Raw genomic sequence first — 55,353 nt, 5'->3', positions numbered from 1 at the left:
AACTGGTGACCGATACCACCCTGTGCACCGCCCTGACCCATGCTGGCGCCAAGGTCGCCACCGTGGAGCACCTGATGTCCGCGCTGGCCGGCCTCGGTATCGATAACGCCTATGTGGACCTCAGCGCCGCCGAGGTGCCGATCATGGATGGCAGCGCCGGCCCCTTCGTGTTCCTGATCCAGTCTGCCGGCATCAGCGAGCAGAACGCCCCCAAGAAGTTCATCCGCATCAAGCGGGAGCTGACGGTGCGTGATGGCGACAAGGAGGCTACCTTCCGCCCCCACAAGGGCTTCAAGGTGGGCTTCTCCATCGACTTCGACCACCCGGTGTTCGAGAACCAGACCCAGACCGCGGCGGTGGACTTCTCCACCACCTCCTTCGTCAAGGAGGTATCGCGGGCGCGCACCTTCGGTTTCATGCGTGATCTGGAGTACCTGCGCTCCAACAACCTGGCGCTGGGCGGTAGCCTCGACAACGCCATCGTCGTGGACGACTACCGCATCGTCAACGAGGGCGGGCTTCGCTACGACGACGAGTTCGTCAAGCACAAGGTGCTGGATGCCATCGGCGACCTCTATCAGCTGGGCTACAGCCTGATCGGCGAGTTCCACGGCGTGAAGTCCGGCCATGCGCTCAACAACCAGCTGTGTCGTGCCCTGATGGCCCAGCCCGATGCCTACGAGATCGTCACCTTCGAGGACGAGAGCGAGGTCGCCCCGATCTCCTATGCTGCCCCCGCCATGGTCTAGCCGGGTTTCGCCCGCCCGGTTTCGCCGGGGGCCGTAGGCCGGAAGAGCGGCGCTTCGCGTCTGGAAGCTGGAAGAAGAAAACCGCCTCCGTGGTCTCGCCACGGAGGCGGTGCTGTTTGGGCTGCTATCCAGCTTCCAGCTTCCAGCTTCCAGCTTCCAGCTTCCAGCTTCCAGCTTCCAGCTTACGGCTCGTCCTCCCGTTCGGCATGGGACGCCAGTCGCTCGAGGGCTTCGCGAAGCCGGGGGTCCTCGGTGTCGGCGGCACAGCTGGAGATCTCGTCGGCGGCTCGGGCCGGCAGATGTCGGACCTGGCGCAGCGGCGCCTTGGGTGGGCGCACTGGCCTGACCTTCAGATTGAATCCCCGTACCGCCTGGAAGCCGGGGAGTTCGTGCAGCAGTTCCAGCAGTCGCGGCTGTTCGTAGCGCAGCCGGGTCAGCCAGGCGGCGCCGTCGGCGATCAGGGTCAGTCGGCCGTCGCGGAAGCCGCCGACGTGCAGGTGCTCGGCAAGCTCCGCGGGCAGGTGGGCACGCAGGTGTGTCTGGGCGAGATCGATCAGCCGCGCCATGCGCATCAGCGAGCCGAGTTCGCCGCGCCCGCCCAGCAGCCGGGACATGGGCTGGGCGCGAAAGCGCTTAACCTTTATACTCATGGGCTTGACTCTCTCGTCCCGCGCCAGGCGGGCCAGACGATGAACGCGATGGGCCTGCAGCGCCCGTCAGACTAGCACGCCCGGGAGCCCCTGACAGCATGGCCGTGACCCTCAGCCACTCGCCTGCCACACCCGCCAGGCCCGTTCCTTCGCGGCGTCACGCACGCTGGTGGCTGGCCGGCCTGCTGGTGGGGTGCCTGCTGCCCGCGGGCCTTGCCCAGGGCGATCTCACGCGACAGGCCGAGCGGTTGGTGCAGGTGTGCATCCTGGCCCCGGCCCTGATTCGCGCCAGCTCGCGCCTCAAGGCGCGCCGCCGGAGGCGGGGCTGGCCGTTGATGCGGCGGGCCAGAGTGGCACTTCGCGGCGACTCGTCCGCGCTCCTGTGCGTGGCAATGGGGCAGGCCACCGCCGCCCATGACGTCCTGACCCGCCGTGGTCCTCCCCCCTGCGTGGGCAAGCTGACATCCTGAACATGGCCGGCCGCCCCGGGCGGTTGGCGCTACGCCATACGCAGATGACGGACACTTCATGATCAATTCCCTGTTACGCAAGGTCGTCGGCTCCAAGAACGACCGCGAAGTCAAGCGCATGGGCCGCCAGGTCGAACGCGTCAATGTTCTCGAGAACGAGCTCGAAGGGCTCGACGATGCGGCCCTCAAGGCGCTTACCGACGCCTTTCGCGAGCGCCTCGAGGGCGGCGAGGCACTGGATGCCCTGCTGCCCGAGGCCTTCGCCACGGTGCGCGAGGCCAGCAAGCGGGTCATGGGCATGCGCCACTTCGACGTCCAGATGGTCGGTGGGATGACCCTGCACAATGGTCGCATCGCGGAGATGAAGACCGGCGAGGGCAAGACCCTGGTGGCGACCCTGGCGGTCTATCTCAACGCCCTGCCCGGCAAGGGGGTGCATGTGGTGACCGTCAACGACTACCTGGCGCGACGTGACGCCCAGTGGATGCGTCCCCTCTACGAGTTTGTCGGGCTCAGCGTCGGCGTCATCTACGCCGGTCAGACACCCGAGGAGAAGCGTGCCGCCTACGCCTGCGACATCACCTACGGCACCAACAACGAGTTCGGTTTCGACTACCTGCGTGACAACATGGCCTTCTCCCTGGAGGACAAGGTTCAGCGAGGCCTGCACTACGCCATCGTCGACGAGGTGGACTCGATCCTGATCGACGAGGCGCGCACGCCGCTGATCATCTCCGGGGCCGTGGACGAGAATACCGAGCTCTATCGGGTAGTCGACCGGTTGTCGGTGCATCTGGTCCAGGGGGAGGTATCGGAAGATGCCGATGCCCCGGTAGAGGGCGACTTCACCCTGGACGAGAAGCACAAGCAGGTGGAGATCACCGAAAATGGCCACCACAAGATCGAGGACCTGATGCGCGAGCAGGGGCTGCTGGGCGAGGAGGACTCCCTCTACGCCGCCCAGAACCTCAACCTGCTGCAGCATATGCACTCGGCGCTGCGTGCCCGTCACCTCTACCACAGGGACGTCGACTATATCGTCAGCGACGGCCAGGTGGTGATCGTCGACGAGCACACCGGCCGCACCATGCCCGGCCGGCGCTGGTCCGAGGGCCTGCACCAGGCGGTCGAGGCCAAGGAGGGCGTGGCCGTGCAGCGCGAGAGCCAGACACTCGCCTCCACCACCTTCCAGAACTACTTCCGCCTCTACGACAAGCTGGCGGGCATGACCGGCACCGCCGACACCGAGGCCTTCGAGTTCCGTCAGATCTACGGCCTCGACGTGGTGGTGATTCCCACCAACAAGCCGCTGGTTCGCCGCGACCTCAACGACCTGGTCTATCTCACCGCCGAGGAGAAGTTCGAGGCGATCATCGAGGACGTCAAGGCCGAGACCGAGGCGGGCAGGCCGGTGCTGGTGGGTACCGCTTCCATCGAGACCTCCGAGTACCTGGCCAACCTGATGAAGAAGGGCGGCCTCAAGTTCAACGTGCTCAACGCCAAACAGCACCAGAGCGAGGCCGAGATCATCGCCCAGGCCGGCCGTCCGGGGGCCATCACCATCGCCACCAACATGGCCGGCCGCGGTACCGATATCGTGCTGGGCGGCAACTGGGAGGCCGAGGCGGCCAAGCTGGAGAACGCCAGTGCCGCTCAGATCGAGCAGCTCAAGGCCGAGTGGCAGGCCCGCCATGAGGCGGTGCTCGAGGCCGGCGGCCTGCACGTGGTCGGCTCCGAGCGCCACGAGTCGCGGCGCATCGACAACCAGTTGCGCGGCCGCGCCGGCCGCCAGGGCGACCCGGGTTCGACCCGCTTCTTCCTGTCGCTGGAGGACAGCCTGATGCGGCTGTTCGGCTCCGACCGGGTACAACGCATGATGAAGGCGTTGGGCCTGGAGCACGGCGAGGCGATCGAGCACAAGATGGTCTCGAATGCCGTAGAGCGGGCCCAGAAGAAGGTCGAGAGTCGCAACTTCGATATCCGCAAGCAACTGCTCGAGTATGACGACGTGGCCAATGACCAGCGTCGCGTGATCTACGAACAGCGCAACGAGGTGCTCGCCGCCGAGGAGATCGCCGCGGCGGTGGCCGGCATCCGCGAGGAGGTCATGGACCTCGCCATCAGCGACTTCGTGCCGCCCCAGAGCCTGCCCGAGCAGTGGGACCTGGCCGGGCTTCAGGACTACCTCAAGTCCGAATTCAACCTGGATGCACCGTTGCTGCAGTGGGCCGAGGAGGACGAGCGCTTCCACGAGGAGCAGCTGCGCGAGCGCCTGCAGACCCTGCACCGCGAGGCCTACGAGGCCAAGGTGGAGCAGGCCGGCGCCGAGCTGATGCGTCGCTTCGAGAAGCAGGTGATGCTGCAGGTGCTGGATACCCGCTGGAAGGAGCACCTGCAGTCCATGGACCACCTGCGCCGGGGCATCCACCTTCGCGGCTACGCCCAGAAGAACCCCAAGCAGGAGTACAAGCGCGAGGCCTTCGAGCTGTTCCAGAACCTGCTGGCCAATATCAAGGCCGACGTCACGCGTATCCTCAGCCATGTGCAGGTGCGCCGTCCCGAGGAGGTCGAGGAGTTGGAGCGTCAGCGCCGCGAGGCCCTGGAGCGCGAGAAGGCTACCGCGGCGAGTCGCCACGATGCCCCCGACACCGCCCGGGAGGAAGGCGGAGAGGCGTCGGTGGCGCCGGGAGCCGATGGGCGTCCGGTGCGTCGCGAAGGGCCCAAGGTGGGCCGCAACGACCCCTGTCCCTGCGGTTCGGGAAAGAAGTACAAGCAGTGCTGCGGCAAGCTGAGCTGAACCTGGCCTTCGGCCAACCCCAGAGGAGACGAGACGATGGCAGTGGGTGACGCAATATTTCCCGAGATGCCGGCCATTCCCGGCGTGCGACTGGGCACCGCCATGGCGGGGATCAAGAAGCCTGGCCGCCGCGACCTGGTAGTGATCGAGAGTCCCGAGGGGGCCCGCATGGCGGGCGCCTTCACTCGCAATGCCTTCTGCGCGGCCCCGGTGACGGTGGCCCGGGATCATCTGGCGAGCGGTGAGGCGCCGCGCTACCTGGTGATCAACACCGGCAACGCCAATGCCGGAACCGGCGAGATCGGGTTGCGTGACGCACGTGCCAGCTGCGCCGAACTGGCCCGCCTGGCCGGGGTCGACGCACGCGCCGTTCTGCCATTCTCCACCGGGGTGATCGGTGAGCCGCTGCCCATGGAGCGGCTGCTGGGGGGCCTGCCGGCCGCACTCGACAGCCTCGACGAAGGTGCCGAGGCTTGGCACCAGGCCGGCGAGGGCATCCTGACTACCGATACCCGCGCCAAGGGCGCCAGCGTCACCCTGGAGATTGCCGGGGAGCGGGTGGTCATCAACGGCATCGCCAAGGGCTCGGGGATGATCCAGCCCAACATGGCCACCATGCTGGCCTTCGTGGCCACCGATGCGAGCCTCGAGCAGGAGCTCCTCGACGGGCTGCTGCGCGAGACCGTCGAGCGCTCCTTCAACTGCATCACCGTGGATGGTGACACCTCCACCAACGACGCCTGCGTGCTGATCAGCACCCAGCGCGGCCCGCAGGTGGAAGGCGAGGAGGCGATCGCCATCTTCCGCAACGGCCTGCAGCGGGTGATGACCGAGCTGGCCCAGGCGATCATTCGTGACGGTGAAGGCGCCACCAAGTTCGTGACCCTGCAGGTCGACGGTGCTACCAGTCGGCAGGAGGCACTCGACGTGGCCTTCACGGTGGCCAACTCGCCGCTGGTCAAGACGGCGCTCTACGCCTCGGATGCCAACTGGGGGCGGATACTCGCCGCGGTGGGGCGTGCGCCGGTGGCCGACTTCGATGTGTCCCGGGTGACCATCGACCTGGGCGAGGTGCGCCTGGTGGAAGGGGGCGGGCGTGCCCCGGGCTATACCGAGGAGGCCGGCAGCGCGGTGATGGGGCGCGAGGAGATTCCCATCCGCATCGCGCTCGACCGCGGAGGGGAGGGGGCCACGGTGTGGACCACCGACCTCTCCCATGACTATGTCAGCATCAATGCCGACTACCGCAGCTGAGCGTCGGCATACTGCCAGATCCGGGACATCCGGTCAGACACAGACCCCGCGCCGCCGTGCGCGGACACGTTGGAAGGGTGAATGAACGCAATGGTGAAGAGAAGGGTGCACGTGGCGGCGGCGGCCATCATCAGCGCCGATGGGCGCGAGGTGCTGATCGCGCGCCGGCCCAGTAACGTCGATCATGGTGGGCTCTGGGAGTTTCCCGGTGGCAAGCTGGCCCCTTACGAGACGGGCCTGGGTGGGCTCAAGCGCGAGCTCCACGAGGAGCTGGGTATCGAGATCCGGCGTGCTCAGCCGCTGATTCGCATCCACCACGAGTATCCCGACAAGCATATCCTGCTCGATGTGTGGCAGGTCCATGAATTCTCCGGTGAGCCCTTCGGCCGCGAGGGGCAAGCGGTGCGCTGGGTGCCGATGAAGGATCTGGTCAACTATCCCTTCCCGGCGGCCAACCTGCCGATCCTGCGCGCGGTGATGCTGCCCACCGAGTACCTCATCTCCGGCGAGGAGGAGGACGATGGGCTGTTTGACCAGCGCCTCGAGCGCGCCCTGGTGGAGGATGGCGTACGCCTGGTGCAGCTGCGGGCCAAGCAGCTGGATGAAACCGCCTACCTGGCCCGTGCGGAGTCCGCCCTGGCGCGTTGTCGCCAGCATGGCGCGCGTCTGCTGCTCAACGGGGAACCCGAGCTGCTCGAGTCGGTGGATGCCGATGGCATCCACCTGACCAGCGAGCGGCTGATGCAACTGGAGCGGCGTCCCATCGCCGAGGGCAAGTGGCTCGCCGCCTCCACCCACGATCGCGCGCAGCTCGTCCAGGCCGCAAGGCTGGGCTGCGACTTCGTGACCCTCTCGCCGCTGCGTACCACGCCGTCGCATCCCGACGTGCCGCCGGTGGGCTGGCACGACTTCCAGGAGCTGGTGGAGCGCGCCGCCATGCCGGTCTTTGCGCTGGGTGGCATGACCCGCTTCGATGCCAACCATGCCCGCGCCGTGGGGGCCCAGGGGGTCGCCTCGATCCGCGATTTCTGGAAGTGATGCGTCGCCGAGGTGCTCGGCAGCCCTGAACGACTCGCCCCGCCAATCGGCGGGGCGAGTCGTGTGTGCCGTGTGTGACGCCGCTCAGCGCGACCGGGTGGCGGGATCGCTCGCCGCCTGGCGGCGCTCCTGCCAGGCGAAGTAGAGGAACAGCCCGCCCATCACCAGGTAACCCAGGGTGTAGTCGCCGGCGGCATTGAGGGCGAGCTTGGGCGCGTGCATCAGCCCCACGAAGGAGAAGCCCGCGGCCACGGCGGCGAAGGCGGCGGCGCGGCGGAACTGATGGTCGATCACGGCCACCGTCATGGCCCCGAGGAAGATCGCCGTGAACATGGCGCCCTGGCCCAGGGGCACCACGCCGCTGGAGATGCCGGCCACCGTCTCCTCGGCGGCGCGGTTGAAGCGGGTCATCACGTAGTTGGCGAAGTAGGGCAGCATGGCCAGGGCCACCGCCGGGTAGTAGCGGGTGTCGTTGGACTGGAAGGCGGTGGCGATCATCGACATGCCGACGAACACCAGGATCGGCGCCACCACCGACACCGGGATGATGGCGGCCAGGGCGGCGATCAGTCCGAACATGGTGGCGATGGCATAGACGGCGCCGTTGAGGATGCTGTAGCCGCGGCCGGCGCCCATCCACTTGGCGCCCACGGTGGCGATATAGACGGTGGTCGGGAAGACCCCACCGAACAGGGCGCCGAGCATGGTGCCCACGCCGTCCACCGCCTGGCACTCGCGAACGTCGTACTTGTCGCCGGCGGCCTCCATGGCCTCGACGTTGTTCATGGTCTCGATGGCGTTATACAGCGTGATGGGCAGCACCACGGTGAGTACCGCCAGCATGCCGGTGAACAGCAGCCCCAGGCCCTCGAACCAGGCCAGGTTGGGCAGCAGCGGGTAGAAGCCCAGATGGGTGAAGGCATCGCTGAAGCGCTCGCCACCGGCGTCGCCGATCAGGTAGGCCATGGCGGTGCCCACCACGATGGCGAACAGCGAGGTGGGCAGGCGCAGGGGCATGCTGACCCGGGCCACCAGGCCGACGATGATGATCGCCAGCACCAGCAGGCCGATCACCGGAATCTCCAGGGTCTTGAAGAGCATCTCGCCGGCGATGAAGGTCAGCGCCACGCCGGCCACCGCGCCGAGCATGGCGGCCCGGGGCAGGTGGTATTGCACCCAGCGACCGATCAGGCTGATGGCCGCCTCGATGGCGCCGCTGATGAAGCAGGCGGCCACCGCCACCTTCCAGGCCAGTTCGGCATCGCCGGTCAGTTGCTTGGCGGGCAGCAGCACGCCGAACAGGAAGACGAACATCACCGGGGTCGAGATGCCGTAGGAGAGGGCGGTGACGTCGGCGCGGTTCTCCTTGCGGGCCAGGCGTGCCGCGCTCCAGGCGTAGTAGAAGTTGCCCACCATCACCGCCACGGCGGCGCCGGGCAGTACCTGGCCGAAGACGATCGAGGCCGGAAACTCCATGCCCAGCATGGTTATGGCGATGATCACGAAGTTGGCGATGTTGTTCTGGAACAGCGCGAAGAAGGCGTCGGTGTCCTCCTTCTTGTACCAGGGGTAGTGCACCGGCTGGTGCTGGGAGGGAGCCGCCATGGGAAAGCCTCTTGGTTGTCGGGTTATTGGAACAAGGCCAAGAGGCAGTCTGGTTGTAACCTGACTGAGTGGTCAATCCTGGCCGTTCCACGGGCGCCACGCGGCGCCCCGGGCCCCGGCGGCAATGGAGTCGATGGATGTCGAAGGCTGGGGATTCTACCCGAAACGCAGACGCCCGGGCAGGGCCCGGGCGTCTTGGCTGGCGGCGTGGCGCCGATCAGTTGACCGCGGCGACGGCCTTGGCCAGGTAGGGCAGGTTCTCGTGGGAGAAGCCCGCCACGTTGGCGCGGCCGGAGCGCACCATGTAGATGCCGAACTCGTCGCGCAGGCGGTCGACCTGCTCGGGGGTCAGGCCGGTGTAGCTGAACATGCCGCGCTGCTCGGCAATGTGCGCATACTTCTGGTCCAGGCCGTAGGGCTTGAGAGCCTTGACGAAGTCGCGACGCAGGGTGTTGATGCGGTCGCGCATCTCGGTGAGCTCCTCGCGCCACACGGCGGCGAGCTCGGAGGAGTGCAGGATCTCGCTGACGATGGCCCCGCCGTGGGCCGGCGGGTTGGAGTAGTTCTCCCGAGCGACGATGGCGATCTGCGAGCGCACGTTCTCCATCTGCTCGGCGTCCTTGGCCACCATGACGAGGCAGCCGGTGCGCTCGCAGTAGATGCCGAAGTTCTTGGAGCAGGAACTGGTGATGATCACCTCGTCGAGGTTCTCGGCCATCAGGCGCACCGCATAGGCGTCCTCGTCCAGGCCCTCGCCGAAGCCCTGGTAGGCGAAGTCGATCAGCGGCAGCAGCTGGCGCTCGCGGACCACCTCGAGCACGGTCTGCCACTGCTCGCGGGAGAGGTCGAAGCCGGTGGGGTTGTGGCAGCAGGCGTGCAGCACCACGACGTCGCCTTCGGGGATCTGCTTGAGGGCCGCCAGCATGCCGTCGAAGTCGAGGCGGTTGTCGGCGTCCACGTAGGGGTACTTGTGCAGCTCGATGCCCGCGGCGGTGAAGATGCCGTGATGGTTGGGCCAGGTGGGATCGGAGACCCAGATGCCCTTGCCGGGCAGCTTCTTGGCGATGAAGTCCGCCGCCAGGCGCAGGGCACCGGTGCCGCCCGGAGACTGGGTGGCGCTGGCGCGACCGGCCTCGAGCACCGGCGAGCCCTCGCCCAGCACCATGGGCAGGATCACCGCGCCATACTCCGGCGCCCCGTGGGAGCCGATGTAGGTCTTGGTGGTCTCGTTCTTGAGCAGCAGGGCCTCGGCTTCCTTGACGGCGCGCATCACCGGGGTATTGCCCTGGGCATCCTTGTAGACGCCGACGCCGAGATCGACCTTCTGAGGATTGGTGTCCTTCTTGAAGGCCTCGATCAGACCGAGGATGGCATCCCCGGGAACCCGCTCAATGTGTTCGAACATTTATTTCTCTACCTCGTCGGTTCTGGCGGCAAGAATGTAATCATTCCTGTGCAGCCCCTTGATCTTGTGGGACCACCAGGTCACGGTCACCTTGCCGTATTCGGTGAGGATCGCGGGATGGTGGTCGGCCTGCTCGGCGAGTTCGCCGACGCGGTTGGTGAAGTCCAGGGCCTGCACGAAATCCTTGAACGTGAAGGTTCGTTCAAGCTTCATGATGCCATCGCGCCCGACGATCCGCCACTCGGGCACCTCGGCGCCGAACGACGTCATTTCCTCCTCGGTGACCGTCGGGGCGCCGACGCGGCAGGCCTCACAGGCCTCTCTGGAAAGCTGGCTCATGGTCGTCTCCTGGGTCGGGGATTCACTCCGAAAGGTCGTGCAGGGGGCGCGAGGCGTCAAGCGCTGGCAGCACATGTCAGCCGCTGCCACGCTCAGGAGGCATGCCTCATGCCTGACGGGAGTTGGAATGCCCGATACCTCAAACGCCTCACTTCCTCTCTGGCTGAAGCTGGCCTTCACGGCGTGGATCGCCGGTTGGGCGCCTACCTTCTGGGTGCTGCTGGGTCCCCAGAACTACTTCTGGCTGTGTAACCTGGCCAACTTCCTGATCCTGGTGGGACTGTGGCGCGAGAGCCGCCTGCTGCTCTCCACGCAGTGGCTGGCGGTGGCCCTGGTCGGGACGCTGTGGGCGCTGGACGTGGGGACCGCTGCGCTGACCGGCTGGCACCCCATCGGCGGCACCGAGTACATGTTCGACGGCGAGGAGCCGCTGCTGACCCGGCTGCTCTCGCTCTACCACCTGATCCTGCCGGCGGTGGCGGGGCTCTCGGTCTGGCGGCTGGGCTATGACCGGCGGGCCCTGGCCTGGCAGACGGGGCTCACCTGGCTGGTGATCCCGGTCAGCTTCCTGCTCACCGACCCCTCGCGCAACGTCAACTGGACCCGGGGCCCCTTCGGCAGCGAGCCCCAGGCCCTGGTGGACCCGCTGCTCTACCTGGTCGCGCTGATGGGGCTCTGGCCGCTGCTGCTCTTCCTGCCCGTTCACCTGCTGATGCGCGCCCTGCAGCGCCGGGGGCTACTGCGCTGAATCACTCGCGCCATGCACGGCCAGCCACTCGCGCACCTCGGCGTAGGGGGTACCTTCCAGGGCACCGAAGCCCGACAGTTGCCGCGCCTTGAGCCGAGTGAAGAGCGGGGTGGTGATGCCGCAGAGGAAGCGGGCCAGCAGGTCCGGCGTGGCGGGGTGGCCCTCGCCCTGTTGGGCCAGGCGGGTCTCGAGCTCGCCGAGCAGCTCCCCGGGGGAGCGGCCCTCCAGCGGGGCGCGCTCGGGCCCCTGGGGCAGCCGGGCGGGCTGGCCGCGGCAGGCCGAGCAGTGACCGCAGCGCACCGGTGCCCGGTCGTCGCCGAACCACTCGGCCAGGCGGCGGCTCAGGCAGCGCTCGCTCTCGAAGAGCTCGAGCATGGCGTGCAATCGGGCGATCTCGGCGGCCTCCTTGTCGTGAAAGTAGGCGTGGAGCTCCCCGGTCAGCGCCAGGGGGGCGAACTCGGCCTGCATGACCTCGTAGACCTCGGTGAGCTGGCGGCTCTGCAGTTCGATCCAGCCCTTGTCGACGAAGTAGTCCAGGGCGGTGATCACCCGGCTGCGGGTGGTATCGAGGCCCCGCTCCCGGCCCAGGGCCTCCAAGGCGGCGAAGTCCAGCTCGTGCCAGGTGCGGGCCTTGCTGGCCGCGTCGAGGATCGCCTGGACGAAGGCCTGGCGCTCCCCCTTGAAGCGGGCCACCAGGGCCTCGGGCTCCCCGAGCAGCTTGAAGCGGTAGTCGGCGAAGTAAGCGTGGCGGGGCTGGATGATGCCGCGCAGCTCGAGCTGCACCAGCAGGGTCTTGAGCGGCAGCGGCCGGATATTGGCATATTGCGAAAGGGCGTTGAGGGTCAGCTCCCAGCGCGGCCCGGCGGCGCGCAGCTCGTCGATCACCCGGCGGATGCCGTGCTGCTCCGGGGTGTCGCCGTAGACGAAGGTCTCCAGCACGCCGAGGGTGTCGCGGCCGGCCAGCATCAGGCACTCCGAAGATTGGCCGTCCCGGCCCGCCCGGCCTATCTCCTGGCTGTAGTTCTCGATGGACTTGGGCAGGTCGAAGTGCACCACGGCGCGGATATCGGCCTTGTCGATGCCCATGCCGAAGGCGATGGTGGCGACGATGCAGTCCGTCTGTCCGGCCATGAAGTCGCGCTGGATCGCCTCGCGCTTGCCGGCCTCGAGCCCCGCATGGTAAGCGGTGGCGGCGATGCCGGCCTTGGCCAGGTAGGCGGCCAGGCGCTCGGCGGTCTGCTGGAGGGTGACGTAGACGATGGTGGGGAAGGGGACCTGGCCGCTGCGTCGCTGTTTGAGCCAGGCGGCCAGGGCCCGGGGGCGGGCGCCTGCGGCCACCGGGGCCACGGTCAGGTCCAGGTTCTCGCGGTAGAAGCCGGTGGCCGTGACGTCATCCGCCGAGATAGCGAAGCGTTCGCGCATGTCGTCGATCACCCGCGGAGTGGCCGTGGCGGTGAGCAGCAGCGCCTGGGGGATGCCGAATTCGCGCTGGTAGTCGGGGAGCTTGAGGTAGTCGGGGCGGAAGTTGTGGCCCCATTCGGAGATGCAGTGGGCCTCGTCGACCACCATCAGCGAGATCGGCACCCGGCGGATGAAGGCGCGAAAGCGCTCGTTCTTGAGGCGCTCCACCGAGATCATCAGGATGCGGATCTCGCCGCGCTCGACGCCGGCCATCACCGCGGCGGCCTCCTCGCGGCTCTGCCCTGAATCGATGCTGGCGGCCCGGATGCCGTGGCGCTCGAGGAAGGCGAGCTGGTCCTGCATCAGCGCCAGCAGCGGCGAGATCACCAGGGTGAGGTGGGGCAGGTGCAGGGCGGGCAGTTGGTAGCAGAGCGACTTGCCCGAGCCGGTGGGGAAGATGGCCGCCGCCGAGCGCCCGGCCACCACGGCTTCGATCACCGGGCGTTGGCCGGGGCGGAAATCGGGGTAGCCGAAGACGCGCTGGAGGGTCTCGTCGATCATGGTCGGGCACAACTTTTTAATGGATGAATGTCCAGTATAGGCGCTTCGCCTCGGCTCGTCGTCCCCGCTCAGGCGTCGGCCATGGCCTGGTTGCGGCCCTCCCCCTTGGCCGCGTAGAGCTGACGGTCGGCGCGCTCGATCAGCTGGAGGTGGCTGCCGCCGATGCGATGCTCGGCGACGCCGATGCTGACCGTGATACGGCTGTCCACGTCGAAGTCATGGCCCTCGATGATCCGACACAGGCGTTCGGCTAGGCTCAGTGCCCGGTGGCGAGGCGTCAGCGGCAGCAGCAGGGCGAACTCCTCGCCGCCCATGCGCGCCACCAGGTCCTCCTCCCGCAGGGTCGCCCGGCACAGGTGCGCCACTGCGCGCAGCACCTCGTCGCCCTGCAGGTGGCCGTGGGTGTCGTTGATGGCCTTGAAATGGTCGATATCCAGGATCAGCAGCGACAGCGGGGTGGCATGCCGATTGCTGAGTGATACCGCCTCTTCCAGGCGTGCCATCAGGCGGCGACGGTTGGCCACGCCCGTGAGGTCGTCGGTGTCGGAGAGCCGGCGCAGGCGCGCCTCCTCGGTGACCTGTTCGGTGATGTCCATCATCATGCCGTGCCACAGCACGCCTTCGTCGGTGGGGGTGGGCTGGGCGCGCAGGGCGACCCAGCGCACGCCGCGCCCCTTGAGGGGCAGCCGGAAACGGGTGCTGAGCGGCGTCAGCCAGTGCATCGAGCGTTCCAGCGCGGCCATCAGGCGCGGGTAGTCGTCATCCGCCAGGCGCTCCATGGCGGGGCGGGCGTCCCGGGCGAGACGCTCCGGGGCGATGCCGATCAGGCGGACGCCGCCGCCGGCCAGGTAGGGGAAATGTAGCCGCCCGTCATGACGGCGGTGCAGCTGGAAGACGACCCCAGGCAGCCGGTCGATGGCCATGGTGTCGACATCTCTCCCGCCCGGCATGACTGTCGTCGACGTCATGCGGGGTTCCTTTTTCAGTGTCCTGCTGCGTACAGGTGGTGTTCTGGTTATGTTGGGCGCGGCTCTGCGGCCGGCCATGGGGCCAGTTTACCCGTATTCCGGGTCGCCGTGCGTTGACGGTTCTCCGTCGTACGATGTAGGCGATCACCGACAATTTATCGTTTCCTGATTCATATCAGGGAACAGGCATCTGCAACGCGTCGCATCATGGCGCCGGGCGCGCTCAGGGGAGAAGGCCCCAGCCGCAGTGACAGGTGTGAGGGGGGTATGGTTCAACGCGGCGCATCATAGCGCTGGGCGCGGTCCCGGGAGAAGACCACCTGCCACAGCTGCAGGTGGCGGGCCCGGAAGGCACCGGCACATACGGCGAGGTAGTAGCGGAACATGCGCCGGGTACGCTCGTTGTAGCGGTGGGCGATCTCGGGCCAGCGGGCGTCCACGTTGGCCAGCCAGGCCATCAGGGTGTGGTCATAGTCGGGGCCGAAGTTCTGCCAATCCTCCATCAGCAGGTGCGGCTCGCTGGCACGAGCGATCTGCATGACCGAAGGCAGCACGCCGTTGGGGAAGATGTACTTGTTGATCCAGGGGTCGGCGGTGATCTCGGAGTGGTTGGAGCCGATGGTATGCAGCAGGAAGAGTCCCTCGGCCTCCAGCAGCCGCTCCACGGTGGCGAAGTAGGTGGGGTAGTTGCGATGGCCGACATGCTCGAACATGCCGATGGAGACGACGCGGTCGAAGCGGCCCTCCAGGTCGCGGTAGTCCATCAGCTCGATGGTCACCGGCAGGCCTGCGCAGCGCTCGCGGGCCAGTGCCGCCTGCTCCCGGGAGATGGTGATGCCGGTCACCTCGACGCCGTGGTGACGGGCGGCGTGTTCGGCGAAGCTGCCCCAGCCGCAGCCGATATCCAGCACGCGCATGCCCGGCACCAGTGCGAGCTTGCGACAGGCGAGCTCCAGCTTGGCGACCTGAGCCTGGTGCAGGGTATCTGCCTCCTTCCAGTAACCACAGGAGTAGCACATGGTGGGGTCGAGCATGCGCTCGAAGAGGTCGTTGCCCAGATCGTAGTGGGCCTCGCCGACGATATAGGCCCGGGCCCTGCTCTGCAGGTTGAAGAAGCCGGCCTGCAGGCGATACATCAACCGCTCCGATGGGGTATGGGCGCGCTCGGCTAGGCCGTGGCGCAGCAGCCGGCAGGCCATCTCGTCGATGCGCTCGCACTCCCACCAGCCGTCCATGTAGGCCTCGCCGAGGCCCAGGGTGCCCTGATGCAGCACCCGCGAGAAGAAGTCGGGGTGGTAGATGCGCAGATCCTGGGGGGCATCGCCGTTGAGGGTGACGCCGGAACCCTCGAGCAGTTCCTGGAAGACGCGGCGCGCTCGAGTGTCGGGCAGGGCGATGGGGCCGATCCGAGGGTTGCTGGTCATGACAGGCTCCGAGTCCAGAGGTCTCGTCCATTGAGCATAGTCGAGCCTGTCAGCGAGGGAAAAATCCGGCACAATATGCGGCTTTAGTATTGCCACGCGGCGTGGCAGCGACTCCTCAACCGACGGGCACAAGATGACGACGACACAACCCCGTATCCAGTGGCTGGGCCGCTGGGGCTTCGTGCTGGCGGCTACCGGCTCGGCGGTGGGCCTGGGCAATATCTGGAAGTTTCCCTACATGACCGGCGAGTATGGCGGCGGCGCCTTCGTGCTGGTCTATCTCGTCTGCATCCTGGCGCTGGGGGTGCCGGTGATGATGGCCGAGATCGCCCTGGGTCGGCGCGGCCGGGGCAGCCCCATCGATGCGGTCCGCCGAGTGGCCGCCGAGTCGGGGCGCTCGGCGGCCTGGTCGCTGCTGGGCTGGATGGCGATGCTCTGTGGCTTCCTGATCCTGTGCTTCTATGTGGTGGTGGCCGGCTGGTCCTTTGCCTACCTGTGGAAGATGCTCAGCGGCGGCCTGACCGGCGGCAGCGTCGACGACATGGTGGCGATCTTCGCGGCCAACAACGCAAGCCCCTTGAACCTGGGGGCCTGGAGCACCCTGGTGACGGTGGTCACCATGGTGATCGTCGGCAAGGGCGTGCAGGGCGGCATCGAGAAGAGTGTCGGCTGGATGATGCCCGGCATGGTGGTGATGCTGCTGGTGCTGATCCTGTACGGCGTGTTCTCCGGCGGCTTCGCCGACGCCCTGCGCTTCATGTTCGTCTTCGACGCCGGCTCGCTCTCCAGCGAGGGCCTGCTGGCGGCCCTGGGCCACGCCTTCTTCACCCTGTCGCTGGCCTCCGGTGCGATCCTCACCTATGGCAGCTACCTGCCGGCAGGCGCCTCCATCGCGCGCACCTCACTGACGGTGGCGGTGGCCGACACCCTGGTGGCGCTGATGGCGGGGCTGGCGATCTTCCCGGCCATCTTCGCCAACGGCATGGATCCCGGCGAGGGCCCGGGGCTGATCTTCATGAGCCTGCCCCTGGCCTTCCAGGCCATGCCCCTGGGCACCCTGTTCGGTGTGCTGTTCTTCGTCATGCTCTCCATGGCGGCGCTGACCTCATCGATCTCCATGGTCGAGGCCACCGTCTCCTGGCTGTGCGACCGCCAGGGGCTCTCGCGTCGCACCGCGGCCTGGGCAGCGGGGGGCGTGCTGTGGGTGATCAGCACCCTGGCGATGCTCTCCTTCAACGTCGGTGCCGACTGGACCCTGGCCGGCCGCCATTTGTTCGACTGGCTCGACTATCTCACCTCGCGCTGGATGATGCCGCTGGGCGGCCTGGGCACGGCGCTGCTGGTCGGTTTCGTGCTGCGCGCGGCACCGCTCCGCGAGGAGCTGGCGCTGACCTCGGCCTGGCATGCCCTGTGGCTGTTCATGGTGCGCTACGTCAGTCCGCTGGGGATCCTGGTAATCTTCGTGGATGCCCTGGGCATCATGTCCGTGGCGTTCGCTGCACACTGGCCCATCCTGCTGGGGCTGCTGCTGATCTTCACCCTGGTGGGAGAGCTGGCCAGCCCCAGGCTGCGCCTCATCCTGACGGATAATGCCGGAACACGGGAGGGAGTCGAATGAGTGCCGACAGAGACCCGCAAGGGGACGCCCCGCGGCAAGCCGAGCCGCGGGGCATGGTCAGCCTGGTGGGTGCGGGCCCCGGCGACCCGGAGCTGTTGACCCTCAAGGCGCTGCGGCGCCTCGAGGTGGCCGAGGTCATCCTCCACGATCGCCTGGTGAGCCCCGAGGTGCTGGCCATGGCCAATCCCGCCGCCCGGCGGCTGTATGTCGGCAAGGCACGCTCCTTCCACAGCCTGCCTCAGGCCGAGATCAACCAGGCGCTGGTCGACTGGGCACGCCAGGGCAAGCGGGTGGTGCGCCTCAAGGGCGGTGATCCCTTCATCTTCGGGCGCGGCGGCGAGGAGCTCGAGAGCCTGGCGGGAGCCGGCGTCGACTTCGAGGTGATCCCCGGCATCACCGCCGCCTCGGGCTGCGCCGCCTACGCCGGGATCCCGCTCACCCACCGCGACCACGCCCAGTCGGTGCGTTTCATCACCGGCCACCTCAAGAACGGCAGCGCCGATCTCGACTGGCCGGCGCTGGCGAGCCGAGGCCAGACCCTGGTCTTCTACATGGGCCTGCACGGCCTGCCCGAGATCTGTCGTCAGCTGGTCGCCCACGGCCTGCCCGGCGAGACGCCGGTGGCACTGATCGAGCAGGGCTCCACCGCCCGCCAGCGGGTGCACCGGGCGAGCCTTGCCAGCCTGCCGGGGGAGCTTGCCGGGGTCAGCGTCAAGCCGCCCACCCTGATCATCGTCGGTGGCGTGGTGGCGCTGCATGACCGCCTGGCGTGGTTCGAGCCCGCCCGGGCTGGCACCGCCGGCTGGGAGACCGCCGAGCGTCGCGGCTAGTCGAGGGCGTCGCGTTCGGCATCGGCGAGCGAGCGGCGAAACTCGCGCTGCCAACGAGCCAGCAACGCCTGGCGCTTGAGGCGGTCGAGGCCGGCAAGCAGGCTGGGCCCCAGGCCCGGCGGACGCAGGGCGTCGCCGAGTCGCTCGCGCAGTTCGGTGGCGGTGCCCGGGCCGGTCAATGCGGGGTGAATGGCCCCCAGCGAGGTCTCCTCGGCCAGCGTGCGTTGGCCCTCCATGCTTATCAGGAAGTCCATGAACAGGCCCGCGTCTTCAGGGTTTGGCGCGCGGCGGGGCACGAAGGCCAGGCGCTGGCTGACCAGGGCGTAGTCATCGGGAATGATCATCTCGAGGTCCGGGGCAGCCGCCACGATGGGGGCGGCATAGCTGCCCAGCAGGTTGTAGCCGATCAGGAAGCGGCCCTCCTTCAGGCCGTCGAGCATCGCCCCGGTGGTCTCCACCAGCTCGGCCTCGACGCCGCCCAGCGCGGCCACCAGGTCCCAGTAGCGCGGCGAGAGTCGCGACTCCTCCATGGCATAGGCATAGCCTGCCCCGCTGCGCACCGGGTCATAGCTGGCCACCCGTCCCGCCAGTGCCTGGCGATGGGTATTCAGCAGCGCCAGCAGTTCGGCATGGTTACGGGGTGGCTTGGCAATCGCTGCCAGTTCGCGGTGAATCACCATGACGATGGGCTCGAAGGTGAAGGCGACCAGTTCATCGCGCCAGCGTGCCCAGGCCGGCCAGGCCTCGAGGCGCGGGCTGTCGAGTGGTCGGGCATGGCCTTCGTTGGCCAGCGCGAACTGCCAGGGCATGGCCGAGGAGATCAGCACGTCGACCTCGTCGGGGTGCGCGAGGAAGCGCTCGTGAAGTTCGAGGGTGGTGAGGTTGCGATAGGTCAGGTCGATGCCGGGGTGACGGCGATGGAAGGCTTCCAACAGCGGGCGCGCCTGGGGCAGGTCCAGAGCGGCATGAATCACCAGCGGGCGGGCGGCCCCGGCATCCGTGTCGGCGGGCAGCCGCAGGAGCTGCTCAGCGCAGGCGAGCGTCGGCAACAGGCAGAGGGCGCCGAGAAGCGCCAGGCGGGCGAGGGGGGGCTTCATGTCAGGGCCTCCGGAAACCGCAGCTCCACCCGTAGCCCATGCCCCGACCCGCTCTCGCCGAGACTCAGTCGGGCGCCGTGGTTGCGGGCGATGCCGTCGACGATGGCGAGCCCCAGCCCCGAGCCTTCACCGTCGTCGCGTCCGCGATGAAAGGGGCGCAGGACCAGCAGGCGTCGCTCGGCCGGGATGCCTGGCCCGTCATCCTCGACGAAGAGGCGGGGAGGGGCGCTCAGGACGCCCAGGGTGATGCGGCGAGCACCATAGCGGCGTGAATTGTCGATGAGGTTGGCCAGGGCCTCCTGGAGCTGCCACTCGCTCGCCGCTACGCGCAGCGGCGCTGCCAGGCAGTCGGCGCCCAGGTCGATGCTCGCCTGGTGGCAGGCCACCCAGTGGTCGCGCACCGCCTGGCGCACGCAGTGGTTGAGGTCGAGGGGATGCAGCTCGGGGCGGTATTCGGGGTTGTCGAGCCGGGTCAGCGAGAGCAGTTGCATGGCCAGCCGGGCGGTCCGCTCGCTGGTGGAGTGAACCGTTTCCAGGGCGGCGCGCCACTCCTCGGGTTCCTGGCGACGCAGGGCCAGTTCGGCACGTGCCGAGATGCCCGCCAGGGGCGTGCGCAGCTGATGCGAGGCATCGCCGATGAAGCGCTCCTGGTTGGCTCGCACCCGGCGCATGCGCGCGAGCAGTTCATTCAGCGCCTCGCGCAGTTCGGCGAGTTCCCGCGGCAGGTCCAGGTCGAGCGACGTCAGGGTGCGCGGATCCCGGGCGCGGATGGCGTGACGTAATCGGGTCAGCGGTTTCAGCGCCGCTCGCACCGCCAGCAGGAGGGTGGCCACGGCCAGCGCCCCCATGGCGAGGATGCCGGCCAGGTTGCTGCGCAGCAGCTCGAGGCGCAGGGCGTTGCGTCCTTCGCGGGTGTGGGCAACCCGGACCTCGAATCGCTCCCCGCTGCGCCAGTCCTCGAGACGCGTGCGACGGATGCCCTGGCGCAGGGCCATGCCGCGCCATTCGATATCGCGGTAGAGCAGGGTATCGCCGCTGGACGCGTTCTCGCCGGGATGCGCGGGCAGCCTGGCATTGCCGGTGATGTGGCGGCCCTGCTGATCCACCAGGGAGTAGAAGACCCGCTCCTGGGCGTCACCCGCCAGCATCTCCAGGGCGGCTGGTGGCAGGTCGAGCCAGAGACGTTCGTCCTGCCACTGCACCTGTTCGGCGATCGCCAGGGTGGCGGCGTCGAGCAGGCGATCATAGGCACGGTCGGCGGTGGCGCGGGCCTCGAGCCAGGCCTGCAGCAGCAGCAGGGCACCCAGCGTCAACAGCGGCAGGGTCAGCCAGGCCAGCAGGCGCCCGTAGAGGCTGCCGGCAGGGTTCACGGCCCGGCTTCCAGCAGGTAGCCCAGGCCGCGCACCGTCCTGAGGGCCAGTCGCTCTCCGGGCAGGCGCTTGCGCAGCCGGTGCACATAGACCTCGATGGCGTTGTCGCCCAGTGGTTCGCCGCCGAAGGCCTCCTCGGCGAGGCGCGCCTTCTCCACGGGTTCGCCGGCGTGGCGCAGCAGACAGGCCAGCAGACGCTGTTCGCGGGGTGGAAGGGGGAAGGGGACGCCGTCGATGGTGAAGCCGAGGGTGGTGGCGTCGAACTCGAGGGGCCCCAGGGTCAGGCGGGTGGCGCGGGCGTGGCGCCTGAGCAGGGCACGGACCCGGGCCTCCAGCTCGTCGAGGGCGAAGGGCTTGGCCAGGTAGTCGTCGGCCCCCAGGTCCAGGCCGCGCACGCGATCCTCCACGGCGCCACGCGCGGTCAGCACCAGCACCGGGGTCTCACGGTCGTGTCGGCGCAGCGCCTCCAGCACCTCGAGGCCACCGGCGCCGGGCAGGTTGAGGTCGAGCAATACCAGGTCGACGCCGTGTTCGTGATCCGCTAGCCGCGCCAGCGCCGCGTCACCGCGGGGCAGGTGTTCGACCCGGTGGCCGTGGTCGCGCAGCAGGACCAGCAGCGAGTCGGCCAGCAGGGCATCGTCTTCCACCAGCAGCAGTTTCATGACATCAGCTCCTCGACCACGTCTCCGGCCGGAGCTTCCAGGTTGCGGCTGGCGTCGGCCAGGGCCCGGGTCGCATCGGCGATGACCAGGCGTCCCTCGGGGCCGGAGAGCGCCAGCCAGCGCGAAGGTGACCCCGGCAGCGGGTGGACGACCATCACGCCGCCGACAAGCGCGGGGCAGGGTGAGCCGCGGGTGGCCGGGTGCCAGGTGACGCCGGGGCGCAGGTCATGGCGCAGGGCGCTGGCGGGAAGTGCCGCCAGCCGACACTCGATCTGACCTCCCGCCTGCTCCAGCAGCGACGCGGTTTCGCCGAGGCGGGCGGCCAGCCGGTCGAGCAGCGGCTGGATGCGGGCGGCGAGCAGTTTTACCGGGTCCTGGCGGCGGGCCAGGCGGGCAGGCGTCTCGCCCAGCTGCCAGAGGCCGTCGGCGTCGCGGCGCACATAGTCGAAGCGCGCAAGCGACCCCAGCAGTCGCAGCAGGGTGCTCTTGTAGAAACCGGTGGCCTGGGCCAGCTCGGCGAGGCTCATGGCGGGACGGTCGGCGTCGAACGCCTCCAGCACCGTCAAGGCCCGTTCGACGGCCTCCACGCGATCCTGGGCCATACTGAAGCGACTCCCTGGGGACAACCCCCTCTCTCTAACTTTGGTCGTAATTCGCCCGCGCACCGTTGACGGCCCGCGTGACGCCCTCTAGCTTTTCACCCTGAAGAACGTCGTTCTGCCTTACAGAATTGTAAGCCAGTTGAAAGCACTCGGCAAGGCCGCCGGTCCTGCCCTTCAACATCACTCATAACAAACGAGGACATCACCATGTCGATCAAGACGCCTCTCAAGCTGGTTGCCGTCGCCGCGCTCACCGTGAGTGCCGGCGGCGTCATGGCCTTCGAGCCCCAGGGCAAGGTCGAATGCATCGCGCCGTCGGACCCCGGCGGTGGCTGGGACTTCACCTGCCGCAGCGTGGGTAACGTGCTCCAGGAACTGGACCTGGTGCCGGGTAACGTCCAGACCATCAACATGGCCGGCGCCGGTGGTGGGGTGGCCTATGCTCATGTGGTGAGCAAGCGCGCCGGTGATGAGCAGCTGCTGGTGGCCGCCTCGACCGCCACCACCACGCGCCTGGCCCAGGGCCAGTTTCCCGGCATGAACGCCGACATGGTCAACTGGATCGGGGCGCTGGGCGCCGACTATGGCGTGATCGCCGTGTCGGCCGATTCCGAGTACCAGGACCTGCCGGCGCTCATGGAGGCCATCGACGAGGATCCACGCAGCGTCAAGTTTGCCGGCGGCAGCGCCAAGGGCGGCTGGGACCACCTCAAGGTGCTGATCACCGCCGATGCGGCCGGGGTCGACGAGCTGCCGCGCATCCCCTACCTCTCCTACAACAACGGCGGCGAGGCCATGACCCAGGTCGTCGGTGGCCACGTCGATGCCTTCACCGGCGATATCTCCGAGGCTCAGGGCTTCATGGATTCCGGTGACCTGCGCGTGCTGGCGGTGCTCGCGGAAGAGCGCCTGCCGGGCGACTTCAACCACATCCCCACCGCCACCGAGCAGGGTATCGAGGCGCTGGGCCCCAACTGGCGCGGCTTCTACATGCCCGCCGATATCTCCGACGAGTCGCGCCAGTACTGGATCGATGCCATGGATACCGTCTATGCCAGCGATGAGTGGAAGGCGCTGATGACCAGCAACGGCCTGATGCCGTTCCACATGACCGCCGGTGAGTTCGAGACCTTCGTCAAGGAGCAGATCGCCGATATCGAGCAGCTTTCCAAGGACATCGGGCTGATCCAGTGACCACCATGAATGATCGTATCTTCGGCATCCTGCTGATCGTCCTGGCCGTCGCGTACGGCTGGGGCGCCACTCAGCTCCCCGCCCCCTTCGGCGGCAGCGAGGCGGTGGGTCCCGAGACCTTCCCGCTGCTGCTCTCGGTGGTACTGGTCCTCTCCAGCCTGTATCTCATCGTGCGTCCGGACCCCGACAACGCCTGGCCCTGGAGCCGCACCGGCATCGAGCTGTTGATCGCCGTGGTGGTGCTGGTGCTCTATGCGGCGCTGCTGCAGCCGTTGGGTTTCATCCTCAGCACCACCCTGGCGGTGGGCACCCTGTGCTGGCGCATGGGGTCGGCGCCGGTGCGAGCCTACCTGACCGGCGCGGCATCGGGGGTGGTGGTATTCCTGCTGTTCAATTTCGCCCTTGATCTGGCCTTGCCGCTGGGCGTGCTTTCCTTCCTGGAGGTGGGCTGATGGAGACCCTCGGCTACCTGATCGACGGCTTCGGGGTGGCGCTGGCGCCCCATAACCTGATGTTTGCGCTGCTCGGGGCCTTCCTGGGTACCCTGATCGGCGCGCTCCCGGGCCTGGGCCCGGCCAACGGGGTGGCCATCCTCATCCCGCTGGCCTTCACCCTGGGCCTGGCGCCTGAGACCGCATTGATCATGCTCACCTCGGTCTATGCCGGGGCCATGTATGGCGGGCGGATCTCGTCGATCCTGCTCAATATCCCCGGCGATGAGCCGGCCATGATGACCTGCCTGGATGGCTATCCCATGGCCCAGCAGGGCAAGGCGGCGGAGGCCCTGGCGATCTCCGCCGTGGCCTCCTTCATCGGCAGCCTGGTGGCCACCATCGGGCTGATCCTGCTCGCCCCGGTGCTGGCGAAGTTCGCCCTGACCTTCGGCCCCGCCGAGTACTTCGCGCTCTTCCTGCTGGCTTTCGCCACCCTGGGCGGGATCACCGGCAAGAACCCGATGAAGACCGTGGTGGCGGCCTGCATCGGCCTGATGATCGCCACCATGGGCATCGACAACACCGGGGTGCAGCGCTATACCTTCGGGGTGCTGGAGCTCTACGAGGGCGTGGACTTCATCATCGCCATCGTCGGCCTGTTCGCCATCTCCGAGCTGCTGTTCTTCATCGAGGAGCGTGCCGGCGGCGGCAAGGAGAAGATGACCGTCAACAAGCTGTCGCTGAAGTGGGCCGATATCCGCAATATCCTGCCGTCGAGCCTGCGCGGCGGGGTGCTGGGCTTCATCGCCGGCGTGCTGCCCGGTGCGGGCGCCTCCCTGGGCAGCTTCATCGGCTATACCCTCGAGAAGAAGGTGGTGGGCAAGAAGGGGTACTTCGGCCAGGGCGATCCGCGCGGCGTGGCGGGTCCCGAAGCCGGCAACAACGGGGCCTCCAGCGGTGCGCTGGTGCCCATGCTGACGCTGGGGGTGCCGGGCAGCGGCACCACGGCGGTGCTGCTGGCGCTGTTGATCTCGCTCAATATCACCCCCGGCCCGCTGATGTTCACCCAGAATGCCGACATTGTCTGGGGCGTGATCGCGGCGCTGCTGATCGGTAACTTCCTGCTGCTGCTGCTGAACATCCCGCTGGTGGGTATCTTCGTGAAGCTGCTCTCGGTGCCGCCGATGTTCCTGCTGCCGATCGTTACCATGATCGCCTTCGTGGGGATCTACTCGATCAGCAATACCACCTTCGATCTCTATTTCATGGTCGCCTTCGGCGTCGCCGGCTATATCTTCCGCAAGCTGGAGATCCCGCTGGTGCCGGTCATCCTCGGCCTGCTGCTTGGGCCGGAGATGGAGAAGAATCTGCGCCACGCCATGGACATCTCCGACGGCGACTGGACCATCCTGTGGGACAGCGGCCTGGCCATCGGCCTGTGGCTGTTCGCCGGCCTGGGGCTGATCCTGCCCTATGTCGTCGGTCCCCTCCTGCGTCGGCGCATGAAGGTGACCACCGGCACGGGCGGTCCCGAAGGCGACTGAACCTCTCTCAACATACCTGCCCAGCGGGGGCGCCGGTCCAGCCGGTGCCCCCGTATTGTGTGTTGGCCCTCCTGCGTCACATCGGTGCGCTGCACCAGTCAAGCAGACGATCCTGGGGCAGGGCCGGGCGGCTATTGCACCAGAACATCGCCTGGTGGGGCATTCGCGGTCTCGTTGGTGTTACTACAATCTACTGAATAAGAAGGAAAAAACCTCCATATTGCCAGTCTGGCACAACCCTTGCTGAATCCCTTGCAGAGTACCGAGAGACATCTTGCGATGGTCTCCCGTGAGGACTCATCGACAACAACATCGATCGCAAGGAGTTCCCATGACCCCGTCATCCCGCTATTCCAAACCTCGCTGGCTGGCTCTCCCGCTGCTGGGCCTGGCCTTCTCCACACCCGCCCTGGCTCAGGAAGAGCCGATCAAGGTGGGTGTCCTGCACTCACTCTCCGGCACCATGGCAATCAGCGAAACGGTCCTCAAGGACACCGTCGAGATGCTGATCGAGCAGCAGAACACCGCGGGCGGTCTACTGGGTCGTCAGCTGGAAGCGGTGGTGGTGGACCCGGCATCGGACTGGCCGCTGTTCGCCGAGAAGGCTCGCGAGCTGCTGGCCCAGGAGGAAGTCGACGTCATCTTCGGCAACTGGACCTCGGTGTCGCGCAAGTCGGTGCTGCCGGTAATCGAGGAACTCAACGGGCTGCTCTTCTACCCGGTGCAGTACGAGGGCGAGGAGTCCTCCGAGAACGTCTTCTATACCGGCGCGGCCCCCAACCAGCAGGCGATTCCCGCTGTCAATTACCTGATGAACGATGTCGGGGTGGAGCGTTGGGTACTGGCCGGCACGGATTATGTGTATCCGCGCACTACCAACAAGATCCTCGATGCCTACCTCAAGTCACACGGGGTGGCCGACGACGACATCATGATCAACTACACGCCCTTCGGTCACTCGGACTGGCAGAACATCGTCTCCGAGATCAAGGACTTCGGCAGTCAGGGCAAGAAGACCGCGGTGGTCTCGACCATCAATGGCGACGCCAACGTCCCTTTCTATCGTGAACTGGGCAACCAGGGCATCAGCGCCGCCGATATCCCGGTCGTGGCCTTCTCGGTGGGCGAGCAGGAGTTGACCGGCATCGATACCGCACCGCTGGTTGGGCACCTGGCGGCCTGGAACTACTTCATGAGCGTCGACAGCGACGCCAATTACGACTTCATCGACGCCTGGATCGAGTACACCGGCGACGAGATGGCGGTGACCAACGACCCCATGGAGGCCCACTACATCGGCTTCAACATGTGGGCCGAGGCGGTGCGCAAGGCCGGTACCACCGAGGTGGACGCGGTCAAGGAGGCAATCATCGGCGTCAGCGTGCCGAACCTGACCGGTGGCTATGCGGCGATGATGCCCAACCACCACATCACCAAACCGGTGCTGATCGGCGAGATCCAGGACAATGGCCAGTTCTCCATCGTCTGGGAGACTCCCTCCACCGTGGCGGGTGATGCCTGGTCGGACTACCTGGAGGGCTCCCGTGACCTGATCAGCGATTGGCGCAAGCCGATGGAGTGTGGCAACTACGACGTCGTCCAGGGGCGTTGTGGTGGCGGCCAGGCGGCAGCCGAGTAAGCCTCGTCAACCTCCACCGGGCCGGTGAGCTGGTCCGGTGGTTGCCCGAGACACGCCAACTCCCCATCCCCTACAGGATATGCCCATGAGGATGCTGCCACGTCTCCTGCCGGGCCTGCTGTGCCTCTGCCTGTTGATCGGCCTGCCACTGGCCGCCCAGGCGCAGGATGATCCCGGCCAGGCCCTGCTGGAATCCATTGCCGCCGATTCCTACGCCGAAAAGGGCGAGGCCATCGAGGCCATCATCGCCAGTGGCGATGAGCGCAGCCGCCGCTGGCTCGAGGCGTTGCTGGACGGCAAGCTGCAACGCCACAAGGACGGCGGTGGCTTCGTCATCGTGCTCGAGAACCGCGGTCGCAACTGGCCGGTGGTCGATGCACTGAGCCTCGAGGGGGCCGGCGAGATGTCTCGCCGGGACCTGGACCGTATAGGCATCAACAATGCCCTGCGCGGCCAGCTGCAGAGTGCCCTGGCCGTGCTCGACCTTTACAAGGATGATGCCGGCGATCGTCGCGAAGCGGCCCGCGAGCTGCTGGGAAGCGTGGATGCGGCCATGGTCGAGCCGCTACGCGACCTGGTCGCCGGTGAAGACGATGCCGAGGTTCGCCGTCTGCTCGAGCAGGCCCTGGCGATTCATCGCCTCGACGAGGGCGAGATTGCTGCCATCACCGAGCTGGAGGGCAGCCTCAACGGCCGTGTGCGTGCCGCTCTCAGCTCGGCCGCGCGCAGCGATGATCCCGACCTCGCCGATGCCGCCATGGCGGCGCTGGCCGATATCGAGCAGAAGATGAAGCTCAACCGGGGGCTCGAGACCCTCTATTTCGGGCTATCGCTGGGCTCGGTTCTGGTGCTTGCCGCCATCGGCCTGGCCATCACCTTCGGCGTCATGGGGGTGATCAACATGGCCCATGGCGAGCTGATCATGCTCGGTGCCTATACCACCTGGGCCATGCAGCAGTTGTTGCCCGGTCAGCCTGGCCTGGCACTGGTGGTGTCGATTCCCGCGGGCTTCCTGGTGGCGGCGCTGGCCGGCATCGCCATCGAGCGTGGCGTCATCCAGTTTCTCAAGGGGCGTCCCCTGGAGACCCTGCTGGCGACCTTCGGCGTCAGCCTGATCCTGCAGCAGCTGGTGCGCACCGTCATCTCCCCGCAGAACCGCAGCGTGGTCTCGCCGGACTGGATGAGTGGCTCCTTGATGATCAACGAGGGGCTCTCGCTGACTCTCAATCGCCTCTTCGTGCTCGGCTTCGCCCTGGTGGTTTTCGCCTGCCTGATGCTGGTGATGCGTCGTACCCGCCTGGGCCTGGAGGTGCGGGCGGTGACCCAGAACCGGGCCATGGCGCGCTGCATGGGTATCCGCGCGACGCGAGTGGACATCCTGACCTTCGCGCTGGGCTCCGGGGTGGCCGGCCTGGCCGGCGTGGCGCTCTCCCAGCTCACCAATGTGGGGCCCAACCTCGGCCAGAACTACATCATCGACTCCTTCATGGTGGTGGTCTTCGGCGGCGTGGGGAACCTGTGGGGCACCCTGGTGGCGGGCCTGTCGCTGGGCGTGATCAACCAGGTCCTCGAACCCTGGGCCGGGGCCGTGCTGGCCAAGATCATCGTGCTCGTCTTCATCATCCTGTTCATCCAGAAGCGCCCCCGCGGACTCTTTCCGCAGAAGGGCCGTGCGGCGGAGGGCTAGATCGCTATGTGGCTATTGCAACCCTTCAATGAGAGAGCGACCCGCCGCTTCCTGGGCGTGCTGCTCGCCTGCCTGGCGCTGGTGACGGTATTCCACCTGGCCGTTCCCGCGGGGCATCCCCTGCATGTCTCGGCCTACACCGTGACCCTGCTCGGCAAGTACCTCAGCTATGCCTTGCTGGCCGTGGCGGTGGATCTGGTATGGGGATATCTGGGCATCTTGAGCCTGGGCCACGGGGCCTTCTTCGCCCTGGGCGGCTATGCCATGGGCATGTACCTGATGCGCCAGATCGGCGACCGGGGTACCTATGGCGATCCTGTCCTGCCGGATTTCATGGTCTTCCTGAACTGGGACAGCCTGCCCTGGTACTGGCTCGGCTTCGACATTCCCGGGTTCGCCTTCCTGATGGTCATGCTGGTGCCGGGGGCCCTGGCGTTGGTGTTCGGCTTCCTGGCCTTCCGTTCGCGCGTGACCGGTGTCTACCTGTCGATCATCACCCAGGCCATGACCTTCGCCCTGATGCTGGCGTTCTTCCGCAACGAGATGGGCTTCGGCGGCAACAACGGCCTGACAGACTTTCGTGAGTTGCTGGGTTTCGATCTGCGCACCGATGCCACCCGCCTGGGACTCTTCGTGGCCACCGGCCTGGCGCTGGCGCTGGGCTATGTGCTGTGCCGAGCGATCGTGGCCAGCAAGCTCGGCCGGGTCAGTGTCGCCTGTCGTGATGCCGAGGCGCGAACGCGCTTCCTTGGCTACCGGGTCGAACGCTTCCAGCTCTTCGTCTTCGTGGTCTCGGCGATGCTCGCCGGGGTGGCCGGCGCGCTCTATGTGCCACAGGTCGGCATCATCAATCCCAGTGAATTCTCGCCCATCTTCTCCATCGAGATCGTGCTGTGGGTGGCCCTCGGGGGGCGTGGCACCCTCTATGGGGCGGTCATCGGGGCCTTGCTGGTCAACTACGCCAAGACGGTATTTACCGGGGCGATGCCGGATGCCTGGTTGTTCGCCCTGGGCGGCATGTTCGTGCTGGTCACGGTGTTCCTGCCCCGGGGCGTCGCCGGCCTGTTGTCCTATCGCCTCGGGCGCAAACCTGCCCGCCAGGATGATTCCTCGACATCTCAGGAGGCAATGCCATGAGTTTTCTGAGCTCCCTGGCCGATCGTGATCGCGTCTTCGATTTCCTGGTGCCCGCGACCTCTCCCGTGGACGTGCGCCACGGTCCGATCCTCTACCTGGATGGCGTGAGCGTCACCTTCGACGGCTTCAAGGCCATCGATGACCTCAACCTGACCATCGAAGACGGCGAACTGCGTTGCATCATCGGCCCCAATGGGGCGGGCAAGACCACCATGATGGATATCATCACCGGCAAGACGCGTCCCGACAGTGGTTCGGTCTGGTTCGGCAGTCGCCACAACCTGCTGGTCAAGAGCGAGCCCGAGATCGCCAGCCTGGGTATCGGGCGCAAGTTCCAGAAACCCACGGTCTTCGAGGCACTGACCGTCTTCGAGAACCTCGAGCTGGCCATGGCCGCCGACAAGCGCATCCTGCCCACGCTGACCGCCCGCATGAGCGGCGAGATCCGCGACCGCATCGAGGAGGTGCTGGTCACCATCGGCCTGGTGGAGCTGCATCATGGCCCCGCGGGCATCCTGTCCCACGGCCAGAAGCAATGGCTGGAGATCGGCATGTTGCTGATGCAGCGTCCGCGCCTGTTGCTGGTGGACGAGCCGGTGGCCGGCATGACCGAGCAGGAGATGGAGCGTACCGCGGAGCTGCTGACTGGCCTTGCCGGCAAGGGCAAGCAATCGGTGGTGGTGGTGGAGCACGACATGGGCTTCGTGCGCTCCATCGCGCGAACCGTGACGGTGCTGCACCAGGGCAGCGTGCTGGCCGAGGGCAGCATGGACCAGGTCTCCCATGACCCCAGGGTCGTCGAGGTCTATCTGGGCGCCGACCCCGACGAGGAGGCCGCCTGATGCTGACCATCGACACCCTCAACCAGTCATACGGCCAGAGCCATACCCTCTGGGATCTCGACCTCGAGGTGCCGGAGGGAGAGTGCACCTGCGTCATGGGCCGCAACGGGGTGGGCAAGACCACCCTGATGAAGGCCATCATGGGAGAGGTGGCGGTCACATCGGGCAGCATTCGCTATGCCGGCGATATCGAACTCAGTCGCCGGGCCATCGAGGAGCGTTCGCGGCTGGGTATTGGCTATGTGCCCCAGGGGCGACAGATCTTCCCGCTGCTCACCGTGGAGGAGAACCTGAGAACCGGGCTCGCCGCCAGGGGAGATGGCGTCAAGCGGATCCCCGAGCGCATCCATGAGCTCTTTCCGGTGCTCGAGGAGATGAAGCATCGGCGCGGCGGTGACCTGTCCGGTGGCCAGCAGCAGCAACTGGCCATCGGCCGTGCCCTGGTGATCGAGCCGCGGTTGCTGATCCTCGACGAACCCGGTGAGGGCATCCAGCCCAATATCGTCACCCAGATCGGCGAGGTGATCCGTCGCCTGATCCGCGAGGACGGACTGACGGTACTGCTGGTGGAACAGAAGCTGCCCTTCGCCCGCAGGTTCGCCGACCGCTTCGCCATCATCGATCGAGGGCGCCGAGTGGCGGAGGGCGGCATCGATGCCCTCTCCGATGCGCTGATCAGGGAGCACCTGACGGTATGACCGCCTTCGCGTCGTCACTGGATCCCCGGTCGCCGTCAGTTTCCGGCCATCGTTTCGATGCCGATCGCCACTGGGCAGCGTCGCTGTCGCTGGGCTTCGAGGCCCGTGAGGGAGTGACGCGCATGACCCGGTGCCGTCATCTGGGCCCGCTACGCGTCCAGCGCACCTTTCACCCCGAAGGCGCCGATCCGCGAGGCCGCAGCGGCGCCTGCCATGCCTACCTGCTGCATCCCCCGGGTGGGCTGGTCAGCGGCGATGCCCTGGCGATCTCGGCCCGCGTCGAGCCTGGCGCCCATGCCCTGCTGACCACGCCGGCGGCGAACAAGCTCTACAAGGCCGACAGCCACGGGGTGGCCTGGCATCAGCAGACTCGCCTGGAGGTGGCCGATGGCGGCATTCTCGAGTGGTTACCCCAGGAGACCCTAGCCTTTGATGGCTCCCGAGGGGAGCAGCGCACCACCATCGCGCTCTCCGGGGCGGCACGTTGCCTGGGCTGGGAGGTGATGGCGCTGGGACGACCGGCCAGCCAGCTTCCCTTTCTGAGCGGTCGCATCGAGCAGCGCTTCCGCCTGACCCTCGATGGCCGGCCGCTGTGGCTGGAACGCCAGCCCCTCGACCCGACACACCCGCGTTTCCTGGGGCGCTGGGGGCAGGGCGGGGCCACGGTGCAGGCCACGCTCTGGGCGGTGGGACTCGAGGATGAACGCGAGGCCGTCGAGGTCCTTCGCGAGACGCTTGGTGCCTCGACCCGCTGGGCGGTCACGATTCGCCACGGGGTGTTGCTGCTGCGCTATCTGGGCCAGGAACGCAACGAGGCCTGGGCGCTGTGTCGGCGTGCCTGGGAAATCCTGCGGCCGCGGCTGATCGGATGGCCGGCTCATACGCCGCGCATCTGGCTGACCTGAAGCCATTTAGGCCTGATCCCGGCTGAGGCGAGTCCATCAGTCATCAACCCGAACGACTGGGGTATGCCCCCAATAGCCTGGAGACTCCGACATGGAACTGACCCCCAGAGACAAGGACAAGTTGCTGCTGTTCTCGGCGGCCCAGTTGGCCGAGCGTCGCCGTGCCCGTGGCCTGAAGCTCAACTACCCCGAGGCGGTGGCGCTGATCAGCTTCGAGATCCTCGAGGGTGCCCGTGACGGACGCTCCGTGGCTGACCTCATGAGCTTCGGCCGCGAGATCCTGACGCGCGATGACGTCATGGAGGGCGTGGCCGAGATGGTCGACGAGGTCCAGGTCGAAGCGACCTTTCCGGACGGCACCAAGCTGGTCACGGTTCATTCGCCGATAGTGTAAGGAGGTCGACCCCATGATTCACGGCCCAATGATTCCAGGACAGTACCAGTTGCAGGATGGCGAGATCGAACTCTGCGTGGGTCGCGAGCGGATGACCGTCACCGTGGCCAATACCGGCGACCGGCCGATTCAGGTCGGCTCGCACTACCACTTCGCCGAGGCCAACCCCGCCTTGCGGTTCGACCGCGACAAGGCACGCGGCTATCGCCTCGACGTGGCCGCCGGCACCGCGATCCGCTTCGAGCCCGGTCAGAGCCGCGAGGTAACGCTGATCCCCTACGTCGGCCGCCGCCATATCTACGGCTTTCGCGGTGCCGTCATGGGCAGCCTGGAGGGCGACTCCCAATGAAGATCTCACGACAGGCCTACGCCGACATGTATGGCCCCACGGTGGGCGACCGGGTGCGCCTGGGGGACACCGAGCTGTGGATCGAGGTGGAGCGCGATGCCACCCACTACGGCGACGAGGTCAAGTTCGGCGGTGGCAAGGTGATTCGCGATGGCATGGGCCAGAGCCAGCGCCACGATGATGCGGTCATGGATACCGTGATCACCAATGCCCTGATCCTCGACTGGTGGGGGATCGTCAAGGCGGATGTGGGCATCCAGGCGGGGCGCATCGCCGCCATCGGCAAGGCCGGCAACCCGGATACCCAGCCCGACGTGGAGATCGTCATCGGTCCCGGCACCGAGATCATCGCCGGGGAGGGCAAGATCCTCACCGCCGGAGGTATCGATGCCCATATCCACTTCATCTGCCCGCAGCAGGTCGAAGAGGCGCTGATGAGCGGCGTCACTACCATGCTGGGCGGCGGTACCGGCCCCGCGACAGGCTCCAATGCCACCACCTGTACGCCAGGCGAGTGGCATATCGGCAAGATGCTTCAGGCCGTCGACGACATGCCGATGAACATCGGCTTTCTCGGCAAGGGCAATGCCAGCCTGCCCGAGGCGCTGGAGGCCCAGCTCGAGGCAGGGGCCATGGGGCTCAAGCTCCACGAGGACTGGGGAACCACCCCGGCGTCCATCGACAACTGCCTTGGCGTTGCCGATGCGTATGACGTCCAGGTGGCGATCCATACCGATACCCTGAACGAGTCGGGCTTCGTCGAGGATACCCTGGCGGCCTTCAAGGAGCGCTGCATCCACACCTACCATACCGAGGGCGCCGGGGGGGGCCATGCGCCGGATATCATCACCGCCTGCTCGAAGGATTACGTGCTGCCTTCGTCGACCAATCCAACCCGGCCCTACACCGTTAATACCATCGATGAGCACCTCGACATGCTGATGGTCTGTCACCACCTCGACCCCAGGATCCCCGAGGACGTTGCCTTCGCCGATTCGCGCATCCGCCGCGAGACCATCGCCGCCGAGGACATCCTGCATGACCTGGGCGTGATCTCGATGATCGCCTCGGACTCCCAGGCCATGGGCCGCGTCGGCGAGGTGGTGTGCCGCACCTGGCAGACCGCCCACAAGATGAAGGTCCAGCGTGGCCTGCTGCCCGAGGACGAGGCCCTGGGTGCCGACAACTTTCGCGCCAGGCGCTACATCGCCAAGTTCACCATCAACCCGGCCATCACCCACGGCATCGCCCACGAGGTGGGCTCCGTCGAGGTGGGCAAGCTGGCCGACCTGGTGCTCTGGAAGCCGGCCTTCTTCGGCACCAAGCCGGCCTTGATCCTCAAGGGCGGCATGATCGTGGCGGCCCCCATGGGGGATCCCAACGCCTCGATCCCCACACCCCAGCCGGTGCATTACCGTTATATGTTCGGCGCCTTCGGCCGGGCGGCGAGCCAGACCCGCCTGAGCTTCGTCAGCCAGGCGGCACTGGAGGCCGGCATCGGTGAGCGGTTGGGGCTACGCAGTACCCTCAGTGCCTGCCGCGATGTCAGGCAGATCAGGAAGGGCGATATGAAACTCAACGACGCCTGTCCCGAACTCACCGTCGACCCCCAGACCTACGAGGTGCGCTGTGGTGGTGAGTTGCTCACCTGCGAGCCCGCGATAGAACTGCCGCTGGCCCAGCGTTACCACCTGTTCTGATGACAATGGCGAAGAGACGTCTTTTGCATGAGAGCCAGCGTGTCCGCCAGGTAGCGTTGAGCAACGGCAAAGCGTGCTCGTCTCGAGATAACGGAGGAGGGATTTTCCAATGTTGAAACTGACCGAACGCCTGGGGCCCATAGCGGCGAGCCAAGCGGATGACAGCCTGACCCTGCCTTTCGATCTGCGCATTCGTGGACGACTCAAGGCGGTCAGCGATTCTGGCCGCCAGCTTGGCCTCTTCCTGGACCGCGGGCCTGTGCTGCGCGATGGCGAGGGCCTGTGTGCCGAGAACGGTGAGGTGGTGCGCGTGCATGCGGCCGTGGAGCCGGTGGTCACCGCCCGCATTGCGGCGGGGCTGCCTCTGGCCCGGCTCGCCTACCACCTGGGTAACCGCCATGTGCAGCTGGCGCTTGGCGAAGACGACCAGGCGTCATCCGGCCTGCGCGGCTTCGTGCGCTTCCCGCCGGACCATGTACTCGAGGAACTGGCCGAACGCCTGGGGGCGACGCTCGAGCATCATGAAGCGCCCTTCGACCCGGAGCCCGGTGCCTATACCCAGCTCGGCCATGGCGCTTCTCATGAGCACCACGACCACGACCACGACCACGACCATGATCATCCTCATGAACATACCCATGCACAGTGAGCCGGCTGGCATCGGGCAGGGCGACGACCTGGCGCTGCTGGGCCTGATGCAACTGGTCAGTCCGGCGCTGCCTATCGGCGCCTTCGCCTTCTCCCAGGGGCTGGAAAGCGCCTTCGAGCTGGGCTGGGTGGTCGACGAGGCGAGCCTTGGCGAGTGGCTGGACGGTGTGCTGGAGGATGGCCTCACCCGCTGCGAACTGCCGGTGCTGGCTCGCCTGATGGGGGCCTGGGGCGAGGGCGATGATGGCGCGCTGACTGAGTGGGATAACTGGTTGGCCGCCAACCGTGAGACCGCCGAACTGGCCGCCGAGGATGCCCGTCTCGGTGCTTCCCTCACGCGTCTGCTGGGCAGTCTCGATCTGTTACCCAACAGCGTTTCAGCAGAGGCCCCGGCATTGCCAGTTGGTGCCGGTTACCTGACCGTATTCGCCTGGACGGCCCATGTTCGCGGCGTCCCTAGACGCCAGGCGATGCTGGGCTTCGGCTGGGCCTGGCTGGAGAACCAGCTCGCGGTGGCCTGCAAGGCTCTGCCGCTGGGGCATACCGCGGCGCAGCGTCTGGTCGAACGACTCCGCCCGACCCTGGTCGGCGCCGTGGACCAGGCCTTGAGTCTGCAGGATGACGAGCTCGGCCCGATTCTGCCCGGCCTGGCGCTCGCCAGTGCGCTGCACGAGACCCAGTACTCACGACTGTTCAGAAGCTAGGAGACAATACGATGACACATTGCCTGCGTATCGGCGTCGGCGGCCCGGTGGGCTCCGGCAAGACGGCCCTGCTCAAGCAGCTCTGCCTGGCGCTGCGTGACCACTATGATATCGCCGTGGTGACCAACGATATCTATACCCGGGAGGATGCCGATTTCCTGCTCAAGCACGAGGCCCTTTCGGCGGATCGCATCCTGGGCGTGGAGACGGGCGGCTGTCCGCATACCGCCATCCGCGAGGACGCCTCCATGAATCTCGCCGCCATCGACGAGCTGCAGGCGCGCCATCCGCGACTGGAGCTGGTACTGGTGGAGTCCGGCGGTGACAACCTCTCGGCCACCTTCAGCCCCGAGCTGTCGGATCTGACCCTCTACGTGATCGACGTGTCCGCCGGCGACAAGATTCCCCGCAAGGGCGGTCCCGGCATCACCAAGTCGGACCTGCTGATCATCAACAAGATCGATATCGCCGAGCAGGTCCACGCCTCACTGGAGGTGATGGAGCGTGATTCCCGCAAGATGCGTGGCGAGCGTCCCTTCGTGTTCACCAACCTCTACGACGGCGTCGGGCTGGAGGCGATCATCCGCTTCATCCTCGACCGCGGCATGCTGCCGGATCGCCGGCCGCCGGATCGCCGGCCGCCGGATCGCCGGACCGAAGCGGCTACCGCCTGACCCTAACCATCATTTACCTCACCCGGGAGACCCCTCCATGGACACTCGACTCTCTTCCATCAACCGCGCCGGACTCTCGGCAGCCGCCATGCTGCCGTCCACTACGATACTGGCCCACTCGGGGCATGGTGCCCCCTCGGTGCATGCCCACACCGGCAGCCCGTCGATGCTGGTCGTGCTCGGGATCGTCATCCTGGGCGTGGCCTCCCTGGCGGGGCTGGCACGCCTGATTCTGCGTCGTCGCCGGGCAGGCCGCCAGCAATAAACGGCCCTGAACCGGGTCAGCTTGAACCCGACCTCGGTCGGGTGCACTGCTTTTTGCCTCCCCTGTCGCTATGCTGGCCGTTGACGCTGCCCGTTGGGGTGGCATGACCGACAGAGGGTGTCATGGACGGCGGGCAGAAACCGGGGCGGGGGAGGCGGCGAATGTGGCCATGGTTGCTGATGGCGTTGCTGGTGGCCTGGGGCGCCATGGGCGCCTGGCAGCGCTACAAGCCGTTGCCCGACGACGTCTCCCGGGCCTTCCCGGAGCGCCCCGCCGGCGAGGTCCGCTTCCTGGCCGATGAGACCTGGTATGGCCCCGCGGGCGAGCGGCACAGCCGGCGGCAGATCTTCGACGAGGTGCTGGCGCTGATCGGCCAGGCCCGGCGCCTGGTGGTGCTCGACATGTTCCTGTTCAACGATTTCGCCGGCGCCGCCGACGGCCGCGAGTTCCGACCGCTCTCCACGGAGCTCACCGACGCCCTGATCGAACAGAAACGCCGTTACCCCGACCTCGAGGCGGTGATGATCACCGACCCGCTCAACACCCTCTATGGCGGGCTCGAGCTCGAACACCTCGAGGCCCTCCGCGAAGCCGGTGTCAGGGTGGTGATTACCGATCTCAACCGGCTGCGCGCTTCGAACCCACTCTGGTCGGGTGTCTGGCATCTGGGGCCGCGCTGGCTCGGCAACGGCAGCGACGGGGGCTGGCTGCCCAATGCCCTGGGACCGGGGCGGGTACCGCTGCGCAGCTACCTGGCGCTGCTCAACTTCAATGCCAACCACCGCAAGACCCTGGTGGTGGATCGCGGCGAGGGCTGGGTGGGGCTGGTGACCTCGGCCAACCCCCACGATGCCAGCAGCCTCCACGGCAACGTCGGCCTGCGCTTCGAGGGGGCGGCGGCCCTCGACCTGCTGGCCTCCGAGCGGGCGGTGGCCGGCTGGTCGGGCGTGACGCTTGCCGGGCCGGAGCCCCCCGCGCGGACCCCGGCAGAAGGGGGCGTGCGCCTTCAGCTGCTCACCGAAGGGGCGATCCGTGATGCCCTGCTGGCGGCCATCGCGGCCAGCGGCGAGGGCGACCGGCTGGACCTGGCGGTGTTCTATCTTGCCCATCGCGGGGTGATCGAGGCACTCCAGGCGGCCAGCGGGCGAGGGGTGCGGGTTCGCGCCCTGCTCGATCCCAACCGCGATGCCTTCGGCCTGGAGAAGGGCGGCATCCCCAATCGGCCCGTGGCCCGCGAACTCGTCGCCTCGGGTATCGAGGTGCGCTGGTGCGCCACTCGGGGCGAGCAGTGCCACAGCAAGCTGCTGCTGCGCCGGCCCGCCGACGGCGGCGAGGCCGAGATGATCCTCGGCTCGGCCAACTTCACCCGGCGCAACCTCGACGACCTCAACCTGGAGACCAGCGTGCGCCTGGCCGGTCCCACCGCCGCGCCAGCGCTGCGCGACACCGGCGACTTCTTCGAACGGCGCTGGCAGAGCTCGCCCGAGCGCACCACCAGCGAGCCCTTCGCGGCCTTCGACGACGCCACTGCCTGGCAGCGGCTGCGCTACCGGATCATGGAGGCCACCGGGCTCTCGACGTTCTGAGCGCCGAGGGTTCGCCGCCTGCCAGGGCATGGGCGCTGCTTGACACCGGCCAGGGTACTGGCCAGCTTGGAAGGGCCGATAGCAAAAGGAGAGTGGGCATGGACAAGCTGCTGCTGGCCGTGAAGCTGGTCATCACGGCACTGGTACTGATCCTATTCGTGCAGAACATCGCGATGGTGGAGGTGCGCTTCCTGACCTGGAGCCTGTCGCTGCCCCTGGCCTTGCTGCTGGTGGTGATCTACCTGCTGGGCATGGTCAGTGGCAGAAGCCTGATGGGCCTGGTCCGCAGGCTGCGTCGCAACGGCGGGGCGCACGAGCACCGCCGCTGAACCCCCCGGCACTCAGTCGACGTGGGTCACGGCCTGGTGGCGCGGGTCGACGTGCCAGGCCAGGCCGAGCCGCGAGTTGCGCTCCAGTTCGGCGATCACCTGGGCACCCAGCAGCAGGATGATGGCGCCGACCTCCAGGCTCAGCAGCACCACGATCAGGGTGGCAAGTGACCCGTAGACGGCGTTGACGAAGGAAAGGTTGGCGAAGTAATAGACCAGCAGCAGGCGCACACCCTCCCACAGCAGGGCCGCCACGAAGCCGCCCACCAGGGCGCGACGCAGGGCGATCCGCACCACGGGCAGTACCTTGTAGATGGCGCTGAACAGCAGGAAGACTCCGACGAAGCTGGTCAGGTTGAGCAGCGGTTCGGAGAGTCCGGCCAGCGGCAGCTCGCGCCCCGCGAGGGCCATCGACAGGGCGTTGAGGCCGCTGAGCAGGCTGACGACCAGGGTCAGTGCCAGCAGGCCCGCGCCCAGCACCACCATGAAGGCGTAGGGCAGCAGCACCGAGACCCAGACGCTGCGCTTCTGGTACTGGGCATCCGGGGCATGGAAGATGATGGCCAGGGCGTCCTCGAGCATGCGGAAGGCGAAGGAGCTGAACAGCAGCAGCACGGGAAAGCCCAGCAGGCCGATCACCTCCCGCGAGTCGAGCAGGGCGCGTACCGCCTCCAGCAGCACCTCGGCATGGGCCGGCGCCAGGTGGCGGGCCTGGACCGTAAGCACCTCCAGCAGGCGCGTCTGGTCGACCACGCCCGCCAGCAGCACCACCAGCAGGGCGAACAGCGGCACGATGGAGAGCAGGATGTTGTAGCCGACCCCGCCGGCGAGCAGGATTCCCCGGTTGCGCAGGAAGGCGCAGATCACCCGCCAGAGAAAGCGTGCTATCCGCGGCAGCAGGGTAAGGGCAAGGTGGCGAGCAGGGGGAGGAGATGTCATCGGCCTTGCCATCCATGGACGTTACGGCATCATACGCTCGCGCCTGTGCCCGGCGTCAACGCTTGTCGTGCCGGGACGGCTCGTGCACACCCCGGCGAGACGCTGCATGGCAACGCCTCGCCGGGGCCCGCATAATGCGTCCCCGACCCTACCGTTGCTCCCCCACCTCCTTGCGATAAGAGACCCCATGGCCAAGTTCGAAACGATCGGTACCGCCAGCATTCCCGGCAAGGGCAGCGAGCTGCGGCTATTGCAACGCAACGACGAGTTCTCGATCCGCATCGTCGGTGCGCCCGGCGAGCTGATGAATACCCGCCTGCACGGCTCCGAGGATGCCCTGGCCGAGCTGGCCTGCCAGCGGGTCGCCGAGCGCCCCGCGGCCCGGGTGCTGGTGGGCGGCCTGGGCATGGGCTTCACCCTGGCCGCGGCGCTGGCCGCCCTGGGCGAGGACGCCGAGGTGGTGGTGGCCGAGCTGGTGCCCGGGGTGGTGGAGTGGAACCATGGCCCGCTGGGCGCCGCCGCCGGCTACCCGCTGAACGACCCGCGCACCCGGGTCAGCCTGGGTGACGTGGGTGCGCTGCTGCGTCGCGAGCCCGGCGGCTTCGATGCCATCATGCTCGACGTGGACAACGGTCCCGAAGGGCTGACGCGTCGCGAGAACGACTGGCTCTATTCGCCGGAAGGGCTGGCCGTGGCCCAGCAGGCGCTGCGTCCCGACGGGGTTCTCGCCGTATGGTCGGCAGGCCAGGATCCGGCCTTCACCGAGCGTCTGCGCCGTGTCGGCCTGCTGGTCGAGACGGTCACGGTGCGCGCCCACCGTCCCGGCAAGGGCGCCAGGCACTGCATCTGGCTGGCCTACTGAGATGTCATCAATCACAGCAAGGGGCAGCAGCCCCCATGGCATGGCGTATCGCAAGGCTTCCGCAGGGGAACTGGCATGAGTGACAACACAAGCGGTGAACGGCTCTCCAAGCGGCTGGCCCGCGAGCTGCCCTGTTCGCGCCGCGAGGCCGAACTCTATATTGCCGGGGGCTGGGTGAGCGTCGATGGCCAGATCGTCGAGGAGCCCCAGTTCAAGGTCGTCGACCAGCGTGTCGAACTCATGTCGGGGGCCCGCCCCCGGGAGATCCCGCCGGCGACTCTGCTGTTCAACTGTCCCGCCGATATCGGCGTCGCCGAGGGCGAGGACCTGGCCAGGCGGCTGATCCGCAAGACCAACCACTGGGCGGAGGATCCCGCCGGCCAGGCGCCGCTCAAGGCGCACTTCCGGGGCCTGGTTACCCTGCTGCCGCTGGGTCCCGCTGAAGCGGGGCTGCTGGTGTTCACCCAGGACCGTGGCGTGGTGCGACGCCTCGAGGAGAAGCGCTCGCGACTGGAGGAGGAGTGGCTGGTGGAGGTGACCGGCAGCCTGGACGAGCGAGGCCTCGAGGCGCTGCGCGATGGGTCGGCGGTGCCGGGGCGCCGACTGGCCCCGGGCAAGGTGAGCTGGCAGAGCGAGAACCGCCTGCGCTTCGCCATGAAGGGCATGGTACCCGGCCAGCTCGAGCCGATGTGCCGGGCCGTGGGGCTCGGCGTGGTTTCCACTCGCCGCCTGCGGGTCGGCGGGGTATCGCTCGGTTCGGTGCCGACCGGAGAGTGGCGTTACCTGCGCCACGACGAGCGCTTCTGAGGCGCCACGCGCCAGCCCTTTCCTCGCCAGGTGTCGCTCTGTATGCTGATCTCGAGTGACCCTTTACTGCTCGGCCCCCGCCGATCGGTGCCGATTCCGGTGCCGGCCCCTGGGCCGACTCACCGAGGATGCATCCATGTCGGAAACCCCTCAGACATCACCGTTCAAGGACAATCGCGTGCGCGGCCTCGCCGGCATCGCGGCAATCGGCGTGGTCTGGGCGATCATCGCCCAGTCCAGTGCCGGCACCCACAAGGAGGCACGGGAGGCCCTGGAGGCCGAGATGGCCGTGCTGGAGTCACGTAACCAGACCCTGTCCACCCAGCTCGATGAGCGCGACGAGGCCAACCAGGAGATCGCCGATCTCGAGGGGCAGATCGCCGAGCTCGAGCAGCGCCGGCAGACCCTGCAGGCCGATGTCGAGGCCCGTGAGGCCGAGGCCAGCGAGCGTCTCGAGGCCATCCAGGCGGAGATCGCCAGCGCCGAGACGCGACTCGAGGAGCTGCAGGCCTCCCGGGAGGCCCTCGAGGCCAACATCGCCACCCTCGAAGAGGAGCAGGCTGGCCTCGACGCGTCTCTGGCGGAGATGAAGGCAGAGCGCGACACCGTGGAGCAGGCGCGCAGCGATGCCGAGGAGGCACGTGAGTCCGCCGAGGCTGCCCGGCAGGAGGCCGAGGCCCAACGCCAGGAGGCGGAGCAGGCGCGTCAGGCCGCGGTGGAGGAGCGCCAGGCCGCGGAGGAGGCCCGTCAGCAGGCCGAGGCCGACCTCGAGGCGCTGCAGGCCGAGATCGAGGCGGCCGGCGAGCGTAAGGCGACCCTCCAGAAGGAGATCCAGTCCAGCCAGGAGGAACACGAGGCGCTGCGCTCGGAGCTCGCCACCCTCACCGAGGAGCGCGAGACGCTGGGCCAGGAGCTCGAATCGCTGCGCGGCGAGCGTGACCAGGCGCAGCAGGCGGTCCAGGAGGCCGAGGGCCAGCTCGAGGACCTCAAGCTCGCGATCGGCATCGGCCGCGACGAGCTGGCCGGTGTGGAGAGCGAGGTCGAACGGCGCGAGAGCCAGCTTCAGGGGCTGGAGTCGCAGCTGGCGACGTGGCGCAGCGAACTCGAGTCGCTGGAGGTCGGCAGCGACGCGAGCAACGGCGATGCGGAGTCGGCAGCAACCGAAACCAACCTTGGCGGTGATGCAGAGGCCGGGGAGGCAGAGGGCAGCGAAGCCGAGCCGACGGCCGAAGAGGGTGATGATCAGGGCTGAAACCTGCGTGCCCTGACGGCATCACAGGACGGCGGGCCCCAGGGTCCGCCGTCCTGCCGTGGGTGGTTCGGTCGCCGCGGCGCAGGGCGTATACTGATATCCAGCGAGCCGGCCTCGTGCCGGCCGGGTGATTCAACAAGCGAAGGAGCAGGATGTGATCGAAGGGGTCAAGCATATCGTCGCCGTGGCATCCGGCAAGGGCGGCGTCGGCAAGTCCACCGTCACCGTGAACCTGGCCCTGGCCATGGCCGCGGAAGGCTACCGGGTAGGCATCCTGGATGCCGATATCCACGGTCCCAGCCAGGCCCAGATGCTCGGCGTGGGGGAGGGCGTGCGTCCCGAGGCGGCCGGCGAGAATCGCATGCGTCCGCTCGAGACCCACGGCATCCAGGCCATGTCCATGGCCTTCATGGTCGATATCCGCGAGCCCATGGTGTGGCGCGGGCCGATGGTGGCCGGCGCCTTTCAGCAGCTGCTGACCCAGACCGTCTGGGATGATCTGGACTACCTGTTCATCGACATGCCGCCGGGCACCGGCGATATCCAGCTGACCCTGGCCCAGAAGGTGCCGGTGGACGGCGCGGTGATCGTGACCACCCCCCAGGACATCGCCCTGCTGGACGCCCGCAAGGGCATCGAGATGTTCCGCAAGGTCAACGTGCCGGTGCTGGGCGTGGTGGAGAACATGTCGCTGCATATCTGCTCGAACTGTGGCCAGGCCGAGCCGATCTTCGGCGAGGGAGGCGGCGAGCGCATCGCCACCGAGTACGAGACCCGAGTGCTGGGTCGCCTGCCGCTGGCCCTCGCCATCCGCGAACAGGTCGATGGTGGCCGGCCCACGGTGGTCGCCGAGCCGGAGGGCGAGGTGACCGCCACCTTCCGCGACATGGCGCGCCAGGTCGCCGCGCAGGTGCAGGCGCAGTCCGACGAGGGACCCAGCATCTCGTTCAGCGACTGAGCGAGCGGGACGTCGAGGTGACGCCCGTTGCCGGGGCCGCTATCATGGCGGCCCCGAGCCCTGGCGCCCGGGCCCAAGACTTCACTTCAGCAGGAAATGTCCCGATGAGCATCAAGTCCGACAACTGGATTCGCCGCATGGCCGAGCAGGAGGGGATGATCGAACCCTTCGAGGCCGACCAGGTTCGCTATGTGAACGAGCGTCGGGTGATCTCCTACGGGACGTCCAGCTACGGATACGACGTGCGCTGCGCCGACGAATTCAAGGTGTTCACCAATATCCATTCGGCGGTGGTCGACCCCAAGGCCTTCGACGACAAGAGCTTCGTCGACGTCAAGGGGGATGTCTGCGTCATACCGCCCAACTCCTTCGCCCTGGCGCGCACCGTGGAGTACTTCCGCATCCCGCGCAGCGTGCTGACCATCTGCCTGGGGAAATCCACCTACGCGCGCTGCGGCATCATCGTCAATGTGACGCCGCTGGAGCCGGAGTGGGAAGGGCACGTGACCCTGGAGTTCTCCAACACCACCAACCTGCCGGCCAAGATCTACGCCCACGAGGGCGTGGCCCAGATGCTGTTCCTGGAGTCCGACGAGGTGTGCGCGACCTCCTACAAGGACCGCGGCGGCAAGTACATGGGGCAGCGCGGCGTGACCCTGCCGCGCACCTGAAGACCGTCGGCCAGGTCCAAGTGACAAGGTGCAAGTGACAAGAAAGCCCCGCCGGCGCTTAGCCTGCGGGGCTTTTCAGTGGCGCTGAACGCCTTTCTACTTTCTACTTGGCCGCTTATCCCTCGAGATCCTCATCCAGCTCCTCGGCGGCGTCGGCGTGGGACATGCGCAGCCCGTGAGGCGGCAGCGGGGTGCCGTCCAGGCTCGCGCCCTCGCCCGAGAACTGCAGGCGCCCCTCCAGACACCACTTCACGGCGATGGGGTAGATCAGGTGCTCCCGGGCATGCACCTTCTGCTTGAGGCTCTCCTCGGTCTCGCCCTCGGCCACCTCGACCACGGCCTGCATCAGGACCGGCCCCCCGTCGAGTTCCTCGGTGACGAAGTGCACGCTGCAGCCGTGCTCGGCGACGCCATCGGCCAGCGCCCGGGCATGGGTGTTCAGGCCCTGGTAGTCGGGCAGCAGCGAGGGGTGGATATTGATCAGGCGCCCCAGGAAGCGCTGCACGAAGCGCGGGGTGAGGATGCGCATGAAGCCGGCGAGTACCACCAGATCCGGCTCATGGCGCTCGATCACCTTGATCAGGGCGCCGTCGTAGGCGTCGCGACTCTCGTACTCGCGGTGGGGCAGTACCACCGCGTCTATGCCCGCCTCCCGGGCGCGGGTCAGGCCAAAGGCGGCCGGCTCGTTGGAGATGACCGCGACGACCTCGCCGCCCAGGGCATCGTGGTTCTGGGCGTCGATCAGCGCCTGGAGGTTGCTGCCGTTGCCGGAGATCAGCACCACTACCCGGCGGGCATCGGCGGCCTCTGGGGTGAAGTCCTGCAGGGTATCGCTCTCGTCGTGCTCGCTCATGCCTCCAGGTTCTCCAGCATCACCCGGTCACCGCCATCCTCGCCGGCGACGATCTCGCCGATACGATAGACCGCCTCACCCTGGGCCTGCAGGTGGGCACGGGCCTGGTCGGCCTTCTCGGCAGGCACCACGATGACCATGCCGATGCCGCAGTTGAGCACGCGGTACATCTCCTCCTCGGCGACGTTGCCCTGCTCGCGCAGCCACTCGAAGACGGCCGGGCGCTGCCAGGCGGTGACATCGACCCGGGCGGCGAGGCCCTCGGGCAGTACCCGGGGCAGGTTCTCGGTGAGGCCGCCGCCGGTGATATGGGAGAGGGCATGCACCGGTACACCGCTCTCCTTGATCAGCGACAGCAGCGGCTTCACGTAGATGCGTGTCGGCGCCATCAGGGCGTCGCCCAGCGACTCGCCGTCGAGCTCGGTGTCCAGCGAGGCGCCGGAGACCTCGAGGATCTTGCGGATCAGCGAGTAGCCGTTGGAGTGGGGGCCGGAGGAGGCCATGCCCAGCAGTACGTCGCCCTCGGCCACCTGGTGGCCGTCGAGTATCTCGGACTTCTCCACGACGCCGACGCAGAAGCCGGCCAGGTCGTAGTCGCTGCCCTCGTACATGCCGGGCATCTCGGCGGTCTCGCCGCCCACCAGGGCGCAGCCGGCCCTCTCGCAGCCCACACCGATGCCGTCGACCACGTCGGCGGCGATGTCCACGTCGAGCTTGCCCGTGGCATAGTAGTCGAGGAAGAACAGCGGCTCGGCGCCGGCCACCACCAGGTCGTTGACGCACATCGCCACCAGATCGATGCCGATGGTGTCGTGGCGACCCAGGTCCATGGCCAGGCGCAGCTTGGTGCCGACGCCATCGGTGCCCGACACCAGCACCGGCTCGCGGTAGCCGGTGGGCAGTTCACAGAGGGCGCCGAAGCCGCCCAGCCCGCCCATCACTTCCGGGCGAGTGGTACGCTTGGCGACCCCCTTGATGCGGTCGACCAGGGCATTGCCGGCGTCGATATCGACGCCGGCGTCCTTGTAACTGAGCGAGGGGCGTGAGGAGGAGTCGGTCATCGGGAGTCCTGTCGGGTGGTCGGCGTGGCGGGAGCCGCCGCGCGGTAGGCAAGTCAGGGGCTGAATTGTAGCATCACGGCGAACGGCTGGCAGCCCGTCGGCGGTCGCGGGACAAGGAGGTAATAATGCACAGACAGTGGTGGGTCGCGGCCGGGGTGGCGGCGCTGGCGCTGTGGTTCTTCATCAGCATCGAGCCGGTGCTGATGCCGTTCTTCGTCAGCATGGTGCTGGCCTATCTGGGTGACCCCCTGGCCGACCGCCTGGAGGCGCGGGGCCTGTCTCGCCGACTCTCGGTGTCGCTGGTGTTCCTGCTGCTGACGCTGGTCATCGTGATCTCCCTGCTGCTGGTGGTGCCGGTGCTGGGTCGCCAGCTCGCCCAGCTGGTGGAGTCGCTGCCGGCGATGCTCAACTGGGTGCAGCAGACGGTGGTACCCAAGGTACAGTCGTTGACCGGCATGGACCTCTCCACCGATATCGATGCCCTGCGCCAGGCGGTGGTGGACAACTGGAAGGAGACCGGCACCTTCGCCGCTACTCTGCTCTCCCAGGTGTCGCGCTCGGGGCTGGCGCTGGTCGGCTGGATCGGCAACCTGGCGTTGATCCCGGTGGTCACCTTCTACCTGTTGCTGGATTGGGACATCATCGTCGCCAAGGTGCGCGACTGGCTGCCGCGGCGCTGGGAAGATACCGTGATCCGCCTGGCCGGCCAGTGTGACGAGGTGCTCTCGGCCTTCCTGCGCGGCCAGCTGATCGTGATGCTGTGCCTGGGCATCATCTACGCCATCGGCCTCACCCTGCTGGGGGTGCGGTTCGGCCTGCTGATCGGCCTGCTCTCGGGGCTGGCCAGCATCGTGCCCTACCTGGGGGTGATCGTCGGCATCAGCGTGGCCGGCCTGGTGGCCTTCTTCCAGAACGGCGAGTGGTGGCTGCTGCCGGGGGTGGCGGCGGTGTTCGGCTTCGGTCAGGTGGTGGAGAGCGTGGTGCTGCAGCCCAAGCTGCTGGGCGACAAGATCGGCCTGCACCCGGTGGCGGTGATCTTCGCGGTACTCGCCGGCGGCAACCTGTTCGGCTTCACCGGGGTGCTGCTGGCGCTGCCGGCGGCAGCGGTGATCATGGTACTCTTGCGTGAACTCAACGCCCGCTACAAGAACAGTGCCTTGTACGACGAGACGCTCAACCGAAGCCACGACGAGGAGTCGACATGAGCCGTGCGCCCGCACAGTTGCCCCTGGGCGTCGGGCTGCGTGACGATGCCACCTTCGTCAACTTTCACCCTGGCCCCAACGCCGCCCTGGTTGACCGCCTGACTCACCAGCTCGAGCCCGCGGGCGAGCCCTTTCTCTTCCTCTGGGGGGCGCCGGGAGTGGGGCGCAGCCATCTGCTCCAGGCCGCCTGCCATGCGGCCTCGGATCGCGATATGCGTGCCCTCTATCTGCCGCTGGAGGAACTCGGCCACTTTCCCCCGCTGATGCTCGAGGATATCGAGCGCCTGGACCTGGTGGCCATCGATGATCTGGACCGGGTGGTGGGGCGACCCCGCTGGGAGGAGGCGCTGTTTCACGCCTTCAACCGCCTGCGCGATGCCGGCAAGCGGCTGGTGGTAGCCGCCGAGGCGCCACCGCGTCAACTGCCAGTGAAGCTTCCCGACCTCGCCTCGCGCCTCTCCTGGGGGGTGACCTTCCACGTCCAGGGCCTGGACGACAGTGGGCGCCTGGCCGCCCTGCAGTTGCGCGCCCGGGGGCGTGGCATGCAGCTCGGCGACGAGGTGGCGCGCTATATCCTGCACCGCGGGCCGCGACGGCTCGATGAACTGTTCCGCCTGCTGGAGGAGCTCGACCGTGCCTCGCTCTCTGCCCAGCGCAAGCTGACCATCCCCTTCGTCAAGCAGGCGCTGGGCTGGTAGCGATCACTGCCGGCCGCACAGCCACTCGGTATCGAAACGGAAGGCGTTGAGGATGTCATCCTGGGTGAAGCCGTAACCGATCAGGGTCTCTTCCCAGGCCCCGGTGTTGCGATAGTCGCGCAACGCCTCGTTGAAGGCATCGCGTAGCGACTCGGCGTCGGGGGGGAAGGCGAACCCGCCCCAGCTGCGTACCATTTCCCCCTCCACCTCGGGGTCAACGAAGTTTTGGGCGACCTCCACCCGGATATCCTGCTCGGCAAGCTGGCTGACCGTCAGGCCTGTACCGGCATAGGCATCTGCATCACCGCCGAGAATCGTGTCGACGGCCTGGGCGTTGGTGTCGATCACGACCAGCCGATCTTCCGGCACGCCCATGGCGGAGAGGATGTCGACCTGGGTCGCCCCCGCGAGCACCGCGACGCGGATGTCATCGCGTGCGGCAAAATGGTCGTAGGCATTGATCTCGTGGGGGTTGGCCGCTTGTACCAGCAGTCCTTCGCCATAGGAGGTGTTGGGCTCCGAGAAGAGGGCCCGTTTACAGCGCTCGGGGCGAATGGCCATCTCCGCCGCGGCCATGTCGAACTCTCCCTGCTCGAGCCCCGGAATCAGATCCTCGAAATCGACGACCTGCCACTCGATCCGTTCGATACCCAGCCGTTCGAGCAGCGGGCGGGCCACGTCGGGGCCGGCACCGCGACCCTCGCCCTCCGCATCCAGATAGCCGTAGGGCTCTTCGTCCGCTACCGCCACTCGAATATGGCCGCGTTCGCGCAGTTCCTCGAGGCTGGCGGCGGCGACGGCGCCGGGCAAGGTCGCCAAGGTGGCGAACAGTGCGATGCCCAGGCTGCCGACGGTGGTGGGGGTTGTCCTCTCCATGTGAATCCTCCTGTGACAGCAAACGAGCCCCGTGGGTCGCAGTAGCTGCTTCCAGCCTAGGAGGATGTCGGAGTTAATGCTAACCGGATCTGTATCGCGCCTGTCGGCCCACGGCATTGGGCGGTCGCCATGCCGTGGCATATCCCGTGGCACCCCGTCAGCGGCTGAGGTCGACCTCGCGTTGCTGTCCGTTGCCCAGCGAGACCTGACGGATCACCACCCGGGGTTCGCCGGTGATCGGGTCCGGGCCTGCTCCCGAGACATAGAACTCCCCGGCGGGCAGGCCGGTGACCCGGAAGTAGCCGCTGCCATCGGTGCGCGTGGTATGGGTATACTCCCGCGCCCTGGGGTCGGCGGGCTCCACGGCGACCCCGGCCAGTGCCTTCTCGGCGGCCTCGGCGGAGTAGCGGGTCACCGGCGCCACCGAGACGCCGGCATTGGGCACCGCGCGGCCACTCAGCGTCAGGCGCCCGCTGACTGCCGCACTGCCGTGCTTCTCGAGCCGGGCATACTCGTCTTCGGGAAAGGCGACCTCCCGGGTGGCGCGGGAGGGAGTGGCGTCGCGCCCTGTTTCGCGAGTCTCCTGCGGGTCGTCACGCTGGGTCTCGCCGCGCTCGATGACCTCGATGCGTTCGGTGGGGGCGGGGGGAACGACCTCGCAGCCGGCCAGCGCCAGCGCCACCAGGACGACGGGAAAGTAGCGTTTCATGATTGATCCCTATCCGGTTGAATGTCTGCAGGCGCCCCGTGCCTGGGCCAAGGGTAGCGTAAAGCCGGGGTAAAGGGGATGCGGGACAAACGAAAACCGCCGCCCTGCGAGGGGCGGCGGTTCCGGGCTCTTCCGAGGGGGAGAGCGGGGCGCCGGAGCGCCCCTGGGTCAAGCTTACTGGGCGGCCTTGGTGGCGGTCGCCTGGGCCTGCTTGACGTTGTCCTCGGTGAGCTTCTGGCTCTGCTGGACGAAGTCCTGCTGCAGGGAGACGACCTTCTCGGCGTCGCCCTTCATGCGCTCGGCGAGGTCCTTGGCGACCTTCTGCTGGCCTTCCATGTAGGCGCGCATGCCTTCGGCATCCTTGACGCTCATCAGGGTGCGCAGCTGCGCCAGGCCGGTGTCGGTGTAGGCCTTGGTGGCGTCGAGCTGGGCGTGGGCCAGCTTCTCGCTGTAGTCCACTGCCAGGCTGGCGTAGGCGCGTGCCGGGGCGAAGAAGATGGACTCGACTTGCTTGGTGTCGAAGGCCTTGGTGTCAAAGTTAAAGGCGTTCATCATGGTGGAACCTCCTGGTTTCACTGGGTGTCGGGGAGCAATGTCTGCTCTGTTGCAACGCACAATAGCAGAGCGACTTGTGCAGTGCAACATCGATGTCGTTCATCGTTTCGGGTAGCCGCGGGTCTTGTCGAATGCCCCAGGCGGCACCATGGTGAGGGTAAGAGATCCACTGTCGACACGAGGAGCCAGGCGATGAGTGCGACACGCAACGAACGTGACAGCATGGGCGAGCTGGAGGTCCCGGCGGACGCCCTCTACGGCGCGCAGACCCAGCGTGCCGTCAACAACTTTCCGGTCTCGGGCCAGGCGATGCCGACGCCGTTCATCCACGCCATCGCGCGCATCAAGCTCGCCGCGGCGCGCGTCAATGCCGAGCTCGGGCTACTCGACGGCCAGCGTGCCGAGGCGATCCTCGCCGCCGCCGAGGCGGTGATTCGCGGTGAGCATGATGACCACTTCCCGGTGGATGTCTTCCAGACCGGGTCCGGCACCTCCAGCAACATGAACGTCAACGAGGTGCTGGCGAACCTGGCCAGTCGCGAGGGGCTGGAGGTCGGGCCCAATGATCACGTCAACATGGGGCAGTCGAGCAACGACGTGATCCCCACCGCCATTCATGTCGCCGCGGCGCTGGAGGTGACCAACCGCCTGCGCCCGGCCCTGGTGCACCTGCGCGAGACCATCGACAGGCGCGCCGCCGAGCTCGACGGCGTGGTCAAGACCGGCCGCACCCACCTGATGGATGCCATGCCGCTGCGCATGAGCCAGGAGCTGGGCGGCTGGTCGAGCCAGGTGGGGCAGGCCATCGAGCGCCTGGACAGCGCCCTGGTGCGACTCTGCCGCCTGGCGCAGGGCGGTACGGCGGTGGGCACCGGTATCAATGCCCACCCCGAGTTCGCCGAGCGCGTGGCCGCCCGGCTCTCCGAACAGAGTGGGCTTGTGTTCACCCCCAACGACAGCTTCTTTGCCAGTCTCGCCTCCCAGGATGCGGCGGTGGAACTCTCCGGGCAGCTCAGGGGCCTGGCCTGCGTGGTGATGAAGATCGCCAACGACCTGCGCTGGATGAACTCCGGGCCCCTGGCGGGGCTGGGCGAGATCGAGCTCGAGGCCCTGCAGCCCGGCAGCTCGATCATGCCGGGCAAGGTCAACCCGGTGATTCCGGAATCCGCCGCTCAGGCCGCCGCCCAGGTGATCGGGCTGGATACGGCCGTCACCGTGGCCGGTCAGAGCGGCAACTTCCAACTCAACGTGATGCTGCCGCTGGTGGCCCACAACCTGCTGACCTCGATCACCCTGATGACCAACACCACGCGGCTGCTGGCCGATCGCGCCATTGCCACCTTCAAGGTGCGCCACGATCACCTCGAGGGGCCGCTGGCGCGTAACCCTATCCTGGTCACGGCACTGAACGCGGTGATCGGCTACGACGCCGCGGCGGCCATTGCCAAGCATGCCTACCAGGCCGGGCGGCCGATCATCGAGGTGGCCGAGGAGCAGACCGAGCTCTCCCGCGCGGAGCTCGAGCGGCTCCTCGATCCTGCTGCCCTGACGCGAGGTGGCGTGCCCGAATAGCGCTCAGTCAGGCGCGTTCACGCAGGCTGGTCGCGCTCCTTGCCCTCCTCGATGGTCTCCCGGGCATCGTGGTGTTCCTCCCCGTCGGCCTCGGGCGTGTCGTGCTCGTCGGCGCGGGCGGGGCGGTAGCAGAGGGTGACCAGCATCGGGAAGTGGTCCGACCCGATGTGCGGCAGTCTCTGCATGCTCTTGAGGGTGAAGTGCTCGCTGGTAAAGACGTGGTCCAGGGGCCAGCGCAGCAGCGGATAGCTGGCGTGGAAGGTGCTGACCATGCCGCGGCCACGGCGCGGGTCGAGCATGCCACTGACACGGCAGAACAGGCGCGTGGTGCGCGACCAGGCCACGTCGTTGAGATCCCCCGCCACCAGCGTTGGCTCCGGGTCGTCGTGGATCGCCTTGCCCACCAACAGCAGTTCGGCGTCGCGCCATAGCGACTCCTCGCTCTCGTTGGGCGCCGGGGGACGGGGATGCACGGCATGCAGGCGGACGGTGTCGCCGCTGGGGAGGGTGACGCCGGTATGGATCGAGGGGATGTCGTCCTGTATCAACCACTGGACCTCGGGGTCGACCAGCGGCAGGCGCGAATAGAGATGCATGCCGTAGAGGTTGTCCAGCGGCACCCGCACCGCCTGGGGCCACCCCTCGGCGAGGGCGGCATCGAGTTGCGCCTGCCACCAGGCATCGGATTCCAGGGTCAGGACCAGGTCGGGCCGGTGCGCATGGATCAGCCGGGTCAGTGCCTCGGCGTTGCGATTGGGGGTGAGCACATTGGCCACCAGCAGCGTCAGGCAGCGATCCTCGAGGCCTGGCGCCGCGGCCTTCACCTGCACCGGCCACAGCGGCGTCCAAGGCAGGATGCGGGCCACCTGCAGGACGAGAGTGACGAGGCTCGCTCCCAGGGCCAGCCACGACCAGGGCGGGCTGACCAGCAGGGCAAGCAAGGCAGTCAGCGCGGCCAGGGCGGCGAGCTGCAGGCGAGGAAACTCGCAGGCACGGATCCACCACCAGGTCAGTGGCGATCGCGCCACCAGGGTGGCCGCCAGCAGCACGCTGGCAACCACCGCAAGCAAGATGGAAAACACGACATGACCCCCCTGTGGTCTCGGTGACGTCCCGCTCTCAGCCTACGCCGGACGTCACCGGTCGTGAATGTCGGGTCGTGACTCTCTAGAGCCTATAGCGCCTGGCGGCGCAGCAGGCCGGTGATCGCCTCGCCGATCAGCACCAGCACGATGATGGCGATCAGGATGGTAGCCACCGTCTGCCAGGCGAAGGTGTCGATGGAGCCCTGCAGGATCACGCCGATGCCACCGGCCCCGACCAGCCCCAGCACCGTGGACTCGCGGATGTTGATGTCCCAGCGCAGGATGACGATGGCGAAGAAGGCCGGCATCACCTGGGGCACGACGGCATAGGCGATCACCTTCGCCTTGGAGGCGCCGGTCGCCTCCATGGCCTCCACCGGGCGACGGTCGATCTCCTCGATGGCCTCGCCCATCAGCTTGCCGATGAAGCCCACCGAGCGGAACATGATGGCGAGTATCCCGGCCAGCACACCGGGGCCGAAGATCGCCACGAACAGCAGCGCCCAGATGATGGTGTTCACCGAGCGGCTCGAGACCAGGATGAAGCGCCCCAGCCACAGGCAGGCGCGGTTGGGGGTGGTGTTCTGGGCGGCGATGTAGGAGACCGGCAGGGCGATGAAGATGGTCAGCAGGGTGGCCAGCGTGGCGATGTGTACCGTCTCGAGCATGGCATCGACGATCTCGCCGAGGCGGCTCGGGTCCGGCGGCCACATGCGCGCGCCGAGGCTCGAGATCTGATTGGGCGCATCCCACACCCAGGGCCAGAAGATGTCGATGTCGCGCACCGCCCAGACCACCAGCATCAGCGTGACCAGCATCACGCCGTAGCGGATAAGCTGTTCCCTGGGGTTGTGGCGTCGCCAGATGCGCTCGGCCAGCAGGTCGGCATCCTTCACCATATCTTCTTCCTTACCCAGCCGCTGACGCCTTCGCTGACCAGGATCACGCCGATGATCACCAGCAGGATGGCGAAGGCGAAGTCATAGTCATAGCGCCCGAAGGCATTCATCAGGGTGCTGCCGATGCCCCCCGCCCCGACGATACCCACCACCGCGGAGGCGCGCAGGTTGCTGTCGAGCTGGTACATGGAGAGGCCCACCTGACGCGGCAGGATCTGGGGGAAGACCGCATAGTAGAGCGTGGCCAGATAGCCGGCCCCGGTGGCCCGCATGGCCTCGACCTGTCCCCAGTCGATCTCCTCGATCTCCTCGGCGAGCAGCTTGCCGACGAAGCCGATGGAGTAGAGCGTCAGGGTCAGGATGCCCGCCAGGGGGCCGAAGCCCACCGCGGCCACGAACAGGATGGCAACGATCACCGGATGGAAACTGCGCGAGACGATGATCACCGCGCGGCCCAGCAGGTAGACGGGTAAGGGCGCGACATTGCGCGCCGCCATCACCGCGAAGGGAATCGACAGCAGGACCCCGAGCAGGGTGGCCAGGATGGCGATCTGCAGGCTCTCGGTGAAGCCGGTCAGCAGCAGGTCGAAGCGCGAGAAGCTCGGCGGAAAGCCGCCGCCGAAGATGCGTGCCGCCCGGGGCAGCCCTTCGCCGATGCGCTCCCAGTTGAAGGGCAGGCTGGCGAGTGCCCAGACCAGATACACCGCGACCACCGCCAGCAGCCCATAGCGCAGCAGGGGGTTGGCGATGAAGGGGGGCTTGCGCCAGGTGCGTGGTGATGTCGCCCCGCCGGTCTCAGTTCGGGTCATGGTGAACCTCCCGGTCACTGGCGCCGCGTCCGGCCGGCGGGGTAGCGGTCTCGTCCTCGGGCGATTCGATGCCGCCATAGATGGCGTCCAGGGCCTCCTGGTCGAAATCGGCGGGGGCGCCATCGAAGATCATGGTGCCGTGGCGCAGCCCGACGATGCGGTCGGTGTAGGCCCTGGCCTGGGCCACGTTGTGGATATTGATCAGCACCGGCAGCGACAGCTCGCTTGCCAGGCTCTGCAACAGCACCATGATCTGTTCCGAGGTGCGCGGATCGAGCGACGCCGTGGGCTCGTCGGCCAGCAGCACCTCCGGTTCCTGCATCAAGGCGCGCACCACGCCGACTCGCTGGCGCTCGCCACCGGAAAGTTCATCGGCACGCTTGTTGGCATAGTGGGCGATACCCACCCGCTCCATCAGCACGAAGGCGCGCTCGATATCCGCCGCCGGATAGCGGCGGGTGATGGCCTGGAAGAGGCTGACGTAGCCGAGCCGGCCGGCCAGCACGTTCTCCATCACGGTGAGGCGATCGATCAGGTTGAAGCCCTGGAAGACCATGCCGATCTTGCGGCGGGCGCGCCGCAGCTCGCCGTGTCGAAGGTGGACGAGTTCGGTGCCGTTGAGCTTGATCGAGCCGGAGGTGGGTTCCACCAGGCGGTTGATGCAGCGCAGCAGGGTGCTCTTGCCGGCGCCCGAGGCACCGACGATGGCCACCACGCTGTTGTCCTCGACGGCGAGATCGAGCCCCTTGAGCACGGGCTCGTCATGACCGTAGCGCTTGATCAGGTCGGATATCTCTAGCATCGGCGGGTCCAGGCAGTCGAAGGTCGACCAGACAGCGACGCCGGCCTTTACCGCTAAGGCCGGCGTCGTGCTGGCGGATGGCCTTACTCGAGGTTGTCGGGGGTATATTCGACCCCGTTGGCACTCTGGATGGTGCGGATGACCTTCCAGTTGTCCTGATAGTTGATGGGGATGAACTTCTCGACACCCTCGAACTCTTCGCCGAGCTCGGTGCCGGCGAACTCGAAGCTGAAGAACGCCTCCTCGATCTTGTCGACCAGGTCGGGATGCAGGTTGTGGGCGTAGTTGTAGGAAGTGGTCGGGAAGCTGTCGGACTCGTAGAGGATCTTGACGTCTTCCGGATCATAGAGGCCGCGGGCGGCCATGCGCTCGACGACCTCGGAGGCCACCGGGGCGGCATCGTAGTCCTGTGCCACGACCCCC

Annotated in this window: 56 protein-coding genes (2 of these 56 cut by a window edge); 34 read left to right on the top strand and 22 right to left on the bottom strand. The window is 67.4% G+C overall.

What is annotated here, in order from left to right:
- Positions 1-749 carry the 3' portion of a UDP-3-O-acyl-N-acetylglucosamine deacetylase gene (gene lpxC, locus RAN53_RS05800; RefSeq protein WP_305795872.1) on the top strand. It extends 163 nt beyond the left edge of the window, so the window shows 749 of its 912 coding nt (coding positions 164-912); its start codon lies off the left edge, out of view; its stop codon occupies positions 747-749.
- Positions 750-931: 182 nt separating this feature from the next.
- Here the strand turns inward: lpxC and RAN53_RS05795 are convergent, their stop codons facing one another.
- A complete protein-coding gene (locus RAN53_RS05795) occupies positions 932-1,399 on the bottom strand; it encodes a DUF721 domain-containing protein (protein ID WP_305795871.1) in 468 nt (155 codons plus the stop codon).
- A gap of 98 nt (positions 1,400-1,497) precedes the next feature.
- Here RAN53_RS05795 and RAN53_RS05790 point away from each other — a divergent pair, with 98 nt between their 5' ends.
- The 4 genes from RAN53_RS05790 to RAN53_RS05775 all read left to right on the top strand — a co-directional run bounded on the left by RAN53_RS05790 (position 1,498) and on the right by RAN53_RS05775 (position 6,958).
- Entirely contained in the window at positions 1,498-1,869 is a 372-nt protein-coding gene (locus tag RAN53_RS05790) for a hypothetical protein (RefSeq protein ID WP_305795870.1), read from the top strand.
- Positions 1,870-1,927: 58 nt separating this feature from the next.
- Positions 1,928-4,666 carry a preprotein translocase subunit SecA gene (gene secA / locus RAN53_RS05785; RefSeq protein WP_305795869.1) on the top strand — a complete coding sequence of 913 codons (2,739 nt, stop codon included), beginning with the start codon at positions 1,928-1,930 and terminating at the stop codon, positions 4,664-4,666.
- Positions 4,667-4,702: 36 nt separating this feature from the next.
- The gene (gene argJ / locus RAN53_RS05780) at positions 4,703-5,920 is read left to right on the top strand and encodes a bifunctional glutamate N-acetyltransferase/amino-acid acetyltransferase ArgJ (protein WP_305795868.1); all 1,218 of its coding nucleotides are present in this window, start codon (positions 4,703-4,705) and stop codon (positions 5,918-5,920) included.
- A gap of 90 nt (positions 5,921-6,010) precedes the next feature.
- Complete coding sequence (locus tag RAN53_RS05775) at positions 6,011-6,958, top strand: Nudix family hydrolase (RefSeq protein ID WP_305796074.1); 948 nt, start codon at positions 6,011-6,013, stop codon at positions 6,956-6,958.
- Positions 6,959-7,042: 84 nt separating this feature from the next.
- Here RAN53_RS05775 and RAN53_RS05770 read toward each other — a convergent pair whose 3' ends face one another.
- The 3 genes from RAN53_RS05770 to RAN53_RS05760 form a co-directional block, all read right to left on the bottom strand.
- Positions 7,043-8,563, bottom strand: a complete 1,521-nt coding sequence (locus tag RAN53_RS05770) for an NCS2 family permease (protein ID WP_305795867.1) — start codon at positions 8,561-8,563, stop codon at positions 7,043-7,045.
- Positions 8,564-8,780: 217 nt separating this feature from the next.
- Positions 8,781-9,968: an aromatic amino acid transaminase gene (locus RAN53_RS05765; protein WP_305795866.1), complete on the bottom strand. Its 1,188-nt coding sequence runs from the start codon at positions 9,966-9,968 to the stop codon at positions 8,781-8,783.
- Positions 9,969-10,307: a 4a-hydroxytetrahydrobiopterin dehydratase gene (locus RAN53_RS05760; protein WP_305795865.1), complete on the bottom strand. Its 339-nt coding sequence runs from the start codon at positions 10,305-10,307 to the stop codon at positions 9,969-9,971. It lies immediately after the preceding gene.
- A 127-nt stretch (positions 10,308-10,434) separates the two neighbouring features.
- Between RAN53_RS05760 and RAN53_RS05755 the strand changes: the two genes are divergently transcribed.
- On the top strand, positions 10,435-11,055 hold the full coding sequence (locus RAN53_RS05755) for a hypothetical protein (RefSeq protein ID WP_305795864.1): 621 nt from the start codon (positions 10,435-10,437) through the stop codon (positions 11,053-11,055).
- On the opposite strand, the gene RAN53_RS05750 is transcribed toward RAN53_RS05755, so the two are convergent.
- From RAN53_RS05750 to cfa, 3 genes are all read right to left on the bottom strand, one after another.
- On the bottom strand, positions 11,044-13,017 hold the full coding sequence (locus tag RAN53_RS05750) for an ATP-dependent DNA helicase RecQ (RefSeq protein ID WP_305795863.1): 1,974 nt from the start codon (positions 13,015-13,017) through the stop codon (positions 11,044-11,046). The two genes, RAN53_RS05755 and RAN53_RS05750, sit on opposite strands and share 12 nt — an antisense overlap.
- 68 nt (positions 13,018-13,085) lie before the next feature.
- Positions 13,086-13,985, bottom strand: a complete 900-nt coding sequence (locus RAN53_RS05745) for a GGDEF domain-containing protein (protein WP_305795862.1) — start codon at positions 13,983-13,985, stop codon at positions 13,086-13,088.
- Between the two features lie 272 nt (positions 13,986-14,257).
- Entirely contained in the window at positions 14,258-15,409 is a 1,152-nt protein-coding gene (gene cfa / locus RAN53_RS05740) for a cyclopropane fatty acyl phospholipid synthase (protein ID WP_305795861.1), read from the bottom strand.
- A 133-nt stretch (positions 15,410-15,542) separates the two neighbouring features.
- On the opposite strand from cfa, the gene RAN53_RS05735 reads away from it, so the two are divergent.
- Both RAN53_RS05735 and cobA read left to right on the top strand, forming a co-directional pair.
- Complete coding sequence (locus RAN53_RS05735) at positions 15,543-17,027, top strand: sodium-dependent transporter (protein ID WP_305795860.1); 1,485 nt, start codon at positions 15,543-15,545, stop codon at positions 17,025-17,027.
- Positions 17,024-17,857, top strand: coding sequence for a uroporphyrinogen-III C-methyltransferase (cobA, locus tag RAN53_RS05730; protein ID WP_305795859.1), 834 nt, complete (start codon positions 17,024-17,026; stop codon positions 17,855-17,857). Before RAN53_RS05735 ends, cobA begins: the two co-directional genes overlap by 4 nt.
- Here cobA and RAN53_RS05725 read toward each other — a convergent pair.
- Genes RAN53_RS05725 through RAN53_RS05710 form a run of 4 tightly spaced genes read right to left on the bottom strand, consistent with a single transcriptional unit; the run spans position 17,854 to position 21,588 of the window.
- A complete protein-coding gene (locus RAN53_RS05725; RefSeq protein ID WP_305795858.1) occupies positions 17,854-18,954 on the bottom strand; it encodes an ABC transporter substrate-binding protein in 1,101 nt (366 codons plus the stop codon). The genes cobA and RAN53_RS05725 overlap by 4 nt on opposite strands.
- Positions 18,951-20,324, bottom strand: coding sequence for a sensor histidine kinase (locus RAN53_RS05720; RefSeq protein WP_305795857.1), 1,374 nt, complete (start codon positions 20,322-20,324; stop codon positions 18,951-18,953). The genes RAN53_RS05725 and RAN53_RS05720 overlap by 4 nt, the downstream gene beginning before the upstream one ends.
- The gene (locus tag RAN53_RS05715) at positions 20,321-20,986 is read right to left on the bottom strand and encodes a response regulator transcription factor (protein ID WP_305795856.1); all 666 of its coding nucleotides are present in this window, start codon (positions 20,984-20,986) and stop codon (positions 20,321-20,323) included. Before RAN53_RS05715 ends, RAN53_RS05720 begins: the two co-directional genes overlap by 4 nt.
- A complete protein-coding gene (locus tag RAN53_RS05710) occupies positions 20,983-21,588 on the bottom strand; it encodes a helix-turn-helix domain-containing protein (protein WP_305795855.1) in 606 nt (201 codons plus the stop codon). The genes RAN53_RS05715 and RAN53_RS05710 overlap by 4 nt, the downstream gene beginning before the upstream one ends.
- 207 nt (positions 21,589-21,795) lie before the next feature.
- On the opposite strand from RAN53_RS05710, the gene RAN53_RS05705 reads away from it, so the two are divergent.
- From RAN53_RS05705 to RAN53_RS05620, 18 genes are all read left to right on the top strand, one after another.
- Positions 21,796-22,782, top strand: coding sequence for a Bug family tripartite tricarboxylate transporter substrate binding protein (locus RAN53_RS05705; protein ID WP_305795854.1), 987 nt, complete (start codon positions 21,796-21,798; stop codon positions 22,780-22,782).
- A gap of 5 nt (positions 22,783-22,787) precedes the next feature.
- Positions 22,788-23,234: a tripartite tricarboxylate transporter TctB family protein gene (locus tag RAN53_RS05700; protein WP_305795853.1), complete on the top strand. Its 447-nt coding sequence runs from the start codon at positions 22,788-22,790 to the stop codon at positions 23,232-23,234.
- On the top strand, positions 23,234-24,760 hold the full coding sequence (locus tag RAN53_RS05695) for a tripartite tricarboxylate transporter permease (protein ID WP_305795852.1): 1,527 nt from the start codon (positions 23,234-23,236) through the stop codon (positions 24,758-24,760). Before RAN53_RS05700 ends, RAN53_RS05695 begins: the two co-directional genes overlap by 1 nt.
- 331 nt (positions 24,761-25,091) lie before the next feature.
- Positions 25,092-26,399 (top strand): urea ABC transporter substrate-binding protein, encoded by a 1,308-nt coding sequence (urtA, locus tag RAN53_RS05690; protein ID WP_305795851.1) that lies wholly within the window; start codon positions 25,092-25,094, stop codon positions 26,397-26,399.
- Positions 26,400-26,484: 85 nt separating this feature from the next.
- Complete coding sequence (gene urtB / locus RAN53_RS05685; RefSeq protein WP_305795850.1) at positions 26,485-28,086, top strand: urea ABC transporter permease subunit UrtB; 1,602 nt, start codon at positions 26,485-26,487, stop codon at positions 28,084-28,086.
- Between the two features lie 6 nt (positions 28,087-28,092).
- A complete protein-coding gene (gene urtC / locus RAN53_RS05680; protein WP_305795849.1) occupies positions 28,093-29,223 on the top strand; it encodes an urea ABC transporter permease subunit UrtC in 1,131 nt (376 codons plus the stop codon).
- Positions 29,220-30,065 carry an urea ABC transporter ATP-binding protein UrtD gene (gene urtD, locus RAN53_RS05675; RefSeq protein WP_305795848.1) on the top strand — a complete coding sequence of 282 codons (846 nt, stop codon included), beginning with the start codon at positions 29,220-29,222 and terminating at the stop codon, positions 30,063-30,065. Before urtC ends, urtD begins: the two co-directional genes overlap by 4 nt.
- Entirely contained in the window at positions 30,065-30,763 is a 699-nt protein-coding gene (gene urtE / locus RAN53_RS05670) for an urea ABC transporter ATP-binding subunit UrtE (protein WP_305795847.1), read from the top strand. Before urtD ends, urtE begins: the two co-directional genes overlap by 1 nt.
- Complete coding sequence (locus tag RAN53_RS05665) at positions 30,760-31,668, top strand: urease accessory protein UreD (protein WP_305795846.1); 909 nt, start codon at positions 30,760-30,762, stop codon at positions 31,666-31,668. Before urtE ends, RAN53_RS05665 begins: the two co-directional genes overlap by 4 nt.
- A 91-nt stretch (positions 31,669-31,759) precedes the next feature.
- Positions 31,760-32,062 carry an urease subunit gamma gene (locus tag RAN53_RS05660; RefSeq protein WP_305795845.1) on the top strand — a complete coding sequence of 101 codons (303 nt, stop codon included), beginning with the start codon at positions 31,760-31,762 and terminating at the stop codon, positions 32,060-32,062.
- Positions 32,063-32,090: 28 nt separating this feature from the next.
- Positions 32,091-32,411, top strand: a complete 321-nt coding sequence (locus RAN53_RS05655; RefSeq protein ID WP_305796073.1) for an urease subunit beta — start codon at positions 32,091-32,093, stop codon at positions 32,409-32,411.
- Entirely contained in the window at positions 32,408-34,111 is a 1,704-nt protein-coding gene (ureC, locus tag RAN53_RS05650; protein ID WP_305795844.1) for an urease subunit alpha, read from the top strand. Before RAN53_RS05655 ends, ureC begins: the two co-directional genes overlap by 4 nt.
- A 109-nt stretch (positions 34,112-34,220) precedes the next feature.
- On the top strand, positions 34,221-34,760 hold the full coding sequence (gene ureE, locus RAN53_RS05645) for an urease accessory protein UreE (RefSeq protein ID WP_305795843.1): 540 nt from the start codon (positions 34,221-34,223) through the stop codon (positions 34,758-34,760).
- Entirely contained in the window at positions 34,750-35,463 is a 714-nt protein-coding gene (locus RAN53_RS05640; RefSeq protein WP_305796072.1) for an urease accessory protein UreF, read from the top strand. The genes ureE and RAN53_RS05640 overlap by 11 nt, the downstream gene beginning before the upstream one ends.
- Before the next feature lie 11 nt (positions 35,464-35,474).
- Positions 35,475-36,137: an urease accessory protein UreG gene (ureG, locus tag RAN53_RS05635; protein ID WP_305795842.1), complete on the top strand. Its 663-nt coding sequence runs from the start codon at positions 35,475-35,477 to the stop codon at positions 36,135-36,137.
- Positions 36,138-36,174: 37 nt separating this feature from the next.
- Positions 36,175-36,402 (top strand): hypothetical protein, encoded by a 228-nt coding sequence (locus tag RAN53_RS05630; protein ID WP_305795841.1) that lies wholly within the window; start codon positions 36,175-36,177, stop codon positions 36,400-36,402.
- 161 nt (positions 36,403-36,563) lie between these two features.
- On the top strand, positions 36,564-37,988 hold the full coding sequence (locus RAN53_RS05625; protein WP_305795840.1) for a phospholipase D family protein: 1,425 nt from the start codon (positions 36,564-36,566) through the stop codon (positions 37,986-37,988).
- Between the two features lie 98 nt (positions 37,989-38,086).
- Positions 38,087-38,317 carry a lipopolysaccharide assembly protein LapA domain-containing protein gene (locus RAN53_RS05620; protein WP_305795839.1) on the top strand — a complete coding sequence of 77 codons (231 nt, stop codon included), beginning with the start codon at positions 38,087-38,089 and terminating at the stop codon, positions 38,315-38,317.
- 12 nt (positions 38,318-38,329) lie between these two features.
- Here the strand turns inward: RAN53_RS05620 and RAN53_RS05615 are convergent, their stop codons facing one another.
- Complete coding sequence (locus tag RAN53_RS05615; protein WP_305795838.1) at positions 38,330-39,256, bottom strand: YihY/virulence factor BrkB family protein; 927 nt, start codon at positions 39,254-39,256, stop codon at positions 38,330-38,332.
- Between the two features lie 187 nt (positions 39,257-39,443).
- Here RAN53_RS05615 and RAN53_RS05610 point away from each other — a divergent pair, with 187 nt between their 5' ends.
- The 5 genes from RAN53_RS05610 (at position 39,444) to dcd (ending at position 43,806) form a co-directional block, all read left to right on the top strand.
- Positions 39,444-40,118 carry a hypothetical protein gene (locus RAN53_RS05610; RefSeq protein WP_305795837.1) on the top strand — a complete coding sequence of 225 codons (675 nt, stop codon included), beginning with the start codon at positions 39,444-39,446 and terminating at the stop codon, positions 40,116-40,118.
- A gap of 75 nt (positions 40,119-40,193) precedes the next feature.
- Positions 40,194-40,925 carry an RNA pseudouridine synthase gene (locus RAN53_RS05605; protein ID WP_305795836.1) on the top strand — a complete coding sequence of 244 codons (732 nt, stop codon included), beginning with the start codon at positions 40,194-40,196 and terminating at the stop codon, positions 40,923-40,925.
- Positions 40,926-41,061: 136 nt separating this feature from the next.
- Positions 41,062-42,177, top strand: a complete 1,116-nt coding sequence (locus RAN53_RS05600) for a kinesin (RefSeq protein WP_305795835.1) — start codon at positions 41,062-41,064, stop codon at positions 42,175-42,177.
- 157 nt (positions 42,178-42,334) lie between these two features.
- Complete coding sequence (gene apbC, locus RAN53_RS05595) at positions 42,335-43,135, top strand: iron-sulfur cluster carrier protein ApbC (protein ID WP_414842963.1); 801 nt, start codon at positions 42,335-42,337, stop codon at positions 43,133-43,135.
- A gap of 104 nt (positions 43,136-43,239) precedes the next feature.
- Complete coding sequence (gene dcd / locus RAN53_RS05590) at positions 43,240-43,806, top strand: dCTP deaminase (RefSeq protein ID WP_305795834.1); 567 nt, start codon at positions 43,240-43,242, stop codon at positions 43,804-43,806.
- Between the two features lie 115 nt (positions 43,807-43,921).
- Here dcd and purN read toward each other — a convergent pair whose 3' ends face one another.
- Entirely contained in the window at positions 43,922-44,659 is a 738-nt protein-coding gene (purN, locus tag RAN53_RS05585; RefSeq protein WP_305795833.1) for a phosphoribosylglycinamide formyltransferase, read from the bottom strand.
- Complete coding sequence (purM, locus tag RAN53_RS05580; protein ID WP_305795832.1) at positions 44,656-45,720, bottom strand: phosphoribosylformylglycinamidine cyclo-ligase; 1,065 nt, start codon at positions 45,718-45,720, stop codon at positions 44,656-44,658. The genes purN and purM overlap by 4 nt, the downstream gene beginning before the upstream one ends.
- A gap of 125 nt (positions 45,721-45,845) precedes the next feature.
- On the opposite strand from purM, the gene RAN53_RS05575 reads away from it, so the two are divergent.
- Complete coding sequence (locus RAN53_RS05575) at positions 45,846-46,925, top strand: AI-2E family transporter (protein WP_305795831.1); 1,080 nt, start codon at positions 45,846-45,848, stop codon at positions 46,923-46,925.
- Positions 46,922-47,623, top strand: a complete 702-nt coding sequence (hda, locus tag RAN53_RS05570; RefSeq protein ID WP_305795830.1) for a DnaA regulatory inactivator Hda — start codon at positions 46,922-46,924, stop codon at positions 47,621-47,623. Before RAN53_RS05575 ends, hda begins: the two co-directional genes overlap by 4 nt.
- Before the next feature lie 3 nt (positions 47,624-47,626).
- Here hda and ehuB read toward each other — a convergent pair whose 3' ends face one another.
- The 3 genes from ehuB to RAN53_RS05555 all read right to left on the bottom strand — a co-directional run bounded on the left by ehuB (position 47,627) and on the right by RAN53_RS05555 (position 49,760).
- Complete coding sequence (gene ehuB, locus RAN53_RS05565; protein WP_305795829.1) at positions 47,627-48,499, bottom strand: ectoine/hydroxyectoine ABC transporter substrate-binding protein EhuB; 873 nt, start codon at positions 48,497-48,499, stop codon at positions 47,627-47,629.
- Between the two features lie 157 nt (positions 48,500-48,656).
- Entirely contained in the window at positions 48,657-49,208 is a 552-nt protein-coding gene (locus RAN53_RS05560) for a carboxypeptidase-like regulatory domain-containing protein (protein WP_305795828.1), read from the bottom strand.
- Between the two features lie 174 nt (positions 49,209-49,382).
- Positions 49,383-49,760, bottom strand: coding sequence for a phasin family protein (locus tag RAN53_RS05555; RefSeq protein WP_414842962.1), 378 nt, complete (start codon positions 49,758-49,760; stop codon positions 49,383-49,385).
- A gap of 195 nt (positions 49,761-49,955) precedes the next feature.
- Here RAN53_RS05555 and RAN53_RS05550 point away from each other — a divergent pair, with 195 nt between their 5' ends.
- On the top strand, positions 49,956-51,335 hold the full coding sequence (locus RAN53_RS05550; protein ID WP_305795826.1) for a class II fumarate hydratase: 1,380 nt from the start codon (positions 49,956-49,958) through the stop codon (positions 51,333-51,335).
- Between the two features lie 17 nt (positions 51,336-51,352).
- Here RAN53_RS05550 and RAN53_RS05545 read toward each other — a convergent pair whose 3' ends face one another.
- The 5 genes from RAN53_RS05545 to phnD all read right to left on the bottom strand — a co-directional run.
- Entirely contained in the window at positions 51,353-52,417 is a 1,065-nt protein-coding gene (locus RAN53_RS05545; protein ID WP_305795825.1) for an endonuclease/exonuclease/phosphatase family protein, read from the bottom strand.
- Positions 52,418-52,509: 92 nt separating this feature from the next.
- The gene (gene phnE / locus RAN53_RS05540; protein ID WP_305795824.1) at positions 52,510-53,319 is read right to left on the bottom strand and encodes a phosphonate ABC transporter, permease protein PhnE; all 810 of its coding nucleotides are present in this window, start codon (positions 53,317-53,319) and stop codon (positions 52,510-52,512) included.
- Positions 53,313-54,128, bottom strand: a complete 816-nt coding sequence (phnE, locus tag RAN53_RS05535; RefSeq protein ID WP_305795823.1) for a phosphonate ABC transporter, permease protein PhnE — start codon at positions 54,126-54,128, stop codon at positions 53,313-53,315. Before phnE (RAN53_RS05535) ends, phnE (RAN53_RS05540) begins: the two co-directional genes overlap by 7 nt.
- Entirely contained in the window at positions 54,115-54,930 is an 816-nt protein-coding gene (phnC, locus tag RAN53_RS05530; RefSeq protein ID WP_305795822.1) for a phosphonate ABC transporter ATP-binding protein, read from the bottom strand. The genes phnE (RAN53_RS05535) and phnC overlap by 14 nt, the downstream gene beginning before the upstream one ends.
- Positions 54,931-55,013: 83 nt before the next feature.
- Positions 55,014-55,353 carry the 3' portion of a phosphate/phosphite/phosphonate ABC transporter substrate-binding protein gene (gene phnD, locus RAN53_RS05525; RefSeq protein WP_305795821.1) on the bottom strand. It continues 665 nt past the right edge of the window, so the window shows 340 of its 1,005 coding nt (coding positions 666-1,005); the start codon falls outside the window, past its right edge — the gene reads right to left on this strand; it ends in the stop codon at positions 55,014-55,016.

Source organism: Halomonas sp. SSL-5 (genome assembly GCF_030708455.1).
In the GTDB taxonomy this organism is placed as follows: Bacteria; Pseudomonadota; Gammaproteobacteria; order Pseudomonadales; family Halomonadaceae; genus Halomonas.
Note: the sequence above shows the minus strand (reverse complement) of the source record. Positions and strands in the feature narration are given on the sequence as shown.

Coding starts and splice junctions, on each gene's coding strand:
- ehuB (WP_305795829.1), bottom strand. CDS start 48,499: ATGGAGAGGACAACCCCCACCACCGTCGGCAGCCTGGGCATCGCACTG.
- RAN53_RS05705 (WP_305795854.1), top strand. CDS start 21,796: ATGTCGATCAAGACGCCTCTCAAGCTGGTTGCCGTCGCCGCGCTCACC.
- RAN53_RS05710 (WP_305795855.1), bottom strand. CDS start 21,588: ATGGCCCAGGATCGCGTGGAGGCCGTCGAACGGGCCTTGACGGTGCTG.
- RAN53_RS05700 (WP_305795853.1), top strand. CDS start 22,788: ATGAATGATCGTATCTTCGGCATCCTGCTGATCGTCCTGGCCGTCGCG.
- urtC (WP_305795849.1), top strand. CDS start 28,093: ATGTGGCTATTGCAACCCTTCAATGAGAGAGCGACCCGCCGCTTCCTG.
- RAN53_RS05600 (WP_305795835.1), top strand. CDS start 41,062: ATGTCGGAAACCCCTCAGACATCACCGTTCAAGGACAATCGCGTGCGC.
- RAN53_RS05760 (WP_305795865.1), bottom strand. CDS start 10,307: ATGAGCCAGCTTTCCAGAGAGGCCTGTGAGGCCTGCCGCGTCGGCGCC.
- hda (WP_305795830.1), top strand. CDS start 46,922: ATGAGCCGTGCGCCCGCACAGTTGCCCCTGGGCGTCGGGCTGCGTGAC.
- ureG (WP_305795842.1), top strand. CDS start 35,475: ATGACACATTGCCTGCGTATCGGCGTCGGCGGCCCGGTGGGCTCCGGC.
- RAN53_RS05555 (WP_414842962.1), bottom strand. CDS start 49,760: ATGAACGCCTTTAACTTTGACACCAAGGCCTTCGACACCAAGCAAGTC.
- RAN53_RS05665 (WP_305795846.1), top strand. CDS start 30,760: ATGACCGCCTTCGCGTCGTCACTGGATCCCCGGTCGCCGTCAGTTTCC.
- cfa (WP_305795861.1), bottom strand. CDS start 15,409: ATGACCAGCAACCCTCGGATCGGCCCCATCGCCCTGCCCGACACTCGA.
- phnE (WP_305795823.1), bottom strand. CDS start 54,128: ATGACCCGAACTGAGACCGGCGGGGCGACATCACCACGCACCTGGCGC.
- RAN53_RS05660 (WP_305795845.1), top strand. CDS start 31,760: ATGGAACTGACCCCCAGAGACAAGGACAAGTTGCTGCTGTTCTCGGCG.
- argJ (WP_305795868.1), top strand. CDS start 4,703: ATGGCAGTGGGTGACGCAATATTTCCCGAGATGCCGGCCATTCCCGGC.
- urtD (WP_305795848.1), top strand. CDS start 29,220: ATGAGTTTTCTGAGCTCCCTGGCCGATCGTGATCGCGTCTTCGATTTC.
- RAN53_RS05640 (WP_305796072.1), top strand. CDS start 34,750: ATGCACAGTGAGCCGGCTGGCATCGGGCAGGGCGACGACCTGGCGCTG.
- RAN53_RS05790 (WP_305795870.1), top strand. CDS start 1,498: ATGGCCGTGACCCTCAGCCACTCGCCTGCCACACCCGCCAGGCCCGTT.
- RAN53_RS05655 (WP_305796073.1), top strand. CDS start 32,091: ATGATTCCAGGACAGTACCAGTTGCAGGATGGCGAGATCGAACTCTGC.
- ureE (WP_305795843.1), top strand. CDS start 34,221: ATGTTGAAACTGACCGAACGCCTGGGGCCCATAGCGGCGAGCCAAGCG.
- RAN53_RS05625 (WP_305795840.1), top strand. CDS start 36,564: ATGTGGCCATGGTTGCTGATGGCGTTGCTGGTGGCCTGGGGCGCCATG.
- RAN53_RS05630 (WP_305795841.1), top strand. CDS start 36,175: ATGGACACTCGACTCTCTTCCATCAACCGCGCCGGACTCTCGGCAGCC.
- phnC (WP_305795822.1), bottom strand. CDS start 54,930: ATGCTAGAGATATCCGACCTGATCAAGCGCTACGGTCATGACGAGCCC.
- ureC (WP_305795844.1), top strand. CDS start 32,408: ATGAAGATCTCACGACAGGCCTACGCCGACATGTATGGCCCCACGGTG.
- RAN53_RS05605 (WP_305795836.1), top strand. CDS start 40,194: ATGAGTGACAACACAAGCGGTGAACGGCTCTCCAAGCGGCTGGCCCGC.
- RAN53_RS05715 (WP_305795856.1), bottom strand. CDS start 20,986: ATGAAACTGCTGCTGGTGGAAGACGATGCCCTGCTGGCCGACTCGCTG.
- RAN53_RS05795 (WP_305795871.1), bottom strand. CDS start 1,399: ATGAGTATAAAGGTTAAGCGCTTTCGCGCCCAGCCCATGTCCCGGCTG.
- RAN53_RS05560 (WP_305795828.1), bottom strand. CDS start 49,208: ATGAAACGCTACTTTCCCGTCGTCCTGGTGGCGCTGGCGCTGGCCGGC.
- secA (WP_305795869.1), top strand. CDS start 1,928: ATGATCAATTCCCTGTTACGCAAGGTCGTCGGCTCCAAGAACGACCGC.
- urtE (WP_305795847.1), top strand. CDS start 30,065: ATGCTGACCATCGACACCCTCAACCAGTCATACGGCCAGAGCCATACC.
- RAN53_RS05775 (WP_305796074.1), top strand. CDS start 6,011: ATGGTGAAGAGAAGGGTGCACGTGGCGGCGGCGGCCATCATCAGCGCC.
- RAN53_RS05610 (WP_305795837.1), top strand. CDS start 39,444: ATGGCCAAGTTCGAAACGATCGGTACCGCCAGCATTCCCGGCAAGGGC.
- RAN53_RS05750 (WP_305795863.1), bottom strand. CDS start 13,017: ATGATCGACGAGACCCTCCAGCGCGTCTTCGGCTACCCCGATTTCCGC.
- RAN53_RS05575 (WP_305795831.1), top strand. CDS start 45,846: ATGCACAGACAGTGGTGGGTCGCGGCCGGGGTGGCGGCGCTGGCGCTG.
- urtB (WP_305795850.1), top strand. CDS start 26,485: ATGAGGATGCTGCCACGTCTCCTGCCGGGCCTGCTGTGCCTCTGCCTG.
- purM (WP_305795832.1), bottom strand. CDS start 45,720: ATGACCGACTCCTCCTCACGCCCCTCGCTCAGTTACAAGGACGCCGGC.
- phnE (WP_305795824.1), bottom strand. CDS start 53,319: ATGGTGAAGGATGCCGACCTGCTGGCCGAGCGCATCTGGCGACGCCAC.
- RAN53_RS05770 (WP_305795867.1), bottom strand. CDS start 8,563: ATGGCGGCTCCCTCCCAGCACCAGCCGGTGCACTACCCCTGGTACAAG.
- RAN53_RS05745 (WP_305795862.1), bottom strand. CDS start 13,985: ATGACGTCGACGACAGTCATGCCGGGCGGGAGAGATGTCGACACCATG.
- dcd (WP_305795834.1), top strand. CDS start 43,240: ATGAGCATCAAGTCCGACAACTGGATTCGCCGCATGGCCGAGCAGGAG.
- RAN53_RS05620 (WP_305795839.1), top strand. CDS start 38,087: ATGGACAAGCTGCTGCTGGCCGTGAAGCTGGTCATCACGGCACTGGTA.
- RAN53_RS05695 (WP_305795852.1), top strand. CDS start 23,234: ATGGAGACCCTCGGCTACCTGATCGACGGCTTCGGGGTGGCGCTGGCG.
- RAN53_RS05765 (WP_305795866.1), bottom strand. CDS start 9,968: ATGTTCGAACACATTGAGCGGGTTCCCGGGGATGCCATCCTCGGTCTG.
- urtA (WP_305795851.1), top strand. CDS start 25,092: ATGACCCCGTCATCCCGCTATTCCAAACCTCGCTGGCTGGCTCTCCCG.
- RAN53_RS05755 (WP_305795864.1), top strand. CDS start 10,435: ATGCCCGATACCTCAAACGCCTCACTTCCTCTCTGGCTGAAGCTGGCC.
- RAN53_RS05550 (WP_305795826.1), top strand. CDS start 49,956: ATGAGTGCGACACGCAACGAACGTGACAGCATGGGCGAGCTGGAGGTC.
- purN (WP_305795833.1), bottom strand. CDS start 44,659: ATGAGCGAGCACGACGAGAGCGATACCCTGCAGGACTTCACCCCAGAG.
- RAN53_RS05725 (WP_305795858.1), bottom strand. CDS start 18,954: ATGAAGCCCCCCCTCGCCCGCCTGGCGCTTCTCGGCGCCCTCTGCCTG.
- RAN53_RS05615 (WP_305795838.1), bottom strand. CDS start 39,256: ATGACATCTCCTCCCCCTGCTCGCCACCTTGCCCTTACCCTGCTGCCG.
- RAN53_RS05735 (WP_305795860.1), top strand. CDS start 15,543: ATGACGACGACACAACCCCGTATCCAGTGGCTGGGCCGCTGGGGCTTC.
- cobA (WP_305795859.1), top strand. CDS start 17,024: ATGAGTGCCGACAGAGACCCGCAAGGGGACGCCCCGCGGCAAGCCGAG.